The sequence below is a fragment of the Mycobacteriales bacterium genome (genome assembly GCA_035995165.1).
Taxonomy (GTDB): Bacteria; Actinomycetota; Actinomycetes; order Mycobacteriales; family CADCTP01; genus CADCTP01.
Genome location: DASYKU010000002.1, coordinates 1 through 45463 on the forward strand (window position 1 = coordinate 1; position 45463 = coordinate 45463).

Annotated in this window: 50 protein-coding genes, 1 tRNA gene and 1 other RNA gene; 26 read left to right on the forward strand and 26 right to left on the reverse strand. The window is 73.7% G+C overall.

Annotated elements, in window-relative coordinates:
• Positions 1–3: 3 nt before the first annotated feature.
• Positions 4–378: a transfer-messenger RNA gene (gene ssrA, locus VGP36_00115) on the forward strand.
• A gap of 628 nt (positions 379–1006) precedes the next feature.
• On the opposite strand, the gene VGP36_00120 is transcribed toward ssrA, so the two are convergent.
• Both VGP36_00120 and VGP36_00125 read right to left on the reverse strand, forming a co-directional pair.
• Positions 1007–1381: a VOC family protein gene (locus VGP36_00120; GenBank protein HEV7653131.1), complete on the reverse strand. Its 375-nt coding sequence runs from the start codon at positions 1379–1381 to the stop codon at positions 1007–1009.
• Entirely contained in the window at positions 1381–1656 is a 276-nt protein-coding gene (locus VGP36_00125; protein HEV7653132.1) for a helix-turn-helix transcriptional regulator, read from the reverse strand. The genes VGP36_00120 and VGP36_00125 overlap by 1 nt, the downstream gene beginning before the upstream one ends.
• Before the next feature lie 220 nt (positions 1657–1876).
• Here VGP36_00125 and VGP36_00130 point away from each other — a divergent pair, with 220 nt between their 5' ends.
• The 7 genes from VGP36_00130 to VGP36_00160 all read left to right on the forward strand — a co-directional run bounded on the left by VGP36_00130 (position 1877) and on the right by VGP36_00160 (position 7689).
• Positions 1877–3052 (forward strand): ABC transporter substrate-binding protein, encoded by a 1176-nt coding sequence (locus tag VGP36_00130; GenBank protein HEV7653133.1) that lies wholly within the window; start codon positions 1877–1879, stop codon positions 3050–3052.
• Positions 3053–3066: 14 nt separating this feature from the next.
• Entirely contained in the window at positions 3067–3753 is a 687-nt protein-coding gene (locus tag VGP36_00135; protein HEV7653134.1) for a class I SAM-dependent methyltransferase, read from the forward strand.
• A gap of 64 nt (positions 3754–3817) precedes the next feature.
• Positions 3818–4750, forward strand: a complete 933-nt coding sequence (locus VGP36_00140; GenBank protein ID HEV7653135.1) for a metal ABC transporter substrate-binding protein — start codon at positions 3818–3820, stop codon at positions 4748–4750.
• Positions 4743–5498, forward strand: coding sequence for a metal ABC transporter ATP-binding protein (locus VGP36_00145; GenBank protein HEV7653136.1), 756 nt, complete (start codon positions 4743–4745; stop codon positions 5496–5498). Before VGP36_00140 ends, VGP36_00145 begins: the two co-directional genes overlap by 8 nt.
• Entirely contained in the window at positions 5498–6343 is an 846-nt protein-coding gene (locus VGP36_00150) for a metal ABC transporter permease (protein HEV7653137.1), read from the forward strand. Before VGP36_00145 ends, VGP36_00150 begins: the two co-directional genes overlap by 1 nt.
• A 70-nt stretch (positions 6344–6413) precedes the next feature.
• The gene (locus VGP36_00155; protein ID HEV7653138.1) at positions 6414–7301 is read left to right on the forward strand and encodes a metal ABC transporter permease; all 888 of its coding nucleotides are present in this window, start codon (positions 6414–6416) and stop codon (positions 7299–7301) included.
• On the forward strand, positions 7294–7689 hold the full coding sequence (locus VGP36_00160) for a Fur family transcriptional regulator (GenBank protein HEV7653139.1): 396 nt from the start codon (positions 7294–7296) through the stop codon (positions 7687–7689). The genes VGP36_00155 and VGP36_00160 overlap by 8 nt, the downstream gene beginning before the upstream one ends.
• Positions 7690–7695: 6 nt before the next feature.
• On the opposite strand, the gene VGP36_00165 is transcribed toward VGP36_00160, so the two are convergent.
• Genes VGP36_00165 through VGP36_00180 form a run of 4 tightly spaced genes read right to left on the reverse strand, consistent with a single transcriptional unit; the run spans position 7696 to position 10609 of the window.
• Positions 7696–8700: an inorganic phosphate transporter gene (locus tag VGP36_00165; protein ID HEV7653140.1), complete on the reverse strand. Its 1005-nt coding sequence runs from the start codon at positions 8698–8700 to the stop codon at positions 7696–7698.
• On the reverse strand, positions 8701–9318 hold the full coding sequence (locus tag VGP36_00170; GenBank protein ID HEV7653141.1) for a DUF47 family protein: 618 nt from the start codon (positions 9316–9318) through the stop codon (positions 8701–8703).
• 60 nt (positions 9319–9378) lie between these two features.
• Positions 9379–10020 (reverse strand): hypothetical protein, encoded by a 642-nt coding sequence (locus tag VGP36_00175; protein HEV7653142.1) that lies wholly within the window; start codon positions 10018–10020, stop codon positions 9379–9381.
• 49 nt (positions 10021–10069) lie between these two features.
• Positions 10070–10609, reverse strand: a complete 540-nt coding sequence (locus VGP36_00180; protein ID HEV7653143.1) for a sigma-70 family RNA polymerase sigma factor — start codon at positions 10607–10609, stop codon at positions 10070–10072.
• Positions 10610–10798: 189 nt separating this feature from the next.
• Here VGP36_00180 and VGP36_00185 point away from each other — a divergent pair, with 189 nt between their 5' ends.
• The 6 genes from VGP36_00185 to VGP36_00210 all read left to right on the forward strand — a co-directional run bounded on the left by VGP36_00185 (position 10799) and on the right by VGP36_00210 (position 16430).
• Entirely contained in the window at positions 10799–11395 is a 597-nt protein-coding gene (locus VGP36_00185) for a hypothetical protein (GenBank protein ID HEV7653144.1), read from the forward strand.
• Positions 11392–13152, forward strand: coding sequence for a FixH family protein (locus VGP36_00190; GenBank protein HEV7653145.1), 1761 nt, complete (start codon positions 11392–11394; stop codon positions 13150–13152). The genes VGP36_00185 and VGP36_00190 overlap by 4 nt, the downstream gene beginning before the upstream one ends.
• A 70-nt stretch (positions 13153–13222) precedes the next feature.
• Positions 13223–13978, forward strand: a complete 756-nt coding sequence (locus tag VGP36_00195; GenBank protein ID HEV7653146.1) for a YcnI family protein — start codon at positions 13223–13225, stop codon at positions 13976–13978.
• A gap of 10 nt (positions 13979–13988) precedes the next feature.
• Positions 13989–14588: a copper chaperone PCu(A)C gene (locus VGP36_00200; protein ID HEV7653147.1), complete on the forward strand. Its 600-nt coding sequence runs from the start codon at positions 13989–13991 to the stop codon at positions 14586–14588.
• Positions 14585–15217, forward strand: coding sequence for an SCO family protein (locus tag VGP36_00205; GenBank protein HEV7653148.1), 633 nt, complete (start codon positions 14585–14587; stop codon positions 15215–15217). The genes VGP36_00200 and VGP36_00205 overlap by 4 nt, the downstream gene beginning before the upstream one ends.
• A 4-nt stretch (positions 15218–15221) precedes the next feature.
• Positions 15222–16430 (forward strand): MauE/DoxX family redox-associated membrane protein, encoded by a 1209-nt coding sequence (locus tag VGP36_00210; GenBank protein ID HEV7653149.1) that lies wholly within the window; start codon positions 15222–15224, stop codon positions 16428–16430.
• A 4-nt stretch (positions 16431–16434) separates the two neighbouring features.
• Here the strand turns inward: VGP36_00210 and VGP36_00215 are convergent, their stop codons facing one another.
• Both VGP36_00215 and VGP36_00220 read right to left on the reverse strand, forming a co-directional pair.
• A complete protein-coding gene (locus tag VGP36_00215) occupies positions 16435–17742 on the reverse strand; it encodes a hypothetical protein (GenBank protein HEV7653150.1) in 1308 nt (435 codons plus the stop codon).
• Positions 17743–17824: 82 nt separating this feature from the next.
• Positions 17825–18862, reverse strand: a complete 1038-nt coding sequence (locus VGP36_00220; protein ID HEV7653151.1) for an aminotransferase class V-fold PLP-dependent enzyme — start codon at positions 18860–18862, stop codon at positions 17825–17827.
• Positions 18863–18926: 64 nt separating this feature from the next.
• Between VGP36_00220 and VGP36_00225 the strand changes: the two genes are divergently transcribed.
• Positions 18927–18999: transfer RNA gene (locus VGP36_00225), tRNA-Ala, on the forward strand.
• A 789-nt stretch (positions 19000–19788) separates the two neighbouring features.
• Here the strand turns inward: VGP36_00225 and VGP36_00230 are convergent.
• Positions 19789–19935, reverse strand: coding sequence for a hypothetical protein (locus tag VGP36_00230; GenBank protein ID HEV7653152.1), 147 nt, complete (start codon positions 19933–19935; stop codon positions 19789–19791).
• 1255 nt (positions 19936–21190) lie between these two features.
• Positions 21191–21361: an NAD-dependent epimerase/dehydratase family protein gene (locus tag VGP36_00235; protein ID HEV7653153.1), complete on the reverse strand. Its 171-nt coding sequence runs from the start codon at positions 21359–21361 to the stop codon at positions 21191–21193.
• Positions 21362–21447: 86 nt separating this feature from the next.
• Between VGP36_00235 and VGP36_00240 the strand changes: the two genes are divergently transcribed.
• From VGP36_00240 to VGP36_00255, 4 genes are all read left to right on the forward strand, one after another.
• A complete protein-coding gene (locus VGP36_00240) occupies positions 21448–22005 on the forward strand; it encodes a TetR/AcrR family transcriptional regulator (GenBank protein HEV7653154.1) in 558 nt (185 codons plus the stop codon).
• Between the two features lie 47 nt (positions 22006–22052).
• Positions 22053–22490, forward strand: coding sequence for a type II toxin-antitoxin system PemK/MazF family toxin (locus tag VGP36_00245; GenBank protein ID HEV7653155.1), 438 nt, complete (start codon positions 22053–22055; stop codon positions 22488–22490).
• A gap of 65 nt (positions 22491–22555) precedes the next feature.
• A complete protein-coding gene (locus VGP36_00250) occupies positions 22556–23359 on the forward strand; it encodes a methyltransferase domain-containing protein (GenBank protein HEV7653156.1) in 804 nt (267 codons plus the stop codon).
• A gap of 170 nt (positions 23360–23529) precedes the next feature.
• A complete protein-coding gene (locus VGP36_00255) occupies positions 23530–23748 on the forward strand; it encodes a hypothetical protein (GenBank protein ID HEV7653157.1) in 219 nt (72 codons plus the stop codon).
• 2 nt (positions 23749–23750) lie between these two features.
• Here VGP36_00255 and VGP36_00260 read toward each other — a convergent pair whose 3' ends face one another.
• The gene (locus VGP36_00260; GenBank protein ID HEV7653158.1) at positions 23751–24323 is read right to left on the reverse strand and encodes a helix-turn-helix domain-containing protein; all 573 of its coding nucleotides are present in this window, start codon (positions 24321–24323) and stop codon (positions 23751–23753) included.
• A 64-nt stretch (positions 24324–24387) separates the two neighbouring features.
• Between VGP36_00260 and VGP36_00265 the strand changes: the two genes are divergently transcribed.
• Together VGP36_00265 and VGP36_00270 are read left to right on the forward strand one after the other, a co-directional pair.
• The gene (locus tag VGP36_00265; protein HEV7653159.1) at positions 24388–24975 is read left to right on the forward strand and encodes a dienelactone hydrolase family protein; all 588 of its coding nucleotides are present in this window, start codon (positions 24388–24390) and stop codon (positions 24973–24975) included.
• Between the two features lie 64 nt (positions 24976–25039).
• On the forward strand, positions 25040–26410 hold the full coding sequence (locus VGP36_00270; GenBank protein HEV7653160.1) for a glycosyltransferase: 1371 nt from the start codon (positions 25040–25042) through the stop codon (positions 26408–26410).
• A gap of 71 nt (positions 26411–26481) precedes the next feature.
• Here the strand turns inward: VGP36_00270 and VGP36_00275 are convergent, their stop codons facing one another.
• The 8 genes from VGP36_00275 to VGP36_00310 all read right to left on the reverse strand — a co-directional run bounded on the left by VGP36_00275 (position 26482) and on the right by VGP36_00310 (position 31694).
• A complete protein-coding gene (locus VGP36_00275) occupies positions 26482–26682 on the reverse strand; it encodes a hypothetical protein (GenBank protein HEV7653161.1) in 201 nt (66 codons plus the stop codon).
• A gap of 263 nt (positions 26683–26945) precedes the next feature.
• Positions 26946–27806, reverse strand: a complete 861-nt coding sequence (locus tag VGP36_00280) for an LLM class flavin-dependent oxidoreductase (protein ID HEV7653162.1) — start codon at positions 27804–27806, stop codon at positions 26946–26948.
• Between the two features lie 7 nt (positions 27807–27813).
• A complete protein-coding gene (locus VGP36_00285) occupies positions 27814–28074 on the reverse strand; it encodes a DUF6295 family protein (GenBank protein ID HEV7653163.1) in 261 nt (86 codons plus the stop codon).
• 11 nt (positions 28075–28085) lie between these two features.
• The gene (locus VGP36_00290; GenBank protein HEV7653164.1) at positions 28086–28853 is read right to left on the reverse strand and encodes a dienelactone hydrolase family protein; all 768 of its coding nucleotides are present in this window, start codon (positions 28851–28853) and stop codon (positions 28086–28088) included.
• A gap of 111 nt (positions 28854–28964) precedes the next feature.
• A complete protein-coding gene (locus tag VGP36_00295) occupies positions 28965–29345 on the reverse strand; it encodes a hypothetical protein (GenBank protein ID HEV7653165.1) in 381 nt (126 codons plus the stop codon).
• A gap of 83 nt (positions 29346–29428) precedes the next feature.
• Positions 29429–30091 carry a response regulator transcription factor gene (locus VGP36_00300; GenBank protein ID HEV7653166.1) on the reverse strand — a complete coding sequence of 221 codons (663 nt, stop codon included), beginning with the start codon at positions 30089–30091 and terminating at the stop codon, positions 29429–29431.
• A complete protein-coding gene (locus VGP36_00305) occupies positions 30088–31233 on the reverse strand; it encodes a sensor histidine kinase (protein ID HEV7653167.1) in 1146 nt (381 codons plus the stop codon). Before VGP36_00305 ends, VGP36_00300 begins: the two co-directional genes overlap by 4 nt.
• Before the next feature lie 44 nt (positions 31234–31277).
• Positions 31278–31694, reverse strand: a complete 417-nt coding sequence (locus VGP36_00310) for a hypothetical protein (GenBank protein HEV7653168.1) — start codon at positions 31692–31694, stop codon at positions 31278–31280.
• A 143-nt stretch (positions 31695–31837) separates the two neighbouring features.
• On the opposite strand from VGP36_00310, the gene VGP36_00315 reads away from it, so the two are divergent.
• A complete protein-coding gene (locus VGP36_00315) occupies positions 31838–32032 on the forward strand; it encodes a hypothetical protein (GenBank protein HEV7653169.1) in 195 nt (64 codons plus the stop codon).
• Positions 32033–32088: 56 nt separating this feature from the next.
• Here the strand turns inward: VGP36_00315 and VGP36_00320 are convergent, their stop codons facing one another.
• From VGP36_00320 to VGP36_00335, 4 genes are all read right to left on the reverse strand, one after another.
• Entirely contained in the window at positions 32089–32262 is a 174-nt protein-coding gene (locus VGP36_00320; protein ID HEV7653170.1) for a hypothetical protein, read from the reverse strand.
• Positions 32259–35126, reverse strand: coding sequence for an AAA family ATPase (locus VGP36_00325; protein HEV7653171.1), 2868 nt, complete (start codon positions 35124–35126; stop codon positions 32259–32261). The genes VGP36_00320 and VGP36_00325 overlap by 4 nt, the downstream gene beginning before the upstream one ends.
• A 23-nt stretch (positions 35127–35149) precedes the next feature.
• Positions 35150–36208 carry a class I SAM-dependent methyltransferase gene (locus tag VGP36_00330; GenBank protein HEV7653172.1) on the reverse strand — a complete coding sequence of 353 codons (1059 nt, stop codon included), beginning with the start codon at positions 36206–36208 and terminating at the stop codon, positions 35150–35152.
• A gap of 498 nt (positions 36209–36706) precedes the next feature.
• Complete coding sequence (locus VGP36_00335; GenBank protein HEV7653173.1) at positions 36707–37963, reverse strand: MFS transporter; 1257 nt, start codon at positions 37961–37963, stop codon at positions 36707–36709.
• Between the two features lie 60 nt (positions 37964–38023).
• Here VGP36_00335 and VGP36_00340 point away from each other — a divergent pair, with 60 nt between their 5' ends.
• Complete coding sequence (locus tag VGP36_00340; protein ID HEV7653174.1) at positions 38024–38749, forward strand: class I SAM-dependent methyltransferase; 726 nt, start codon at positions 38024–38026, stop codon at positions 38747–38749.
• On the opposite strand, the gene VGP36_00345 is transcribed toward VGP36_00340, so the two are convergent.
• The 3 genes from VGP36_00345 to VGP36_00355 form a co-directional block, all read right to left on the reverse strand.
• Complete coding sequence (locus VGP36_00345; protein ID HEV7653175.1) at positions 38669–41101, reverse strand: glycosyl hydrolase family 65 protein; 2433 nt, start codon at positions 41099–41101, stop codon at positions 38669–38671. The genes VGP36_00340 and VGP36_00345 overlap by 81 nt on opposite strands.
• Positions 41098–41805, reverse strand: a complete 708-nt coding sequence (locus VGP36_00350) for a beta-phosphoglucomutase family hydrolase (GenBank protein ID HEV7653176.1) — start codon at positions 41803–41805, stop codon at positions 41098–41100. The genes VGP36_00345 and VGP36_00350 overlap by 4 nt, the downstream gene beginning before the upstream one ends.
• Positions 41806–41883: 78 nt before the next feature.
• Positions 41884–42651 carry a class I SAM-dependent methyltransferase gene (locus tag VGP36_00355; GenBank protein ID HEV7653177.1) on the reverse strand — a complete coding sequence of 256 codons (768 nt, stop codon included), beginning with the start codon at positions 42649–42651 and terminating at the stop codon, positions 41884–41886.
• Positions 42652–42776: 125 nt separating this feature from the next.
• On the opposite strand from VGP36_00355, the gene VGP36_00360 reads away from it, so the two are divergent.
• The 3 genes from VGP36_00360 to VGP36_00370 form a co-directional block, all read left to right on the forward strand.
• Positions 42777–43361 (forward strand): hypothetical protein, encoded by a 585-nt coding sequence (locus tag VGP36_00360; GenBank protein HEV7653178.1) that lies wholly within the window; start codon positions 42777–42779, stop codon positions 43359–43361.
• Complete coding sequence (locus VGP36_00365) at positions 43355–44251, forward strand: hypothetical protein (protein HEV7653179.1); 897 nt, start codon at positions 43355–43357, stop codon at positions 44249–44251. Before VGP36_00360 ends, VGP36_00365 begins: the two co-directional genes overlap by 7 nt.
• 55 nt (positions 44252–44306) lie before the next feature.
• Positions 44307–45463: aldehyde dehydrogenase family protein (locus tag VGP36_00370; protein HEV7653180.1), on the forward strand; the 1157-nt coding region annotated here is incomplete at its 3' end.

Sequence of the window (45463 nt, forward strand, 5' to 3'; positions counted from 1 at the left end):
CCAGGGGGTGAAAGGTTTCGACTTCGGACGTCGAGACAGGGGAAGCGGGCCGAGGAAGGCAACGATGATCTCGTTAATCCACCCGTTGCAAACTACAAGCGCCAACATCAGTTCGCGCTCTGAGGTCGCCCTCGCCGCTTAGGTGAGGTAGATCTCCGTCAGCCCGGGAGTGCTTCCGGCCCGGTTCCTGGCGTCAGCGAGGAAGCTCACCTGGGTGATCGGTCGCGGATCGCCCAGGGACAACTCACAGCGACTGGGCCCGTCACACCGGCTTGCTCTGAAGACCGGTGGGGCCGAGTAGAGACATCACGAGCTGCGCCCGGAGAAGCCCTGTCAAACCGCCGGAGGACGCGGGTTCGATTCCCGCCACCTCCACGAGTGACCGGTGGCCCCTGCCCGCGGAAAGCGCGGGCCAGGGGTCGCTCTCTTTGTCTGCCGCGGGGGCGACCCCCGCGGGCCCCGCGTTCCGTCTGGTGCGGTTCGAGTAGTGGTCCCGAAGCTCCGCGAGTGACCGGCCCCCGTCGGCGGAAAGCGCGGGCCAGGGGCGCTCTCTTTGTCTGCCGCGGGGGCGACCCCCGCGGATCCCGCGTTCCGTCTGGTGCGGTTCGTGTAGTGGTCCCGAGGGTCCGCGAGTGACCGGCCCCTGTCCGCGGAAAGCGCGGGCCAGGGGCCACTCTCTTTGTCTGCCGCGGGGGCGACCCCCGCGGACCCCGCGTTCCGTCTGGTGCGGTTCGAGTAGTGGTCCCGAAGGTCCACACCCAGGCACCTAGGCACCTCCTGTCCGCGAAGGCGGACAGGAGGTGTTTCGTCTGTCTGCCGCGGGGGGCCGAGGCCCCGCGAACCCACGTCCCGGCGGCCCGCCGACCGATCGGGTCGCCGCGTATGCCGTGCTCTTCGGGTCCGCCCGGGAGGCCGTCACCGCTTCGTCGACCGCCGGTCGGGCGAGCTCCTGGACAACGTCAACTCGCTCACCAGCAAGACCGGCGGTGCCCGAACCAGGCCCGGCCTAGGGCAACGGGGAGGCGTCGCCGACCAGCCAGCGATGCCCGTACGGATCCCAGAAGGCGCCCTGCCGGTGCGGACCCCAGGGCGTCGCATGGTCGCGGACCGGGTCGTCGCAGACGGCGCCGGCGGCGACCGCGCGGGCGACGACCGCGTCCGGGTCGGCGGTGAAGACCTCGATCCGGGCCGTCGTCGTCCCGGCGGCGGACGGCGTGGACCACGCGTTGCCCTGCGGCGAGGCCAGGAAGAACGGGGCGCCGTCGACCGACAGCCCGACGACCGAGCCGAGGTCCCAGAGCACGGTGGCGCCGAGCGCGCGCCGATACCAGTCCGTGGCCGCCGCCGCGTCCGGCACCGCGAGCATGACTGAGATCCGCATCAGGGGATCGGGCGGCCTTCGACGTCGACGAACAGGTCGCCGATGGCGATGTTGAACGCCCCGGCCAGCCGCCAGAGGCCCAGTACGTTCAGGCCGCGCTGACCGCGCTCGACCTGGCCGATGAACGTGCGGTGCATCCCGGCCGCCTCGGCCAGTTGCTCTTGCGACCAGCCGCGGCTGACCCGGAGCAGCTTGATCCGCAGCCCGAACGCCTTCAGCCGGGCCCGGTCCTCCGGTCCCGCGGCACTCTCGGTCGCGTCGCTCTGCTCCGCCATGTCACCACCGTCCGCTCCGCGTCCCGCAGACAGTAGGGACTGCATCGCCTTCACTCCACCGCAATGATGCATCACCGGGAAGCATCCTTGCGGCGCGGGGGTCCGATCAGCGGGCAGGTGCGGAGACGGACGGCCGAGGACGATCTTGCTCAATGAGCAGCAGATGTGCATCATGAAAGCGCCATCTGTCATCACTCCCTCTCGTCCGAGGAGTCGCCTCATGCTGCCCCGACATCGGTCCCGGTTCCTGCTCGCCGTCGCGCTGGCCGCCGCCCTCGCGGCCGGGTGCTCGACCGGCGGCCCGGCCGCGGGGGAGGGCGGTCAGTCGGCCGCGGCCGGCGACAACAGCCTGCGCGGCATCTGCCCCGCCACCGTGGTCGTGCAGACGTCGTGGTTCACCCAGATCGAGCACTTCGCCGCGTACGAACTGCTCGGGCGCGGCTACACGGTGGACCCGGCCCGCAAGCGGGTCACCGGCCCGCTGGTCTCGCACGGCGTCGACACCGGCGTCCGGATCGAGATCCGGGCCGGCGGTCCGGCCATCGGCTTCCAGCAGGTCTCGGCCCAGATGTACGCGGACCGCTCGATCACCCTCGGCATGATCCCGCTCGACGAGGCCATCCAGAACTCGAAGGACCAGCCGGTCACCGGCGTGATGACCCCGTACGACGTGGATCCGCTGGTGATCATGTGGGATCCGAAGACGCACCCGGACTTCGGCACGATCGCCGACATCGGCCAGACCGACACCAGGGTCCTGTTCTTCAACGGCGAGCGGACCTACATGGACTACCTGCTCGGCACCGGCCAGCTGCGACAGTCGCAAGTGGACGGTTCGTACGACGGGTCGCCGGCCCGGCTGGCCGCCAGCCGGGGTGCGATCGCGGTGCAGGGGTTCGCGACCAGCGAGCCCTGGAAGTGGGAGCACGAGGTGCCGGCCTGGGGCAAGCCGCTGACGTACCAGCTGGTGGCCGACTCCGGGTATCCCAACTACCGCAACCTGCTCGCGATCCGCTCCGGCGACAAGGGCGCGCTGGCCGGCTGCCTGCGGAAGCTGGTGCCGATGTTGCAGCGGGCGACGGTCGACTTCATGGCCCGGCCCGACCCTCTCATCCGGACGGTTCTGTCCATCGTGGACTCGACCCGGCAGCCGTACACGGACTCGGTGGACCGGTCCCGACACGCGGTCGACGTGATGCGGGACGAAGGCCTGGTCACCAACGGCCGTACGAAGATGCTCGGTGACTTCGACCCGGCGCGGGTGCAGCGGCTGCTGGACATCGACGGCCCGATCTTCGCCGGCGAGCACAAGGCGCTGCGGCCCGGGCTGGTCGCGACCGACATCGCCACCAACGAGTTCCTGGACCCGTCGATCAGCCTGCCGGCCCCGAGATGACCGGGCGGACCGTGATGCCCGCCGGGACGGACCCGCAGTCCTTCGATCACCTGCCGGCTCGCTACGACCGGATCTCGGAACTGCTCGGCACGGACCTGCGGGCCTGGCTGCTGTTCCACCTGCCGGCCCGCGGCGGCCGCGCGGTCGAGCTCGGCTGCGGCACCGGCGTGCAGACCGCGATGCTGGCCGACCGGTACGACGAGGTGCTCGCCGTCGATCTCTCGGACCCCATGATCGAGTTCGCCCGCCGGCACCGGCCCCGGCCGAACGTCACGTACCGGCAGCAGGACCTGCGGACGGTCGAGCCGGCCGCGGACGGGCGGTTCGACCTGGTGTTCTCGGCGTACACGCTGCACCACGTGGCCGAGCTGGAGTCGGCGCTGCACCGGATCCGCTCGCTGCTGCGGCCCGGCGGGCGGGCGTTGCTGGTGGACCTGGTCGACGACCGGTCGCCGGTGCCGCGGGCCTGGTTCCGCGGCCGGGCCTGGCGCACGTTCGGCGCCGACCTGCGCGGCCGGCGGCGACCGGTCGGGCCGGCGGTCGAGCTGCTGCGGCTGCAGCTCGACCGGGACTGGCTCGACCACCAGACGACGGACCGGCTGCGGACCGCCGACGACTGGGACGAGCACTGCCGGGCCGTCTTCCCCGGCGCCGTACTCGGCTCGCTCGACCGCGCCCGGACCGTGGCCTGGAGCCCATGACACAACTCCGAAGATGACAACGGTTTTCAACTTCGCTAGGTTGGGAGGCGTGAGAATCCGAGGGGTGGCCGTCGTCGTGGCGGCCGGGGCGCTCGCCCTGGCCGGCTGCGGCACGACGACCGGCAGCACCACCGGCAGCGCGGCGCGCCAGGACGGCGGCACGGCGATCGACGTCGTCGCCACGACCCCGGTCGTCGCCGACTTCGTCCGCAACGTCGGCGGCGGCCGGGTGCACGTCGACCAGATCCTCAAGCCCGGCCTCGACCCGCACGACTACGAGCCCTCGCCGGCCGACGTCCAGGCCATCGCCGACGCCGACGTCGTGGTCAAGAGCGGCGTCGGCCTGGAGCACTGGCTGGACGACACGGTCAGCTCGTCCGGGTACGGCGGCCAGGTCGTCGACAGCAGCCACGGCGTCACGATCCGGCCCGGCGACTCCGCGGACCCGATGGGCGATCCGCACATCTGGCACGACCCGGCCGACGCCTCGATCATGGTCGGCAACATCGCGGCCGCGCTGGAGAGCAAGGACCCGGCCGGCGCGGCCACCTACCAGAAGAACGCCACCGCGTACCAGGCGCAGCTGGCGGCGCTGGACGCGCGCGACAAGGCCGAGATCGCCTCGATCCCGGCGGCCCAGCGACAGCTGGTGACCAACCACGACGCGTTCGGCTACTACTGCGCCCGGTACGGGATCACGTTCGTCGGCTCGATCATCCCGAGCTTCGACAGTTCGGCCGAGCTGTCCGGCAAGGAGCTGTCCGACCTGGTCACCAGGATCAAGCAGACCGGCGTGCGAGCCGTGTTCTCGGAGTCGTCGCTGCCGCCGAAGACCGCGCAGACGGTCGCCCAGGAGGCCGGCGTGCAGGTGGTCGGCGGCGAGGACTCGCTGTTCGCGGACGGGCTCGGGCCGGTCGGCTCGCCCGGCGGGACGTACCTGGGGGCCGAGCGGCACAACACCGACACGATCGTGAAGGCGCTGGGCGGGCGTGTCTGACGTCGCGCTGCGGTTCGAGCACGCCAGCCTCGCGTACGGCCGGGCGACCGTCGTCGAGGACGTCGACGGCATCGTCCACAGTGGACAGGCGGTCGCCCTGATCGGCCCGAACGGCGCGGGCAAGTCGACGCTGCTGCGCTCCGTGCTCGGGCTGGTGGACGTGGTCGGGGGCCGGGTCGAGGTGCTCGGCCGGGCGCCGGCCAAGGCCCGCCGCGAGGTCGCGTACGTCCCGCAGGTCGACACGCTCGACGCCCAGTTCCCGATCTCGGTCGGCCAGGTCGTGCTGATGGGGCGGTACCGCGACGTCGGCTGGCTGCGCCGGCCCGGCGCGGCCGACAGGGCGATCGCGGCCGAGGCGCTGGCGCAGGTCGGGCTGGCCGACCGGAGCCGGGACCGGTTCGGCACGCTGTCCGGCGGGCAGCGGCAGCGGGTCCTGCTGGCCCGGGCGATCGCCCAGCAGCCGCGGCTGCTGCTGCTGGACGAGCCGTTCAACGGGGTCGACGCGGTCAGCCAGCAGGCGCTGCTGCAGGCGCTCACGGCGCTGCAGGAGCAGGGCGCCGCGGTCGTCGTCTCCACCCACGACCTCGCGCTGGCCCACCTCGCCTGCGACGAGGTCTGCCTGCTCAACCGGCACCAGGTCGCGTTCGGGCCGACCGAGGCGACGCTGACCCCGGAGCTGCTGCGGGCCGCGTACGGGGGACAGGCGCTGGCCGTCAGCGGCGACGACGCGGTGATCGTGGCCCGGTGATGTCGTTCCTGCTCGATCCGTTCCACAGCGCGTTCATGCAGCGGGCGCTGCTGGAGGCGCTGCTGCTCGGGGTGGTCGCCGCGATCGTGAGCGTGTTCGTGGTGCTGCGCCGGCTGGCGTTCGTCTCCGACGTGCTCACCCACACCGTGTTCCCGGGCGTGGTGATCGGCTTCCTGGTCGCCGGCACCGGCGGGATCGTCTGGGGCGCGCTGGTCTTCGCGGTGCTGTCGGCGGTGCTGCTGACCGTGCTGGCGGCGCGGGCCCGGGTGACCGAGGACGCGTCGATGGCGATCGTGCTCACCGGGTTCTTCGCGTTCGGGGTGATCCTAGTGTCGCGGCGGGCCGGGTTCACCACCGACCTGACCGCGTTCCTGTTCGGGCGAATCCTCACCGTGGACCGCACCCAGATCCTGGTCACGGCGGTGCTCGGCGCGATCGTGCTGCTGCTGCTCGGGCTGCTGGGCAAGGAGTTGCTGCTGCGGGCGTTCGACCCGGCCGGCGCCGAGGCCCGCGGCTACCGGGTGCTGCTGCTGGACCTCGTGCTCAACCTGGCCGTCGCGCTGGTGGTCGTGGCCGCCGTCCGGGCCGTGGGCACGGTGCTGGTCATCGCGCTGCTGGTGGTGCCGGGCGCGGCCGGCCGGCTGCTGTCCGACCGGCTGGCCGGGATCACGCTGGCCGCGATCGTGGTGGCCGCGCTCGGCGGCTGGCTCGGGCTCGTCGCGTCCTGGCAGGCCTCGGTCAACCACGGGCTGCGGCTGGCCTCCGGCGCCACCGTCGTCCTCGTCCTCGTCGTCCTGTACGGGCTGGCCGCCGGCGTCGCCGCCCTCCGGAAGGCCCGCGCATGAGCACGCGCGAGGGCTCGCAGCGCGTGCCGGGAGCGACGAGGGCCGACCGGCCGGAGTCCGAGGAGCGGGAGTGAGCTTGTTCGCGGACGACTATGCGCGGCGCGCCTTGGTCGAGGCGGTGCTGGTGGGCGCGCTGTGCGGGCTGGTCGGCGTGCACGTGGTGCTGCGGCGACTGTCGTTCTTCACGATGGCGATGACGCACGCGACGTTCCCGGGCGTGGTGCTCGCCGCGCTGGCCGGCGTGGACCTGCTGCTCGGCTCGGGCCTGTTCGGCATCCTGGTCGTGCTCGGGGTGGCCTGGCTGTCGCAGCGGCCGCGCAGCGACTCGACCGCCGCGGTCGGGGTGGTGCTCTCGGCCGGGTTCGCGCTCGGGGTCGCGCTGCTGTCGGCCCAGTCGGGGTTCAGCCGGGACCTCTCGGCGTACCTGGTCGGCTCGATCATCACGGTCCAGACCGGCGACCTGGTCAAGACCGCGCTGGTGCTGGTGGCGGTCGCGCTCACGCTGGCCGCGGTCGGCAAGGAGCTGGTGTTCGGGGCGTTCGACCGGGACGGGCTGGTCGCGGCCGGTTACCCGGCGGCCCGGCTCGACCTGCTCCTGCTGCTGCTGGTCGAGCTGACCGTGGTCACCTCGGTGCCCGCGGTCGGCACCGTGCAGGCGGTGGCGCTGGTGGTCGCGCCGGCCGCGGCGGCCCGGCTCTGGTGCGAGCGCATCGGGCCGACCACGATCGTCGCGGTCGGGCTGGGTATGGCCAGCGGCGTGGTCGGTCTCGCGGTCTCCCAGGCGTACGAGGTGGCGGCGGGGGCGGCGATCGTGCTGGCCGCGTGCGCGTTCTTCGTCCTGTCCGTACTGCTGGCGCCGCTGGTCCGGCAGCGTCCGGCGGCCGGTCCCGTGCCGGTCAACGCCGCCGGTGGCAACATAGGCATGCCTAACGCAGGCGGGAGGAACGTCGATGCCTGAGCAGAGGTCGACCCGGCAGGCCGCCGCGGTCCGGGAGGCGCTCGCCCGCCGCGAGGCGTTCACCAGTGCCCAGGACCTGCACGCGGAACTGCGCGGCAGCGGCGCGGCGGTCGGCCTGACCACCGTCTACCGGCACCTGCAGTCACTGGCCGACGCCGGCGCGGTCGACGTGCTGCGCAGCCCGGACGGCGAGTCGGTCTACCGGATCTGCGGCACCGGGCACCACCACCACCTGGTCTGCCGCGACTGCGGGCGGACCGTGGAGATCGAGGGCCGCGAGGTCGAGCGCTGGACCCGGCAGGTCGCCGAGGCCCAGGGGTTCGTCGACGTCGACCACACGATCGAGATCGTGGGCACCTGCGCCGACTGCCACCACCACCGCGGCTGAGCCGGGTCAGCTACCGAGGATCGCCGCGCTGACCAGGTAGACCAGCGCCGCCGCCACCGCCGCGGCCGGGATCGTCAGCACCCAGGCCGCCCCGATCGAGCGGGCCACGCCCCAGCGCACCGCGGACAGCCGCCGGGTCGCGCCGACGCCCATCACCGACGAGGTGATCACGTGCGTCGTCGACACCGGCACCGCGTACACGTACGCGGTGCCCAGCATGACCGCGCTCGCCACCGACTGCGCGGTCACGCCGTCGGCCGGGGTGAGGTGGATGATCCGCCGGCCCATCGTCCGCATGATCCGCCAGCCGCCCGAGTACGTCCCCGCGCTGATCGCCGCGGCCGAGGCCAGGATCACCCACAGCGGCACGTGGAACGCGGTCAGGTGCCCGGAGGTGACCAGCGCCAGCGTGATCACGCCCATCGTCTTCTGCGCGTCCTGCGTACCGTGCCCGAAGGCCATCAGGGCGGCCGAGCCGATCTGCGCGTGCCGGAAGCCGCGGTTGGCCCGGTGCGGGTTCGCCTTCCGGAACGCCCACAGCACCCCGACCATGGCCAGGTACGCCAGCCCGAAGCCGACCAGCGGCGAGAGCACCATCGGGACCACGACCTTGTCGAACACCCCGGACCACTGCACCGACCGGGACGCGGCGATGGCCGCGCCGACGAGCCCGCCGATCAGCGCGTGCGAGGACGAGGACGGCAGCCCGAAGTACCAGGTGAGCAGGTTCCAGGTGATCGCGCCGAGAAGGGCCGAGAAGACCACGACCAGGCCGCCGCGGCCGACCGGGGCGGCGATGATCCCGGCGCCGACGGTGGCGGCGACCTTCGTCGAGACCAGCGCGCCGACGACGTTCATGATCGCGGCCAGGCCGAGCGCCGCCCGCGGGGTCAGCGCCTTGGTCGAGATCGTGGTGGCGATGGCGTTGGCCGAGTCGTGGAAGCCGTTGGTGTAGTCGAAGGCCAGCGCCACCAGGATGATGATGATCAGTCCGAGCGTCGCCGTGGACACTCAGCTCTCCTTCACGGCGATCGTCTCGACGACGTTCGCCACGTGCTCGAACGCGTCGGCGGCATCCTCCAGGTCGTCCGCCACCTGCTTGAGCTTGAGCACGGTCAGGGCCTCGTACGTGCCGGAGAACAGCCGGGACAGCAGCCCCCGGTAGACCTGGTCGGCCTCGTTCTCCAGCCGGTTGACCTCGATCCAGTACGGCGCGAGGTCCTTCATCGACACCAGCCGGCCCATCGCGTCGGCCGTGCACCGGGCCGCCCGCTGCAGCAGCTCGACCTGCCGCCCCATCTCCACCGGCAGCGTCTCCAGCTCGCTGAGCACGGCGAAGTCGGCCGCCGCCTCGATCGAGTCCATGACGTCGTCCAGCAGCGTGGCGAGCTGGTAGATGTCCTCGCGGTCGAACGGCGTGACGAAGGTGGAGTTCAGCGCGTGGATGACCCGGTGGGTCACCATGTCCCCGGCGTGCTCGTGGTCGCGCAGCTGCTTCGCGAGCCGCTCGCGGTTGGAGCTCACGTGTACGAACTCGGCCATCAGGTCGGTCGCCGACACGAGGTTCTGGGCCGCTTCGACGAACATCGGGAAGAAGCGGTCATCACGCGGCGTGATGTGAAAGGGCACGTGTACTCCAGGTGTACGGCGGACGAACCGCAACGTACCCGGAGGAGTGCTCGAACTCCCTTAGTTGGTCTGCGACTGCGTCGGCACGCTGATGTGCTCCCACGCGGCGCGGGCACCGGCCTCGCCGACCCGGGTGACCATGATCAGCGTCATGATCCCGCCGATCAGCGTGAGCACGATGCCGACCAGCATCACCGGCATCTGCCAGCCCGGGCTGCCTTCCTCGGCCAGCTCCAGCCGGCCGGCGAAACCGGACCGCCGCGCCGGCACGACCCCGGACCGACCGGTGGGAGAGCCGCCACCGGCCGGTACGGACACCCGGTGGCTGCCGGCCGCCCGGCGCCGGTTCCACGCGATCGCCGGCGGCACCAGCACCAGCAGGAGGCCGACGACCAGCAGGTAGACCCACTTCGGCAAGGCCTCGGCCAGGTCCATGTGCTTCTGCATGAGGCCGGCCTCGGTGACGTCGGCCGGGCCGAACCGGGCGCTCTGCCGGTTGTAGAGGTCCTGGCCGCTCGACACGGTGATCGGGACCAGGATCGCCGACACGATCGCGAGCAGACCCACGAGCACCCCGTACCGCCGGCGGGCCCAGGGCCAGAGCGCCACGATGATGCCGGTGATCGCGGCGGTCGGCAGCGCGACCACAGTCAAGTGCACGATCAGGGCGTGCGTCGGCAGGCCATGGAAAGTGTTCAGCACCCTCGTCCCCTTCGGTCCTTGGTGATCACGCGGGTCCGGAAGGAACGGTTCAGCCTGTCCGGCCAGGCCGTTCGGACAGGCCGGCGACCAGGTCCTCGCGGGCGCGGGCGACCCGGGACCGGATCGTGCCGATCGGCACGCCGCAGACCTCGGCCGCCTCCGGGTAGCTGAGCCCGACCAGCTGGGTCAGCACGAACGCGTCGCGCCGGTCCGGGTGCAGCGCGCCGACCTGCCGGCGCAGCGCGACCCCGTCGGACAGGTCGCCGCCGGTGGGCGGGTCGGGCACGGTCGCGCCCGGGTCGATGCGGGGCCGCCGGCGGCGCTCGCGCACGGCGTCGGCGCAGGTCCGCCGGGCGATCGAGAGCAGCCAGGTCTTCGCCGCGGACCGCCCCTCGAACGAGGGCAGCGACCGGAACGCCCGCAGGTAGGCCTCCTGGGCCAGGTCCTGGGTCTCGCCGTGGTCGCCGAGGTGCGCGCACAGCCGCCACACGTCGGCCTGGGTGGACCGGACGAACCGGGCCGCGGCGGCCTGATCACCCTCACGGGCGGCCAGGGCCGCCTCGGTGATCTCATCGACCGGAATGTCCACGGGAACCGTTCGCCTCTCCGAACCGACTGGATGTACGTGGGCTGTGACCAGTATCGCGAAGCGCTCTCCGCCGAGCTCGACGGGGAGGCCCCTGGCGTCGCCGAGGAGGCGCTCTCCGCGCACCTTAGCGGCTGTTCCGACTGCCGTGGGTGGTTCGGGCGGGCTGCCCGGATCACCCGGTTGGCGCGGATGGCGCCGGCCGAGCCGACCCCGGACCTGGTCCCGGCGGTGCTCGCCGCGCTGCCGGCGCTGACCGCGACCCGGCGCAAGGTGCTGGCCGTGTCGCGGGCCGCGCTGATCGTGGTCGCCTTCCTGCAGGCGCTGCTGGCCTGGTCCGGCGCGCTGACCGGGCAGGACGACATGGTCGCCGGGCACGTCGCGCGCGAGGTCGGGGCCTGGAACCTGGCCCTGGCCGTCGCGTTCCTCACCGTCGCCACCCGGCCCCGGGCCGCGGACGCGTTGCTGGCCCCGCTCGGGGTGTTCGTCGCGGTGGTCACGGTCTCGGCCGCCTCCGACGCGGCCGGGGGCGATCTCGCCCTCGGCCGGCTGTTCGCCCACCTGCTGGTCGCCACCGGGTTCGGTCTGCTGGTCACGGTCGGCCGGGCCGCGCCGCCGCAGCCGGGCACCCCGGAGCGGACCCGGCCCCGCGGGCTGCCCTCCTCGTCGGACCGCGAACCCGTCCCGGGTCCGGTGCCGGATCTGTTGCCCGCCCTCAAGCTGGCCCCCTCGACCCCCCTGCTTAGGGCTGGCGATGCGGTGACTCTGGAGACAGGATCAGCAGCGTGACTGCCCTTTTAGCCGATTCCCACAGCCCGAAGGCCCGCAAGCGGCTCTTCGCCGTACTGGCCCTGCTCGGTGCCTGGGCCGTGCTCGCGATCAGCGGCGCGACCCCCGCGCTCGCGCACGCGACCGTGGCCGGCAGCGATCCCGCGGAGAGCTCCCGCCTGACCGCGGTCCCGGCCAAGGTCACGATGACCTTCTCCGAGGACGTCACGCTGGGCGGCGGCTACCTCAAGGTGGTCGACAACAAGGGCAACACGGTCAGCGACGGCAACGCGTCGATCAACAACCGCGACATCACCGTCAAGGTGAAGCCCGGGCTCGGGGACGGCAGCTACATCGTCAGCTACCGGATCACCTCGGCCGACTCGCACCCCATCGACGGGGCGTACGCGTTCGTGGTCGGGGACGGCCCGCTGGTCGAGGCGACCGGCTCGGTCTCCGGCGGCGGCACCGACGGGGTGGTCACCAAGGTCTTCGACGTCGCGCGCTTCATCGGCTTCCTGGGCATCGTGCTGTTCGGCGGCCTGGCCTTCGTCGTGCTCTGCTGGCCCGCCGGGCGTACGGACCCGAGGGCCCGCAAGCTGATCTGGTACGGCTGGTGGGGCGCCACGATCGGCGCCGTCCTCGGCCTGGTCCTCCAGGGGCCGTACGCGGCCGGCACCGGGTTGCTCGACCTGCTCAACTCGAGCCTGCTCAAGACCACCCTCGCCACCACGTACGGGCGGATGCTGTGCGGGCGGCTGGTGCTGCTCGGCGCGCTGGCCGTGCTCACCGTCCGGATGCTGCGGGAGCCCAGCCGGACCGCGGAGAAGTCCCGGGCCCGGGACGAGGACCTGGCCGCGATCTGCGGTCTCGGCGTGCTCGCGACGTACGGCGGGGTCGGCCACGCGGCGGCCGGCAGCGCGCCCACCCTGGCGCTGCTGTCGGACACCAGCCACCTGGCCGCGGCGAGCGTCTGGATCGGCGGCCTGATCATCCTGGCCGCCTGCCTGCTGCCGCGGCGGCGGACCGCGGAGCTGGCCGAGGCCCTGCCCCGGTATTCGAAGCTGGCGCTGGGCTGCGTGGCCGTGCTGACGATCACCGGCACCTACCAGGCCTGGCGGGAGGTCTGGCCGATCCCGGCGCTGTGGTCCACCAGCTACGGGCAGCTGCTGCTGGCCAAGATCATCGGCTTCCTGCTGATCGTCGCGGTGGCGTACTTCAGCCGCCAGGCCGTCAACCGGCGGTACGTGCGGCCGGTGGTGCATGCGCTGTCGGTGAAGGAGGAGGACGGCGCCGTCACCACGCTGCCGGAGCCCGAGGACCAGAGCGACGACGGCCGGATGGTGCGCCGGCTGCGCGCCTCGGTCGGAATCGAGCTGGTCCTGGGCATCGTCGTGCTGGCCGTCGCCGCGGTGCTGGTCTCCCAGGCCCCGGCCCGGACCACGTACGTCAAGCCGGTCCAGCAGACGGTCCGGCTCGCCTCCGGCGGCACCGCCCAGGTCACGCTGACCCCGGCCAAGGTCGGCCAGAACACGATGACGATCAGCGTCCTCGACACCGCCGGCAAGCCGGTGAACGCGCAGGCCGTCACCGCCACCGAGGCGCTGCCCTCCGCGCAGTACGGCCCACTGCCGATCCAGATGCAGAAGACCGGCACCGGGATCTACTCCTCCTCCGCGGTCGCGCTGACCAAGACCGGGGACTGGGAGATAGTCATCCGCGTGCAGATGTCCGAGTTCGATCGCGACGTGGCCCAGGTGAACGTGAAGGTCACCTAGCTCCCACTTCCGTACCGGAATCTCACCACCCGTCATCGGGTGACCTCACACCGTCCCGAAAGGACAGATCGTGTCCCGACCTGTGTTCAGGCTGCTCACCGTGGCCGCCGTGGCCGCCACCGCCGTCGGCCTGACCGCCCTGCCGGCCCTCGCCCACGTCACGGTCACCTCGCCCGGGGCGACCCAGGGCGGCTTCGGCGTGCTCACCTTCCGGATGCCCAACGAGGTCGACAAGGCCAACGCGACCGAGCTGAAGGTCCAGCTGCCGGCGGACGCGCCGCTGGCGTCGGTGGCGGTGCAGCCGATCGCGGGCTGGACGTACACGGTCACCACCGCGAAGCTGGCGACCCCGCTGACCGACGACGACGGCAACAAGGTCACCGACTACCCGTCGGTCGTGGACTGGAAGGCGACCGCCGGCGGTATCAAGCCGGGGGAGTACCAGGACTTCAATTTGTCCGTCGGCCCGCTGCCCAAGGCCGACCAGATGGTGTTCAAGGCCATCCAGAACTACAGCGACGGCACCACCGTGTCCTGGATCGAGCAGGCGGCGGCCGGCAGCACCGAGGAGCCCGAGCACCCGGCGCCGACGCTGACGCTGGCCGCGGCCGGGACCACGTCCACGTCGACTCCCGCCACCAGCACCCCGGCCGCGGCCGCGTCCGGTGACGACGCCAGCAAGAGCTCGGTCACCGGCGCGTACGTCGTCGGCGGCATCGGCCTGGTCGCCGGCCTCGCCGCGCTGGCGCTGGCTGCGACCGGTAGGAGGCGGCGGACTACCGTGGACGGGACCCGCAACCCCGTCTCCACGTCCACCGGAGCATAGAGCCAGCCCAGTGAGCCTCCCCCCGACACCGACCCCGGCGCCGCCCGAGCAGCGGCCGCGCCGCCGGTCCGGGCTGCCGATGGGGTTCGTGGCGGCCGCGGTGGCCGTGCTCCTCGGGGTCGGCGGCCTCGTCGCCGGCGCCCGGGACCAGGCCGGGGAGACCGCGGCCGCGCCGGGCGGGGCCACCGCGGCCCCGCTCACCGTCAACGGCACCACGGTCGGGGACCTGACCATCGGGCAGGCGTACATCCGGCAGCCGGCCTCGCCGGACGTGGCCGCGGCGTACCTGACCGTGCAGAACAACGGCTCGACCGCGGACACGCTGAGCTCGGCGTACTGCGGGGCGGCGACGACGACCACCGTGCACGCCGACGCGGCCGCGATGGTCGCCGGTGCGGACGCGAAGTCCACGCCGCTGCAGGTGCCGGCCAACGCGACGGTCAGCCTGACGCCGGCCAAGGGCCACATCATGCTGGACAAGCTCACCGGCACCCTGCGGGCCGGGGACACGGTGAGCCTGCTGCTGCACTTCGACAAGGCCGGTCAGGTCCTGATCGACGTGCCGGTCATCTCGATCACCGCACCCGCGCCGGGAGGAGCCACATCGTGAGGAAGCAGCTGGCAGCAGCTGCGGTGGTCGGACTGATCGCGTTGACCGGCTGCTCGACGTCGTCGATGGCGGCGTCCTCCGGTCCGGCGATCTCGGCCGAGCCGACCCAGGCCGGGACGTACCGGGGGCTGGAGCTGCAGCCGGCCCAGCCCCGGCCGACGTTCACGCTGACCGACACCACCGGGAAGTCGTACGACTTCGCGGCCCGGACACGGGGGATGCCGACCCTGCTGTTCTTCGGCTACACGCACTGCCCGGACGTCTGCCCGACCACGATGGCCGACACCGCGGCCGCGCTGCGGGGCACGGCCGAGCCGCTGCGCAGCAAGGTCCAGGTCGTCTTCGTCACCACCGACCCGGCCCGCGACACCGGCAAGGTCCTCGCCGCCTGGCTGCGCAACTTCGACCCCGACCTGCCGCTGAGGTTCGTCGGGCTGACCGGGACGCAGGCCCAGGTCGAGGCCGCCCAGGCCGCGGCCAAGGTCCAGGTCGCGAGCGAGAACGGGCAGACCCACTCGGCCGAGCAGCTGCTCTACGGCCCGGACGACTACGCCCGGGTCGCGTACGTGGCCGGCAGCAGCCCGGAGGACCTGCGGCACGACCTGCCGATCGTGGCGAGGGAGGGCTAGGCCGGTGCGGGTCTGGATCGCGACCGTGCTGCGGATCGCGCTGGCCGCGGTCTGGGCCGTCGTGGCGGTGGGCCGGCTCGGGGACCCGGCGGCGTCGGTACGGGCGGTCCGGGCGTACCAGCTGCTGCCGGACGTGCTCGAGCGCGGCGTCGGCTACGGGCTGCCGTTCCTGGCGCTCGCGCTGGCCCTGCTCCTGCTGCTGGGGCTGGCGACCCGGGTCGCGGCGGTGGTCTCGGCCGCGGTGTTCGTGTTGTTCCTGGTCGCGCTCAGCTCGGTCGTCGCCCGCGGGCTGCGGATCGGATGCGGCTGCTTCGGCGGCGGTGGCACGGTGCCGGCCGGGCAGTCGACCGGCTATCCGGTCGAGATCGTCGTCGGCGTCGTGCTGCTGCTGGCCGCGGTGGCGCTGGTGCTGTGGCCGGCGACCCGGTTCGCGCTGGACGACCGGATCCGCGGGTGGGCCGCGGCCGCGCTGCCGGAGGTCCGGACCGGGCCGCGGCGGACCGCGGAGGCGCGTCGCCGGCAGGCCGAGCTGGCCCGCGCCCGCGACGCCCGGGCCCAGCGCCGGGTGACGCGGGCGGGCGTGCTCGCCGGCGTACTGCTCGTGCTCGTCACCGGGGCCGGGATCGGCGTACAGGTGGCCCGCGTGTCCGGGGACGACGGCCCGTCGCCGCAGGCGGTCAGCGTCGCCGACGGCGTCCAGTTCGGCCGGGACGGCGCCCGCGTCACCATCGAGGTGTACGAGGACACGCAGTGCAAGGTCTGCGTGACCTTCGAGCAGCAGACCGACCCGCAGCTGCAGAGCTGGATGAAGTCGAGCACGGCCCGGGTGAAGTACTACGTGGTCGCCTTCCAGGACTCCGGGTCGACCACGAAGTACTCCTCCCGCGGGGCGGCGGCGCTCTACTGCGCGGCCGACGCCGGGGTGTTCCAGCAGTACCACTCGCTGGTCTTCGGCCAGCAGCCGACCGCGGCCGGGCTCAGCGACGACCAGCTCGTCGCGCTCGGGCCGCAGGCCGGGATCCCGGCCGGGGCCGCGCAGAACACGTTCTCCGACTGCGTGACGTCGAAGAAGTACGCGGACTTCGTCTCGAAGATCAGCGACTCGGCGGACCAGGGCGGGATCCTCGCGGTGCCGACGGTCCTGGTCGACGGGCACCCGGTCTCCGACGTCTCCCTCGCCGGCGTCACCGCCGCCGTCGACAGCGCGCTCTGACGCTTCACACCATGCCGCGGAGGCGGGCGGCGGCGTGGGCGGCGTCGCGGGCCCGGTCGTCCTCGCCCCGCAGCGCCAGCAACCGCCCGTGGTGGTCGAGCACCTCGACCGCCACCGTACGAGCCTCGCGGTCGACCAGCGTGGCCGGGAACAACTGCTCGGCGACCCCGCCGGCCCACGCGGCCAGGTCCATCGCCAGCGCCGGATCGCGGTCGCCCTCGGCCCGGCGCGAGACGGCGAGCAGCACCGCGGCCCACGGCGGCCCGAGCGACGGCAGCTGGTAGCGCAGCGCCTCCGACTCCAGCCGCGACGCGCCGGCCAGCAGCGCGTGCGCCTCCACCCCGAGCCGGGCCCCGCGTACCGGGTCCAGCGGCAGCAGCTGCGCGGCCGAGACCGCCAGGGTGCCGCCGAGCCGCGCGGCCGCGTCCGCCGACCGGGCGCCGTACCCGAGCGGGACCACCGCCCGGTCCATCGGCACCACCAGCTCGACGTCCACCGCCGGCCGGACGACCGCGCGGTCGCCGATCCGCGGCGGCTGCCGCCCGAGCCGCTGCCGGGCCGCGTCCAGCGCGGTCGCCACGGTCACCGCGAGCATCGGTGGGTGGGTCGAGTTCTGCCGCTCGCCCAGCACGGTCGGCACCCCGCCGGGCAGCCCGCCGATCCGCCGGGTCACCGTGCCGGCCTGGTCGGCCAGGTCGCGCCGCCCGTGCGCGGTGTGCACGGCGATCGCGACCGTCAGCGCCCGGCGCAGCTGGGCGACGTCGGCGCCCCGCTCGCCCGGCTGGTTCAGGTAGAGCCGGACCGCGAGGTCGGCCGACCCCACCGCCAGGTCCGGGTCCCCGTACGCGGCCTGGACATCGGCGTTCGCGGCCAGCACCCGGGCCAGCTCCCGCTGCCGCGGGTCGTCGGGATCGTCCCCGGCCGTCTGCCGGTAGTGCAGCACCGCCGACTGCGCGTCCACGATCGCGGACGCCCCCGCCCCGGCCAGCCCGTACGCGGTGGCCCGCCGGGCCTGCACGTCCGCGATCCGGTCCGCGACCGGCAACCGCCGCCCCGGCAGCCGCCCGTACGCCTCCTCGGCCTCGTCCAGCGCCGCGACCGCCTCCTCGGGCCGGCCGGAGGACAGCAGCGAGTAGCCGAGGTCGTACAGGACCGGGCCGAGGGCCCGGTCATCGGTGCCGCGGACCGCCTCGGCCGCGGCCTCCTGAGCCTGCACCGCCGCGGCGAAGTCGCCGACCCGGGCGGCGTTGCGGCCGCGGCGGACCAGGCCGGCCTGGGGGGCGGAGTCGGCCGGGTCCCGTCGCCCGAACACGCCGCCACCCCGCACAGGGAGATCCTTCCGGCATCCGGTCGTCGCAGGAATGCCCCGACCGGGCGAGTAGCGTCGCGGATGATCAGCGCTGGGTGAGCGCCTCGATCGCGGCGTCCGCGTCGGCCTCGGTGTTGTAGAGGTGGAACGCGACCCGCAGCGAGCCGTTGCGGATCGACGCCGTGATGCCGGCCGCCGCGAACCGCTCGGCCGCGTCCGGCCTGGTCAGGGACACGATCGCGGAGTCGCCCGGCGGCAGCCCGAGCCCGGTCCGGAACCGGTTGGCGAGCGCGACGTCGTGCGCGTGCACGGCCTGGATCCCGATCGACTCGACCACCGCCAGCGAGGCGGCCGTCCCGACCCAGTCGAACCAGCCGGGGGAGACGTCGAAGCGGCGGGCGTCCTTGGCCAGCCGCAGCGGCAGGCCGTAGTAGGAATCGTCCGGCACCTCGCCCGCGAACCATCCGGCGCTCAGCGGCACCACCCGCTCGGCCAGCTCCGGCCGGATCACCAGGAAGGCCGTCCCCCGCGGCGACATCAGCCACTTGTACGCCCCGCAGACCAGCACGTCGGCGTTCCCGGCGTGGGTGGGCAGCCAGCCCACGGCCTGGGTCGCGTCGGCGATCGTGATCGCCCCGTACGCCCGGGCCTTCTTCGCGACCGCGGACATGTCGGTGACCTGTCCGGTCGCGGACTGCACCACGCTGTATGCCACGGCGGTCACCCGCTCGTCGATCGCGTCGACGAGATCGCCCACCGGCACCGCGACGACCTCCACCCCGCGGCCGGCGTGCACGAGGTAGGGGAAGACGTTCGAGGTGAACTCGATGTCCGGCACCAGCACCCGGGCGCCGTCGGGAAGCGCGGCCGCGACCAGCCCGACCAGCGCCGACACCGTCCCACCGATCGCCACGTCCGCGGTGTCCGCCCCGACCAGCCGCCCGAACGAATGCCGCGCCCGCTCGACGCTCTCTTCCCACACGCCGCGGTTGGTCCGCCCGCCCCGCCAGCCGTCCAGCACCAGCCGCAGTTCCCGCAGCGTCTGGTGCGGCGGCAGCCCGTACGTGGCCGTGTTCAGGTAGCCGGGCTCGGCGTCCCACAGCTCCGGGATCCGATGCGTCACGACGCTCCCACCTCCCACCCGACAGTGCCTCCCCGCCAGCATGTACCATCGATCGTCGTACCAAGGGGCTGTGGCGCAGCTGGTAGCGCACCACACTGGCAGTGTGGGGGTCAGGGGTTCGAGTCCCCTCAGCTCCACCCTTGTGAGCAGGGCCGACGGACCGTCCGGCCAGCTCAGGCCGGGCGTTCGTTCGTTGACAGCACCAAGGTCCCAGGCGGTACGGACGATGCGGGCGACGTGCGCGGAGACGCCGACGCCGTCGAGCGCAACCCCGGACAGCCGGCGCTCACCGAGACCGAAGTCCTCGGCGGATTTGGTGGCGTACGTCGCCAGGTACGCCGCCACCCGCTCCGGAGTCAGTACGCGGTCGGTGCCGCCTCCGATTACCTGGACGTCGACTTGCTCACCGAACCGCAGCAGGTTCGGTTCGGATGCGCCGGCGGGTACAGGCTGGGCGTGACCGATCCCCGCCGGCCGCCCTCCCGGCCGCCGCTTCAGTACCGCATGTGGTGGCTGCAGGCGGTCATCGGCGTTGGTTTGCTGGTTGTCGCTGTCGGTTGGGCTACTACTCGTGAGCGCGACGATCGGCTGGTCCTGGCGATCGTCTGGAGCCTCCTGGGTCTGACTCAGCTCGGCATGGGTCTCTATAACCGGCGACAGGGTCAGCTCGCAGAGGCAGGCCGGGCAGGTCCACGACTAGCCGGACCTGGTTTACGGCGCTCCATACGGCGTCGCTGAGGCAATCGGGCCCACCGGCAGCGACGCCGGCGTAGAGGAGCTGCCACCTGTCCACTGCCACAGTTCGCCGACCGTCACGAAGGACACGAACCACACCGCGCCGGCGATGCGAGCCGTCAGCGCTGGGCTGAGACGGTCTCGCAGGATCCGCGACGCTACGTCCGTGTCCAGTACGACGTACCGCACGGTCAGGTGAGGTCGGCGTTGCGCTGCTCCCGGATGAAGACCAGGAACTCGTCCAGCTCCTCATCTGAAGTGAACGCGCCGTACGCCATCGAATGCGGGTCATCGATCGGCTTGGCGCCCTTGCGGCGCACCAGCTCCTCGGTCGGCACCTGTCCACGACGGCCAGGGAGCATGATCGGACGGGCCGCCCCACGTCACGCGTGCACGGACGCGGGTATCGCGGCACCTCCGGGTGACGGATCACTTCTGTACGGCTGCGCGAAGGGAAGATGTAGAAACTTCTCTTCGCGCAGCCGTATAGTTGTGCCATGAGGAGCTCCGGCGTCAGGGACGTCAGCGTCAAGGAGGCGGCCAGCTGGCTCGGTGTCTCCGAACGGCGTGTGCAGGCCCTCATCGAGGCGGACCGTCTCTCCGCCCGCCGAGTGGGCCGATCATGGCTGATTCCCATCGCAGAGTTGCCGCGAGCGAGGTATCGCAGTCGCCCGTTGAGCCCTCGCATGGCGCAGGCGCTGCTTGACAGTCTGTCCGGCATACCAGTAAGCGTGTCTGCAAGCGAACGAGCGCGACTCCAAGGCAGGCTGGACGCCCTTCTCCAGGAAGGTGATCCCGCGAGCCTCCTCCGCTCATGGCTGGCTGCGGCGGCACCGCCGATCCGTCGATTCTTGGTGGCCCCGGCCGACCTCCAGGACTTGAGTGACGATTCGCGGGTCGTGCCGGCGGGCTTCAGCGACTCTCGATCGGGGATCGCCGTTGTCGGAGAGTTTGAGGGGTGGGTCGCAGCCGACAGTCTCGAGGGTCTCCAGCAGCAGTTCCTCCTGATCGAATCCTCGCAGTCAAACGTGTTCCTGCACGTGGCACCTGAACTCCCGGCTAGTCCGCTGCCGTTGGGATGGGTCCTGGCTGATTTGTCTGCTCACGGTGGCCCTCGGGAGTCGGCGGCCGTACGGAGGCTCTTGGCCGAACAGGTGATCGACCAGGTCCTTACTGGCCCTTCGAAGAGGCAGTCGGGCGCCACGACGGGATCTGCGCCGCCCGAAGGGACCGGCGAAGCACGGGCAGCCAAGACGCAGGCAGCAGCGGCCAAGCACGCGATGCGAGCAGCCAAGGCGGAGGTGGCTGCCAAGCGAGCCCATGAGCGGGCGAAGGCCGCGCGATCACAAGCAAGGAAAGCGGAGCGAGCGGCGGCCAAGGCCCGGGTCGACGGAGCTCAAGGCGCGGACGTCACATGAGCGGGCCGATTGTGCTTCCCCCTCTTGTGAAGGCCCATCGAGACGCATGGATCGCAATTCTGCAAGTCGCCCAGCGGCATCCCGAGCACTGGACGCTGGTGGGTGGCCAGATGGTGTTGCTGCACTGCTGGGAGCGTGGCCATGCACCATCGCGTCCCACTACGGACGGAGACGCTCATGCCGGCCCCGTCCCATTCGACCGCCCGGCGTCGCCCGGCCGACCGGCGCGGGCAGCCTCCGGCCGGCGGGCCGTCGTACGGACCGGGCAGCCGCGGCGGAGCAGTTCGGCGACGCACCAGCCGCCGATGTAGCCGGTGCCGCCGGTGACCAGCACGCGTCCTGACATGACGTGCTCCCTCCGGATAAAGTGGAGACCCCTCCATTAGTTGCAGCTCCGTACTGGAGGGGCTCCACGTAGTCGACGGTCGGAGGGTGCGGGTGAACGCACAGTGGAAGCGCTCGGACGCACGGGACAACCGTGTGCGGATCCTGGCCGCGGCCCGGGACGCGCTGGTCGAGGACGGCTCGGCGTCCCTGTCCGAGATCGCCCGGCGCGCCGAGGTCGGCATCGGCACGCTCTACCGCAACTTCCCGACCCGGGAGTCGCTGGTCCTCGAGGTCTACCGGGACGACCTGGACCGGCTGATCGCGCTGGCCCCGGAGCTGCTGCGGGAGCACCCGCCGCTCGACGCCCTGCAACGCTGGCTGGACGAGGTCGGCCACTACGCCCGGCTCAAGTACGGGATCTCGGAGATCGTCCACGCCGCGACCAACGGCGGCCTCGACGACCCGGCCTACGACCCGTTCGTGGCGGCGATCGGCACGCTGCTCACCGCCGGCGCGAAGGCGGGGGAGCTCAAGCCCGGCCTCGACCCGGAGGACGTCCTGCTCCAGCTGAGCGTGCTCTGGCGCCTCGACCCCGCCCGCCACGGCCGCGACCGCACCGACCGCATCCTCCGTATGATCATCGACGGTCTGAAGCCCCACTGAGCTTCCGGCCGCCCTGGCATGCTGTCGGCGTGGTGAAGCTGGGCGGCATGTTGCGGCGGGTTCTGTCGGGTCGTCCTGGGGGCAGGCCGGCGGTCCGCACCGCGCCGACGCGGGACCGGGCGCGGACGATCGTGTACGCGCCGCGACTCGACGGGGACGCGGATCCCGGCGAGGTGGTCTGGGCCTGGGTCCCGTACGAGGAGAACGACGGGCGCGGCAAGGACCGGCCGCTGCTCGTGGTCGGCCGCAGCCACGGGCACCTGCTCGGCCTGATGCTGTCCAGCCAGCCGGACCACCGCGGCGAGCAGAACTGGTTCCCGATCGGATCAGGACCCTGGGACGGCGAGTCCCGGCCGTCCTTCCTCCGCCTCGACCGCGTACTCGAGGTCCCCGACCACGCCCTCCGCCGCGAAGGCGCGATCCTCGACCACGCCCGCTTCGACGGGGTCGCCCACGAACTCCGCACCCACTACGGCTGGAGCTGAGCATGCCGCCGGTGTCAGGACCTTCCCCGACGGGGTCAGCGTCGCGCAGCGCCGGGATCGCGGCCTTGTTCGACCGGGTGGCGGCGTCGTACGAGAACGTCGGGGTGCCGTGGTTCGCGCCGATCGGGGAGGCCCTCGTCCGGGCGGTCGCGCCGATCGGCGGCGAGCGTGCGCTCGATCTGGGGTGTGGGCGGGGTGCGGCGCTGTTCCCACTCGTCGCGGCGGTCGGGCCGGCCGGCCGGGTCACCGGCATCGACCTGTCCGCCGCGATGGTGGCCCGCACCGCCGCCGACGCCGGCGCCCGCGGTCTGTCCACAGTGGACCTGCACGTGATGGACGCGAGCGCGCCGGATCTCCCGCCCGAGTCGTACGACCTGGCGGTGTCGTCGCTGGTGATCTTCTTCCTGCCCGATCCGGGCGCGGCGCTGCGGTCCTGGCTGGAGCTGCTCGCACCCGGCGGCCGGCTCGGCATCTCGACGTTCGGACCCCGGGACCAGGCCTGGGTGGACCTCGACTCGGTGTTCCGGCCGTTCCTGCCCGCCCATCTCCTTGATCCCCGCACCAGCGGCGAGTCCGGCCCGTTCGCCAGCGACGCCGGGGTGGAGGACCTCCTCACCGCGGCCGGGTTCACCGGCGTCCGGACGGCCGGCCTGGAGGTCTCGGTGACCTTCCAGGACGCGGCGCAGTGGCGGACCTGGTCCCGCTCGCACGGGCAGCGGGCGATGTGGGAGTCCGTCCCCGAAGCCGACCGGGACGAGGTCATGGACGCCGCGGCCGCCCACCTCGACGCCGCCCGCGGCCCGGACGGCCGCATCACCCTCACGCAGCAGGTCCGCCTCACCCTCGGCGAACGCGCCGTTCCTCAGTAGCGGAGCTCGCCCCACAGCCGGGGGTCCGGCCGGGTACGACAGCCCGACCCGGTCAACCGGGAGTACCGCCGCCTGTTCGGCGCGCCGCCCGGCCAGGACGCGGGGCGCCTGCGCGAGCGGACCGGCTCGGCCGACGCCCGGCACCGGCCGTGACGGGGTATACCTGGGGCGTGTTGCTGCGGTGGTGGACCAAGATGACGTACATGCCGTGGTGGCGGCACCTGGTCGGGATCCCGACCGCGGTCGCCATCGGGATCGTCTGGTTCGTGGTCCTGCGGGGGAGCCCGTGGCCGCCGATCGTCGTGATCGGCCTCATCGTCGCCGGCTACCTCGGCCTCGCCGTCGCGAGCTACCGGGCCGGCCGCCGCCGGTCGCAGCGGGTGCTCTGAGCTCAGGCGGCCGGGTCCGGGAGGGTGGGGGCGTCGGTGGGATAGAGGCCGGCGACGAACCCGTAGACCTGGTCGCCGGCGCGCGGGATCTGGGCGAACCGGCGGGCGAGCTCCTGGACCTCGGCCCAGAACGCGCGGACGTCCTCGCGCGCGATCCGGGCGTGTACGAGCGTGCAGCGCAGGTCGTCGGCGGCGTGCGCGGCGGCGGACTCGGCGGTCGCCTCGGCCAGGCCGTTCATCCGGGCGACGACCTGCTTGTCCTCCTGGCGGTGCAGCGCGCCGACGTAGTAGGTACGGGCGACGCGGCCGTAGAAGCGCTCCTCGATGGCGCGGACCCGGCGGGTGCGGACGATCTTGAGCAGGTGCGTCTCGACCAGCAGGTTCACGTGGTAGGCGATGGTGCTCTTGGGGCGGTCGACGGCCCGGGCCAGCTCGGTCACGGTCGCGGCCCGCTCCAGCATCAGGTCGAGCAGGGTGCCGCGCAGCGGGTCGGCCAGCGCCCGCAGCTGCTCGGGCGCCGTGACCACGAGCATCTCGTCGAGGCCGTAGTCGGGGATCTGCTCATTGACCGACATCTCTGGACCATTCTAGAGTTATGGACCGTTCGACCAGCGTAGTCCGATGAGAGGGAGTCTAGAGATGGCCGAAGTCCTGCTCTTCCACCACGTCCAGGGGCTCACCGAGGGGATGCGCGCGTTCGCCGACCAGCTGCGCGCGGGCGGGCACACCGTGCACACGCCGGACCTGTTCGACGGGGCGCTGCCGCCGACCGTCGAGGACGGCATCAAGCAGGTCCAGAGCATCGGGGAGGAGACGCTCGGCGAGCGCGCGGACAAGATCGTCGCCGACCTGCCCGAGGGCCTGGTCTACGCCGGCTTCTCCTGGGGCGCGGCCACGGCGCAGCGGCTGACCCAGACCCGGCCCGGCGCCCGCGGCGCGCTGCTCTACGAGTCCTGCATCCCGCTGACCGGCGACTGGGCGTTCGGCCCGTGGCCGCAGGGCGTGCCGGTGCAGATCCACGGCATGGACGCCGACCCGATCTTCGCGCTGGAGGGCGACCTCGACGCGGCCAGGGAGCTCGTCTCGATCGTCGGCCCCGGGGCCGAGCTGTTCACCTACTCCGGCGACAAGCACCTGTTCTCCGACAGCTCGCTGCCCTCCTACGACGCGGACGCCGCGGCACAGGTGATCCAGCGCTCGCGGGAGTTCCTCGACCGGATCGGCTGATCCGGGGCGACCGCTATCCTCCACGCTCGACCGGCATCGGGTCGGGTCGTACGAGGAGGCAAGGGTGGGCGACCGGCTGATCTTTCAGCTCGGCACCAACAACTGGCAGCGGGACGGGGAGTTCGCGCCGGGGTCCGGGATCCTGCACGAGGCGCACCACCACGCGTACAACGCCCTGCCGGGGATCCGGGCCTACTCGATGTACCCGTCGCGCCGGCAGCGGTTCCAGCAGGAGGACGTGCGCGTCTTCGAACTGGACCACGACATCCCGATCTGCGAGTCGATCTCGCCGGTGAGCAGCTACCGGTGGCACAGCATGAGCGAGGCCGAGGTCGCGGCGTACCGGCTGCGGCTGACCAACGCGGTCGCGGACTGGATCGACGAGATCGAGGCGCGGACCGGGGACACCTTCGAGCTCGCGATCGCGCACCACGCGTTCATGAACACGGTGGTGCTGCGGGACGTGAACCGGCGCCGGGTCGCCTCCGGGCGCAACCGCATGACGGTGGTGTGCTTCGCCCACGGCACCGAGCTGAAGATGTACGCCAACGAGCGCGCCGGCGACCAGCCGGAGGAGTTCCCGCTGCGGTTCCTGCCGTTCATGCAGCAGGAGAAGATCTTCGACTACGCCGACCCGGACCACGGCGTGGACGTCGTCGCGGCCATCTCCGACGAGCAGATCGAGGCGTTCCTCGGGGTGTTCCCGGAGTTCCCGCGCGACCACGTGGTCCGCTCCCACAACGGCTACAACCAGGACGTCTTCCACAGGCTCCCCGGCACGTACGAGGACCGCGCACGGGTGCTGGCCGGGTTCACCACCCAGCCGGCGCTGGGCACCGGGCGGACGGCCCAGCCGGTCGTGCCGGCCGGTGGGTTCGACGCGGTGGTGATGTTCTGCGGGAAGTTCGCGGACTGGAAGCGGCTGGACGCGCTGCTGCGCGCGGCCGCGGTCTACGAGCAGCGGGAGGACCGCCGGATCCTCACGCTGGTCGTGGGTTCCGGGCCGATCGAGGCCCAGATCCAGATGCAGGACCTGGCCGACGAGCTCGGGCTGCGCCGGACGTACTTCCTCGGGCCGCGCCCGCAGGACGAGCTGGCGGTGCTGTTCAACTGCGCCGACATCGGCTGCTTCCCGTCGTACCGGGAGCCGTTCGGGCTGGTGTTCATCGAGTGCATGGCCTGCGGGACGCCGGTGATCGGCGCCGACTCGGGCGGTCCGCGGGACTTCGTCACCTCCGCGGTCGGCACGCTGGTGCCGGAGACCGACGACCGCGCGGCGCTGTCGGCGTCCCTGGCCGCGACGGTGGGTCAGGCGTTCGACGAGGACTGGAAGAAGGTCAAGGGACCGGTCGCGGAGACGTACGCGCGGGAGAACTTCAGCGTCGTGTACCAGGTCTCCGAGCTGCTCGCCGCCATCAACCGCCTCACGGGCTGAACCCCGACGCCCCGGACCTTCGACCTCGCGCCGCGCGGACCGTGACCCGTGTCGTGCGGATGGGGACCGGGCTAGTCGGCGTCGGTGGCGGCGGGGGGCGTGACGGCGGCGAGGAGGCGGGTGGCGGCGTCGCGGACGGTCTGGCGTTCCTCGTCGGTCAGCTCGGCGGCGCGCTGCTCGACGACCCAGGCCGCGCGGGGCAGGTCGAGCACGATCCACGGGGTCAGCCGTTCGCCCGGCGACCACTCCAGTGACATGCGCTCCGGTTCCATCGCCCGAGTGTGATCCACCCGGACGTCCCGGTCGAGGGGCCGTACGGTCGGGCGGTGTCGACGGTGGGGTGGATCTGCCGGCCGAGGCGGTGAACACGGCGGTCGCGGGGGTGACGGACTGGCGGCGGCCCTCGCAGCGGGAGACCGACCTGGGCGCTCGGGAGATCGCCGAGCTGGTGCCCGACCGGCGACGGCCGGGCAGCCGGTTGCGGCCGCGACGGAGGCCTGGATCGCCCTGCCCACAGGAGATCTCGCCGAACTCCTCAGAGGGCGCGGTTGACCTCGGCGGCGAAGGCGACGAACGACTCCGGGTCGGGTTCGTCGGCGGTCGGCTGGAGGACGACCGTGTCGGCGCCGGCCTCGGCCCAGCGGGCCACCTGCTCGGCGACGGCGTCGGCCGATCCGACGGCGGCCCGGTCCACGGCGGACGGCCAGCCCCAGCGGGTCGCCTCGGCGTCCACACGCGACTGTCCATCCGGGCCGGTCGCGGCGACCAGGTAGACGGTGATCGGGTGCGGGCCGGTCCGGCCGGCGCGGCCCTCCTCGATGAGTGCGCGCGCCTCGGTGAGCGCGGCCGGGGTCGTGCCGCCGGTGAGGATCGTGCCGTCGGCGTGCGCGCCGGTCAGCCGCAGCGTGCGCGGCCCCTCGGCGCCGGCCAGGACGGGCGGGGCGGCGGCGGGCGGCCAGTCCAGCGCGACGTTCTCGAGCTGGACGTACCGGCCGGCGGTGGTGACCGGGCGGCCGGCCAGCAGTTCCCGCAGCGCATCCAGCTGCTCCCGCAGCAGCGTCAGCGGCGACCCGACGCGGGCGCCGACCTGACCCATCCAGTCCTGGACGCCGTGCCCGACGCCGATCACCGGCCGGCCCGGGAACAGCCGGTGCAGCGTCGCCAGCTCCATCGCGGTGATCGCGACGTTGCGCAGCGGGACCGGCAGCAGCCCGACCCCGACCGCGAGCCGGTCGGTCCAGGCCAGCGCGGCCGCGGCGGCCGCGATGCCGCTCTCCCGGAAGCAGTCCTCCCAGAGCCAGAGCTGCGGGAGGCCGGCTTCGTCCGCCGCCGTCGCGACCGCGCGCAGCCGCTCGGGCGGGAACTGAGGCAGGAAAACGGCACCGACGGTCGTCACGACGGTCCTACACCCCGCTGGCTTCGGCCTGGGTGATGGCGTCCTGCAGCTGCGCCAGCAGCGCCCGGCCGGACTCGAGGTCGAGCTCCAGCGCGACCCGCGCGTCCAGGCCGAGGTCGTAGTTGGTGAAGTCGAGCAGCAGCGCGTGCTCGTCCCCGCTGTGGGTGGCGTGGTCGTAGCCGACCGTCGCCCGGGTCAGCGGGAACCAGCCGGCCTCGCCCTTGGCCATGCCGGTCATCGGATGGCTCACCGCGATCATCGTGCACATGGTCGGCCTCCTCAGGCGTGGAGCTTGTCGGCGAAGAACCCGAAGATCCGGTTCCAGGCGTCCATCGCCTGCTCCTGCCGGTACATCGGGGTGTGGTAGTAGAAGAAGCCGTGGCCGGCGTCGTCGTACCGGTGGAACTCGTAGTCCTTGCCGGCCGCCTTGAGCCGCTCCTCGTGCACGTCGACCTGGTCCGCGGTCGGGCTCACGTCGTCGTTGCCGAACAGGCCCAGCAGCGGGACGGCCAGCTTCTCGGTGTGCTCGATCGGCGCGACCGGCCGGGCCGGGGTCGCGTCCTCGGGCGCGGCCACCACGCCGCCGCCCCAGAGGTCGATGACCGCGTCGAACCCGGGCACCGTCGAGGCGACGAGCACCGCGTGCCGGCCGCCGGAGCAGGTGCCGAGGATGCCGGTCTTGCCGTTGTGGGTCGGCTGCGTCTTCAGCCAGGCCAGCGCCGCGGCGCAGTCGGCGACCACGCTCTCGTCGTGGACACCGCCCTCGCTGCGGACCTTGGCGGTCACGTCGTCCGGGGTGCCGTGCCCGTACCGGCAGTAGAGGTCGGGGGCGATCACCTCGTAGCCGTGCCGGGCCAGCCGCTCGACGAACTCCTGGCTGAACTCGTCGAAGCCGGGCATGTGGTGCGCCAGCACCACGCCCGGGAACGGGCCGTCGCCGTCGGGCCGGGCGACGTACGCATGGATCTCGTCACCACCACCGCCCGGGAACGTCGTGATCCGGGCCGAGACACTGACCGGGCCGGCCGTCGAGAACGAATTCCACATCAGAATTCCAACCTCCGCATCGCGGCATCCTCTGCCGACGGCTCTTGGGTATCACAAGCCGGTACGGCGGCCGTGCCCGGGCGGTTCCGGATCGTCCACTCCGGACGGACGTCAGCGGTGGCCGGAGGGCAGCAGCATCACCAGGGCCATCAGCGGCAGCATGATCACGTGGCCGAGGGGGAGCAGCAAGGAGCCGGGCAGGACACCGGCCCAGTACGGCACGACCAGCGCGGCGAACGGCACGACCATGGCCGCGCTCATCAGCGTGATGCCGCGCCGGCCGTGGCCGCGCACGGCCATCCAGCCGGCCATCGCGACGGTCATGTCGGTGGCCATGGCGAGGGCCATGGTGTCCGGGCGGTCGGCGTACGCGGGCCAGACCGCCCGCCAGACCGGCGCCAGCGCGACCATCCCGACGGTCATCGCGACGATCATCTCCAGATAGTGCCCGGCGAACGCGAGGACCGGACGGCGGGCGGTGGTGACGTGCATGGCGACCTCCTGGTGACGTGTTGACACCGGAAGGGTCGGTCAGCCGGGGGTCCGGCCGGATCTGCCGAAGGTCATGGTCGTGGTCATGACTTCAGCAGCCCCAGCGCGGAGGCGCGCAGCGCGGCCTGGGTCCGGTCCCGCGCGCCCAGCTTGGCCAGCACGGTGCTGACGTGGTTCTTCACCGTGCCCTCGCTGAGGTGCAGCGCCCGGGCGATCTCGCGGTTGCTGCGGCCGCCGGCCAGCCCGCGCAGGACGTCCAGCTCCCGCTCGGTCAGCGGGTCGGCCAGCGGCTGCCGTACGGGCCCGGGCGGCTCCGGCATCGCGGCGACCCGGGCGACGAGCTTCGCCGCCACCGACGGCGCCAGCACCGACTCGCCCCGGTCGGCGGCCTCGACCGCCTCGACCAGCCGCTGGGTGCTGGCGTCCTTGAGCAGGTAGCCGACCGCGCCGGCCCGCAGCGCCGGGAACACCTCGTCGTCGCCGTCGAACGTGGTCAGCGCCAGCACCCGGACGCCGGGGTGGTCGGCCCGCAACCGCCGGGTCGCGCCGACCCCGTCCAGCACGGGCATCCGCAGGTCCATCAGCACGACGTCGGGGGACAGGCGGGCGGTCGCGGCGACGGCCTCCTCGCCGTTCGCGGCCTCGCCGACGACCTCGATGCCGGCCTGGACGGTCAGCAGCGCGACCAGCGCCTCCCGGAACAGGGCCTGGTCGTCGGCGACGAGCACCCGGATCGGCCGGCTCACCCGGGCAGCTCCACGGTCATCGTCACGCCCTCGCCCGGCCGCGACACCAGGCCGACGGTGCCGCCGAGGTGCCCGACCCGCTCCCGGACGCCGGTCAGCCCGTACCCGCCGGCGGGTAGCCCGGCGAGGCGGGTGGGCGGTTCGGCGACGCCGGTGGGCGGTTCGGCGACGCCGGCGGGCGGCTCGGCGAACCCGCGGCCGTCGTCCTCGACCCGCAGCCGGACGACGTCGGCGCGCGAGTAGTCCAGCAGCACCCGGGCGCGGCCGGCCCCGGCGTGCTTGCGCACGTTGGTCAGCGCCTCCTGGGTCGCGCGGTAGAGCGCCCGCTCGGCGTCGGCCGGCAGCGGCCGCGGCTCGCCCCGCACCTCCAGGTCGGCGGCCACGCCGGCGGACTCGGCCGTCAGCGCCGCCAGCGCGCCGGTCACCGTCTCCCACGGCTCCCGCAGCGCGGCCACCGACCGGCGTACGTCGGCCAGCGCCGCGCGGGCCTGGTCCTCGGCCTTGTCCAGCAGCTCGCCGGCCCGGTCCCGGTCGGCCGGCAGCACCGCCCGGGCCGCCCGGACCTGCATCTGCACGACGGTCAGGTGGTGCCCGAGCCCGTCGTGGATCTCCCGGGCCAGCCGGGTCCGCTCGGCCGCGGTGGCGACGTCCTCGGCCCGTTCCGCGTACGCGGTCAGCTGTTCGTTGGCCGCCGCCAGCGCGGTCCGGGCCCGCTGCACGTCGAGGTAGAGCGAGGCCAGCACGACCGCGAAGACGACCACGACCGTGGTGATCGTGGCCTCGCGCAGCCCGTCGGACCAGGACATGCCCACGTGCACCAGCGGAACCAGCGCCGCGACCACGATCGCCCACGGCCGCGGCAGCAGCAGCACGGCCTGGATCACGATCACCAGCAGCAGCAGGGTCGCGCCGGTCCCGGCCCGGGCCGCGTCGAAGAGCACGAACCCGAGCGCGAGCTGGACCGCGATGTACGCGACCGCGGCCGCCCGACCCCGCGACCGGACCCAGCGGAAGCCGAGCACGCACAGCAGTGCGACCAGGACCGCGAGCGGGACGGCCACCGCCGCCGGGGCCGGCCCGCTCGCCTCGACCACGACCACGAGCAGGGCGGCGCCGGTGAGCACGGCCAGCGCGCGGTTCATCCCGCCACTGTCGCGTCCGGCGCCGCCCTCGGCAACCGCCCGGGTCAGTCGGGGATCATCACCAGGCTCGCGGTCCCGCGCAGGCGCACGGCCTCGTACGTGTCCGGACCGGCCGGTCCGGCGATGGTGGTCGAGCTGATCCTGGTGATCCCGAGCGTACGGACGTGGGCGGAGGCGTGCGGCCCGTCCGTCCCGTCCGGCAGGACGATCTCCGGCACCAGCAGCGTGAACGTGGTGCTGCCGAAGTCCGGGATCGAGGACAGCGTCACGGTCACCGTCCGGCCGAGCCCCTCGTTCTTCTCCTCGGTGACGTCCTCGTCGTGGAAGGTCATCGACGTCGCGTGGTGCTGGTAGAACAGCCGCGCGCGGCCCTTGCCCTCGATGACCGGGCCTGTCCCGCCCGGGTAGTAGGTGACGCGGATCCCGTCGCCGTGAAGCGCGATCTGGTTGGCACTGCTCATGTCGGACTCCCCGTTCCGCAGAGGTGCTTACGCCCCGAGGAGTTGGCCGGATCCCGAGCGGATACAGATCTGAACCGCGGGGTGGGCGGGGGACGTGTCGGGGATGAGACCGGGTCGTCGACCCGGGCCGAGAGGAGTCGGTCGTGACCGAGGACGTGCAGAGCCCGCAGCAGAACCCGGATCCCGTCCGGAAGCCAGGAGGCAGCAGCCGTCGGCCGGTGGTGATCACGATCGTCGCCGTGGTCGTCGTGATCGGGCTGGTGGTGCTGCTGATCGCGCTGTTCGGCGGTGGCGGTGGCACCGGGACCGGCGGTGGCGGCGGGGGATCCGGCTACTGACCGGCCCGCACGGCCGGACACGGTAGGCGCGGCCGGGGGCCGGCGCCCCGGGCGGCTCAGGTGTTGAGGGCGCCGGCCCAGCGCCAGTCGCCGTCCGGGCCGAGGTACTCGACCCGGAACACCTCCGCCTCCTCGTACTCCTCGGCCGCGGCCAGCGCCGCCTCCCGGTCGGCGAACTCGTCCTCCTCGACCACGTCGCCCATCGCGTCGAGGAACCGGTAGCGGGTCATGCCGGAACCGTACGGCCTGGCACCCCCAGCTCGGCCAGGTGCCGGACGGCCTCGGTCCGGGTCCGGCAGCCGAGCTTGACCAGGCTGTTCTGCACGTGCATCTCGACCGTGCGCGGCGACAGGAAGAGTTCGGTCGCGATCTGCTTGCTGGTGCAGCCCATCGCGACGAGCCGCATGACCTCGGTCTCGCGGCCGGACAGTCCACCGGGGTTCGAGTGGGACCGCCGCCGGCCCGGCGCCTCGCCCAGCGCGGCCAGCTCGGCCGACACCGCGGCGCAGAAGTAGTCCGCGTGCAGCCGCTGCGCCCCGGACAACGCCGTCCGGAGCATCGCGACGGCCGCGGAACGGTCGCCGCCCCGGGCCAGCGCGACGCCGGCCCGGTGCTGCGCCTGCAGCGCGGCCACCGGCAGGTCGAGCGCGGCGAACTGGGTCGCCGCCGCGGTCAGCTCCGCCGCGGCGGTCGCCGGGTCGCCGTCGGCCAGCGCGGCCTCGCCGAGCGCGTGCGTGAGCGCGGCCCGGGCCTCGGGCTGGGCGGTCCGGCCGGCGATCGCGGCCAGCGCGGCCGCGCAGGCCCGCGTCTGCGGCCCGGCCCCGGCCGTGGCGAAGAACGTCGAGGCCCACTGCAGCACCGGGACCGTGTAGTGGCTCTCCTCGGTGCGGCGCCACCGATCCAGGATCGCGCCGGCGTGCCCGGCGGCGTCCCCGGGCCGGCCGGCCTGGTCGTCCAGCACGGCCAGGCCCCAGGCCGACAGCAGCTCCATCGGCACGAGCTCGGTCCGGGTCGCGATCGAGCGCGACTCCAGCAACCAGGGCCGGGCCCTGGCCGGGGCGCCGCGCATCGCGTGCACCAGCCCGAGGATCCCGGCTGCGACGGCCCGCGGGTGCGGCGGCCCGTCGGTGTCGAGCACCTCACGGCAGATGTCGGCGGCGCGGTCCCACTCCCCACAGGAGAACAGCACGGCGGTCACGCAGGCCCGGCAGAGGAGCCCGGCGCCGTCCTGGTCGTGCAGATCGCAGAACTGGTACGCCGAGGCGTAGGCGGTCCGGGCCGCCCGGTGGTCGCCGGAGTGCTCCAGCGCGTCGGCCAGCCGCTGGTAGATCTCGGCGGCCGGGCCGGTCAGCTCCGCGGCCAGAGCCCGGTCGAGCGCGGCCCGCACGATCCGGACACCCTCCGCGGTCCGGCCGGCCCGGGCGAGCAGGTTCCCGCGCTGGCCCTCGATGCGGACGGACAGGTCGGTCCGGTCGGCCGCGTCGGCGTCGCACCGGGCCAGGTCGAGCACGTCCAGCGCGGCCCGGAAGCTGGCGGCCGAGCGCAGGTGGTTCGCGGCGGCGAGCCGGTCGGCCGCGGACTCGGCCGGCAGCCCGGCCGCGACGAACGCGAGCGCGGCCGCCTCCCGGGCCGCGAGTGCGCGGTCCCACTGGCCGAGCAGCTCGTGCGCCAGCGCCAGTCGCCGGTACGCGCCGGCCCGGTCCGGCGGCGAGGCGCAGCCGTTCGCCAGCTCGGTCAGCAGCACGACGGACTCGGCGTGGTCGGAGCACATCTCCGCGCACTGCGCCAGCCCGTCCACCACCGCGAGCCGGCCGGCGTCCTCGGCCGGCCAGAGGTCGAGCGCGGTGCGCAGCGCGCCGGCCGCGTCCCGGTACGCGTGCACCTGCCGGAAGCCGTCCGCCGCCGTCAGGAGTGCGGACCGGGCCCGGTCCAGCTCGTGCGCGGCCAGCAGGTGCGCGGCGACCAGTGCGGCCGGGGCACCGGCGGACTCGAGCCGGGCCGCGGCGGCCCGGTGCAGGGCGCGGCGGCGGGACCAGGGGATGTCGGCGTAGACGGCGTCGCGGGTCAGCGCGTGCCGGAACGAGGCCCGCCCGCCGGTGACGGCGGTGACGAGCCCACCCCCCGCCAACTCCTCCGGCCACCCGCCGCCCCCGCCGCCTCCGCCGGCCGGGCCGGCCGGGATGTCGGCCGCGCCGGGCGGGCCGGCCGCGATGTCGGCCATGCCGGCCGGGCCGGCCGCGATGTCGGCCGCGGTGCCGGACAGGGACACGGACAGGGACACGGACAGGGCCAGGGCGAGGGCGGCGTCGGGGTCGAACTCGGTGCCGAGGACGGCCGCCGCCTCCAGGACCGGGAGGGATGCCGGGGAGAGCCGGCCGGTGCGCAGCAGCACCGCCTCCCGGATCCCGTCCGGCACGCCGGTGTCCCCGTCGGCCAGCGCCGCCGCCAGCTCCTCGACCGCGAACGGCACCCCCTCGGCCCGGTCCGCGATCGCATCCGCGACCGCGGGACCGAGCTCCAGCCCGGCCAGCATCTCCCGGACCGCGACCCGGTCCAGCGGCGCCAGCGTGACCTCGGCCAGCAACCCCCGCCGCCGCAGCTCCGCCCGCATCCCGCGCAGCCGGTGCCCGCGCGGCAGCTCGTCGCTGCGGTAGCAGCCGACCAGCAGCACCGGCGACCCGCGCACTGCATCGGCCAGCGCCGGCAGCAGGTCGAGCGTGTCGTCGTCGGCCCACTGCAGGTCGTCCAGCACGACCACGGCCGGCCCGGACGCCAGGGCGGTCCGGACCGCGGCCGCGAGCCGGGAGCGGTCCAGCGGCCCGGCCGGCCCCAGCTCCGGAAGGACCGGCGCCAGCCCGGGGGACCGGTCGGTGCCCTGCCGCAGCACCTGGGCCAGCACGTCGTACGCCGCCGCCTTCCACTCCCCGGCCCGCCCCCGCAGGGCCGGGAAGCCGGAGACGACGCTGTCGACCAGGGTGGTCTTGCCGACCCCGGCCTCCCCCGAGACGAGCACGACCGGAGGCCGGTCGGCCGGGATCGCCAGCAGCAGCGCGCGCAGCGCCTCCTGGGGCGCGTCCCGGCCGACCAGCGTCATGCCGTCAGCTTCCCGCACCAGCGTCACGGGCGGGCTTCGAAGACCAGATTGAACGGGGTCTCGGCCGCCCGCCGGAACGAGGAGAACCCGGCCTCCCGGACCAGCGCCTCGATCGCGGCCTCGCCCGCCTGCGCGCCCAGCGCGTACCCGCCGTGCTGGGACTTGGCGTTGGGCAGGCAGAGGAACGTCGAGAAGTTGTAGTAGACCCGGCCGACCGGGTTGAGGTTGTCCGGCACCGCATCGCCCGCGGCCGGCTCGACGATCAGCCAGGTCCCGTCCGGGGCCAGCGACTGCCGGATGTGCGCGGCCGCCCCGGCCGGGTCGCCCATGTCGTGCAGGCAGTCGAACGTGGTGACCAGGTCGTAGCCGGAGCCGCTGAAGCCGGCCGCCGGGGTGACCTCGAACCCGGCCCGGTCGGCGACGCCCCCGTCGGCGGCCCGCTTGCGCGCGGTGTCGATGGAGCCGGCGTGGTAGTCGGAGCCGGTGAACCGCGAGACCGGGTACGCCTGCGCCATCAGCACCGTCGAGGCCCCCAGCCCGCAGCCGACGTCGGCGACGCTCGCGCCGGCGGTGAGCTTGCCGACCACGCCGTCCAGCGCGGGCAGCCACTCCGGGACGAGGTGCGCGGCGTACCCGGGGCGGAAGAACTGTTCGCAGCCGAGGAAGACGTCCGCGTCGTGCTCGTGCCAGCCGACCCCGTTGCCGGTCCGGAACGCCTCGGTGATCTGCGGCTCGGCCTTGAGCGCGCCGAGGGCGAAGGTGAACGCGCCGGGCGCGTGCACGGCCGCCGCCGGGTCGGCCAGCACGTACGCCTGCTCCGGCGTCAGCGAGTACGTGTGGGCGTCCGCGTCGTAGGTCACGTAGCCGGCCGCGGCCTGGCCGCGCAGCCACTCGGTGACGTAGCGGGCGTCGGTGCCGGTCCGCGTGGCCAGCTCGTCGCCGGTCGCCGGGCCGCCCGCGGCCAGCCCGCGGTAGAGGCCGGCCTTGTGACCGACGACCACGTTGCCGGCGGTCATCGTCGCGCCCAGGTCCCCGACGAACCGGTGCACGAAGTCCATGAGCTTGTCCTGGTCGAGCGCCATCTCGATCCCCTCGTACGGGGAGTCCTCTGTGGACTCCCGACGCACTCGAACGTAGGGACGGCCGGGACGCGGAAACACCGTAGGACTACGGCATTTACCAGCCCGCTGACGACCATGCGGATGATAGCTATGGTTCAGTCGAGGGGACGGAGACGGATCATGACGGACCGAACGCGACCGCGCCCTTCGGCGGGCTGGCCGGCGCTGGTCGACGCGGCGGCCGAGCAGCTGCCCATCATCACCGAGGGCGCCTCGGACTCCGCGTCCTTCGACGAGGTGCAGCTCGGAGACGATGCGGATCCGCTGGATGTTCGGCGTCCCGCCGGCGATGGCCCAGCCGTGCGCGTCCCGGTGCAGCCGCTCGATGCCGTACTCCTCGGTGTAGGCGCTGGTGCTGCCGGTGGCCGGGCGCTGATCGCGCCGCGGGACGACGTCCGGCCCGAGCGGGGCCGGCGCTCGGCCGGCACCCTGGTGCCGGAGACGCCTTGGCGAGCCCGGCTATCGGGCCGCCGGGGACTCAGCCGACCGGGCCGCCGGGGACTCCGCCGATCGGGCCGGCGGGGTCGCCGGGGCGGTTCGGCGTTCGACGGCGCGGGAGACGCCGAGGACGGTCAGCCCACCGACACCCAGCAGGGCACCGACGACGGCCGGCGCGGTGTACCCGTACCCGGCGGCGAGGACGAGCCCGCCGAGGTACGCGCCGACCGCGTTGGCGATGTTCAGCGCGGCGTGGTTGCCGGCCGCGGCCAGCCCCTGCGCGTCCCCGGCCACGTCCATCAGCCGGGTCTGCAGCGCGGGCAGGGTGAGGGAGCCGCTGGCGCCGATGAGGAAGATCGTCACCCCGGCGGTGACCGGGTTGTGCACGGTGACGGTGAACAGCAGCAGCACCACGATCGTGGCCGACATGCCGGTGACGATCGTGCCGACCACGAACCGGTCGGCGAGCCGGCCGCCGGCCTCGGTGCCGACGGTCATGCCCAGCCCGAACAACGCCAGCGCCAGCGGCACGGCCGACTCGGAGAAGCCCGAGAGCGTGGTCAGCGTGGGGGAGATGTAGCTGTAGACGGCGAAGAACCCGCCGAAGCCGACCGCGCCGACGGCCAGCGTGAGCAGCACCAGCGGGCGCCGCAGCGCGCCGAGCTCCCGGGCCGGGCTGGCGCCGTCCGCGGCCGGGACCGCCGGCACCGCCCGGGCGATCGCCGCCACCGCGACCGCCCCGATCACCGCCACCGCCCAGTACGTGCTGCGCCAGCCCAGGTGCTGCCCGAGCGTGGTCGCCAGCGGCACCCCGACGATGTTGGCGACGGTCAGCCCGAGCATCACCCGGGCCACCGCCCGCCCGCGCCGCTCCGGCACCAGCTCGGCGGCCACGATCGAGGCGATCCCGAAGTACGCGCCGTGCGGCAGCCCGCTGCCGAACCGGGCCAGCTCCAGCAGCCCGAAGCTCGGAGCCAGCGCGGACAGCCCGTTGCCGACCGCGAACGCGGCCATCAGCGCGAGCAGCAGCGCCTTGCGCGGCAGCCGGGCGCCGAGGACGGCCAGCAGCGGGGCGCCGACGACCACGCCCAGCGCGTACGCGGAGACGAGGTGGCCGCCGGTCGGGATGCTCGCGCCGAGGTCGCCGGTCACGTCCGGGAGCACGCCCATCGTCGCGAACTCGGTGGTGCCGATGCCGAACCCGCCCAGCGCCAGAGCGGCCAGGCTCCAGGCGGGCGTCCGGGTCCGGACCGGCGGGGCGGCGACGACGGTGCTCACTTCTGAATCGAACCAGTACGCCGCGACGGGATTCCCGGCGTCGGGGCAGACTGCCGGATCGTGACCTACGGAAACCCGTTCGTAGCCGCCGCCGACCGGTACGCGGCCGGGCGGCCCTACCACCACGCCCGGACGCTGGGCCGCGCGCTGGCCGGCCGGCGCCCGCGCTCCGCGCTCGACGTCGCCTGCGGCACCGGGCTGTCCACCCGCGGCCTGGCCGACCTCGGGATCCCCGCGGTCGGCACCGACCTGGTGCCGGCGATGGTGGCCCGGGCCCGCGCCGACACCGGCCTGCCGTACGCGGTCGCCTCGGCCGAGGCGCTGCCGGTCGCGTCCGGGTCGGTCGAGCTGGTCACGGTCAGCTCGGCGGTGCACTGGTTCGGCCGGGACCGGTTCCTGGCCGAGGTGGCCCGGGTGCTGCGGCCCGGCGGTCTTCTGCTGCTCTACGAGCACGCCGGGGCGCGTCCGGCGGATCCCGCGTACGTCGGCTGGGTCGGGGACACCTACCTGGTCCGGTACCCGGCGCCGCCGCGCGGGCCGATGGCGGCCGCCGTCGAGCCCGGGGAGCGGTTCGTGGTCGAGCGGTCCGAGCGCTGGCGCGACGAGGTGCCGTTCACCCTGGCCGGGCTGGTCGCCTACCTGCTCTCCCAGACCAACCTGGTCGACGAGGACCCCGCGGTCGTGACGCCCTGGCTGCGGGCCGAGCTACGTCCCTTCTTCCCCGGGCAGGAGCCCGTGCCCTTCGCCTTCGACGCGGGCGCCCAGCTGCTGCGGCTCGTCGGCTGAGCCGCGGTGCAGCGGGGCCCGGCCGGGCGGCTGCTGCGGCGCGGGCAGCAGCGGCTCGCGCGGCTGCAGGTCCCGGGTGACCGGGGCGTCCACGGTCACGGTGAGGTCCTCGCCGGCGTGCCGGAAGGTCAGCGAGCCGCCGGTTCCGTCCCGCAGCGAGTACGTCACCTGCTCGGCCTCGACCTCGACGCCCAGGCGCATCCCGCGCCAGCGCAGCCCGAAGGCGAGCCGGCTGATCCCGGCCGGCAGCGCCGGGTCCAGCGCCAGCACGCCGCCGGAGACCCGCAGCCCGCCGAACCCGGACACCAGCGCGATCCAGGCCCCGGCCAGCGAGGCGATGTGCAGCCCGTCGCCGGTGTTGTCGTGCAGGTCCTGCAGGTCGACCAGCGCGGCCTCGTACGTGTAGTCGTGGGCCAGCTCCAGGTGCCCGACCTCGGCCGCGAGCACGGCCTGGATGCAGGCCGACAGCGAGGAGTCCCGGACCGTACGGCGCTCGTAGTAGTCGACGTTGCGGGCCTTGTCCTCGGCGCTGAACCGCTCGCCGAACCAGAGCATGGCCAGCACCAGGTCGGCCTGCTTGGTCACCTGCCTGCGGTAGAGATCGAAGTACGGCGCGTGCAGCAGCAGCGGGTACGTGCCGTTCGCGGCGAAGTCCCACTCCGGCAGCCGGGTGAAGCCGGCCGACTGCGGGTGCACCTTCAGCTCGTCGTCGTACGGGACGAACACCGCGTCGGCCGCGTCCCGCCAGGACTTCGCCTCGGCCGCGTCGACCGTCAACGCCGCCCCGCGGTCCTGGTGCCGGTCGACGGCGTCGGCGGCGGCGAGCAGGTTCGCCGCCGCGGCCAGGTTCGTGTAGACGTTGTCCGGCACGATCGCCGTGTACTCGTCCGGCCCGGTCACGCCGACCACGTGCCAGCCGCCGTCGCGGGAGTGGTGGCCCAGCGACATCCAGAGCCGGGCCGTCTCGACCAGGATCTCCACGCCGCACTCGGCCTGCAGCGACTCGTCGCCGGTGACCGTCCGGTGCCGCTCGACCGCGGCGGCGATGTCCGCGTTGACGTGGAACGCGGCGGTGCCGGCCGGCCAGTAGCCCGAGCACTCGGCCCCGCCGATCGTCCGCCACGGGAACGCCGCCCCGGCCAGGTTCAGCGTGCCGGCCCGGCCCCGGGCCTGGTCCAGCGTGCTGTGCCGCCAGCGGATCGCGTCCGCGGACGCCTCCGGCACGGTGTGGTCCAGCACCGGCAGCACGTACGCCTCGGTGTCCCAGAGGGTGTGCCCGTCGTAGCCGGGGCCGGTCAGGCCCTTGGCCGGGATGGCCCGCCGCTCGGTCCGGGCGCCGGCCTGCAGGACGTGGAACATGCCGAACCGGACGGCCTGCTGGAGCTCGGAGTCGCCGTCCACCTCGACGTCGCCGGCGTCCCAGAACCGGTCCAGGTAGTCCTTCTGCTCGGCCAGCAGGCCCTCGAAGCCGGAGAACCGGGCGCCGGTCAGCGCGCCCGCGACCTGGTCGAGCAGGGCCGGGCGGGAGCGCACGCTGGACCAGCCGTAGGCCAGCAGTTTCACCAGCCGCAGCCGCTCGCCCGGCTGCAGCACGCAGACCACGGTGGTGCGGGCCCGGTCCTCGCCGGCCGCGGTCTCCACGTCGACCCGGCCGGGCGCCTCGACCAGGTGGTCCATCCCGGCCGCCATCTGCAGGTCGCTGCGCCGGGTCCGGTGCACCAGGATCGCGCCGCGGTCGCGGACGTCCTGCTCCATCGCCTGCAGCGGCCGGTCCAGCACCGCGGCGACCCGGGGGTCCTCGTCGCGCATCTGCTGCGGCTGGGCCTCGTTGGCGACCAGTTCCGACTGCACGATGACGCGGACGGGGCCGTCGACCGGCTCGACCACGTACTCGATCGCGGCGACGGCGCGCTGGGACAGCGAGACCAGCCGGGTGGAGCGGACCCGGACGCGGCGCCCGGCCGGCGAGCTCCAGTCCACGGTCCGGGTCAGCGTGCCGGCCCGCAGGTCGAGGACCCGCTCGTGGTCGTGCAGCTCGCCGTACCGGACGTCGAAGGGCTCGTCGTCGACCAGCAGCCGGATCAGCTTGCCGTTGGTGACGTTGACGACGGTCTGGCCGGACTCGGGGTAGCCGTACCCGGTCTCCGCGTACGGCAGCGGGCGCAGCTCGTAGAAGGAGCCCAGGTACGTGCCGGGGATGCCGTGCGGCTCGCCCTCGTCGAGGTTGCCGCGCAGCCCGAGGTGGCCGTTGGACAGGGCGAACACCGACTCGCTGCGGGCCAGCCGGTCCAGATCCAGGTGGGTCTCGCGGATCCGCCAGGGCTCGACCGGGAACTGCGCGCGGTGGCTCACCGGAGCAGCTCTGCGAGGTCGCCGACCACGACGTCCGCGCCGTGCTCGCGCAGGTCCGCCGCGTGGCCGATCCGGTCGACCCCGATCACGCACCCGAAGTCGCCGGCCCGGCCGGCCTCCACCCCGGCGGTCGCGTCCTCGAAGACCGCGGCCTGCCGGGGCTCGACGCCGAGCCGCTCCGCGGCGGCCAGGAAGCTGTCCGGGGCGGGCTTGCCCGGCAGGTGCTCGGTGCCGTCGACGACCTCCTCGACGTACTCGTCCAGGCCGGTGACCGAGAGGACCTGCTTGGTGTTGGCGCTGGAGGAGACCACCGCGCGGCGCAGCCCGGCGTCGCGGGCGGCAGCCAGGTAGCGGCGGGAGCCGTCGAAGACCTCGACGCCGTCGCGGTCGATCGCGGCCAGCAGCAGGTCGTTCTTGCGGTTGCCGAGCCCGTGCACGGTCTCGGCGTCGGGCGGGTCGTCCGGGTCGCCGTCGGGCAGCGTGATCCCGCGGCTGTCCAGGAACGCCCGGACGCCGTCCGCGCGGGGCCGGCCGTCGACGTAGCGCGGGTAGTCGGCGTCCGGGTCGAACGGCGCCTGTCCGCGCTGCTTCAGGAAGCCGTCGAACATCTCGGTCCAGGCCTTGTTGTGCACGGCCGCGGTGTCGGTGAGGACGCCGTCCAGGTCGAACAGACAGGCGGTGACCTCGTCGGGTAGTCCCAGCACGAGGGTGATCCTCCCCCTAGGACGTCGGCCGTGCGCGAGGCCTCCGACCCACGCCGCGGTCTGGGCCGACCTCGACCGCTAGCCCCGGCGCTTCTCGGCCACCAGCGCGAACTTGCGGACCCGCCCGCTCCCGAGCCAGTCGCTCCAGAGCTGGTGCGCGGCGATCAGCTCGTGCACCGCCCGCGTCCCGACCTGGCCGGCGATCTCGGCCGCGTGGGCCCGGTACGACCCCAGCAGCGCCGCCGCCGTCGCCTGGTGCTCCTTCGTGTTCTCCTCCTGCCACGTGACGGTCAACCCCACCTCGTCGAGCAGGGCGGTCAGCTCGGCCAGCTCGACGAGCCGGACGGTGTCGGCGTCGGGCATGTCGCCCTGTTCGGCCGGGGTCAGCGGCCGGCCCTCCTCGACCGTGCAGGCGAATCGGCCGCCCGGCAGCAGCGTCCTGGCGACGCCGGCCAGCAGCGTCCGCTTGTCGGGGAACGCGAGGATGGTCTCCAGCAGGAGCACGACGTCGACGCGGCTGTCCGGCAGCGGCGGGAGGTGCCGCTGCTCGAAGCGGCAGGACAGGTCGCCGGCGAGCCCGCGGGCGATCTCCACCGCGCTCGCGGAGCCGTCGACCCCGAGGTAGCGGCAGCCCAGCTCGGCCGTGATGAACCGGCCCGGCCCGGCGACACCGCAACACAGGTCGAGCACCTCGACCCCGGGGCCGATGCCCGCCTGCAGGGCCAGCCGCAGGATCTCGTCGGCCCGCATGAAGCTCTCCTGGCCCACGTACTCGCCCGGCGGGTAGGCGGCGGCCCGGGCGCGCCCGAGCGCGGCGCGGAAGGGGCCGCGCTCGTCCTGTCTCACCACTGCGCCGCCGGCCTCCCGATTCGCTGCGAACGCAACCACGGGCCGCCGCCGGACACGGTTCAGAGGGGTGATCCGTACGCGAAGGCCTGTACCGGACGTCCCCGGGTTCCTAAGGTGGCCCGGTGCCGACGACGCGTCGGGTGGTGGTCGCCGCCGCGCTAGTGCTGGCCTGCTCCGGGTGTGCGTCCGGCGCGGGCGGAAACGCGGCGCTCCCGACCCGGACCGCCGGCACCGAGCTGCCGCCGCGGACCTCCGCCACGGCCGCGCCCACGACGACGCCGAGCGCGACCGCCGACCAGGCCGACGTGCTGGCCGTCTACCGCGGCTGGTGGACCGCCCTGCAGACCGCGTACGCGACGGGCGACGCCGACGACCCCGCCCTGGCCCGGTTCGCGGTCGACCCGATCCTCGGCGCGCAGCGGGCCAGCATCCGCAAGCTCGGCGCGGAGGGGATCGTGCAGCGGACGACGTTCACGCTGGAGCCGCGACTGCGTTACCGGACGGACGGCAACGCGGAGGTCGAGGACTGCATCAGAGGACCGGCCGGCACCTACTATGACGCCGCGACCGGGCGCCCGCGGGCCCCGCGCGGCTACCGCAACGACGTACCGACCGAGGACCGCCTGCTCACGACGCTGCAGAGACGAGGTGCCCAGTGGTACGTGGTGGCCACCACCGGCAAGGGCGAGTCCGAGGTCGCATGCTGAGGCGGACCGGGCTGGTCGTGGTCGCGGCGCTGCTCGCGAGCCTCGGCGGCACCGCGGCGTACGCGGACCCGAGCGTGATCGGCGACGGCGGCATCGTCGGCGACGGCGACTACATCGGCTCGGCCAACCCGGACGCGAGCGTGACCGCGACCGCCGGCGCCGCCCAGGACGATGCCTGCGCTCCGGTCGACGGCACGGTCAGCGCGGTCGACGCGGCCAACGCGCAGTCCCGGGCCGGACAGGCGCCGACCGGTCCGGGCCGGTGGAAGTACGTCGTCTGCGCCGCGACCGCCGACGATGCCTTCGTGGTGGCCCGGCTCTACCCGCAGGTGGGCGAGGCGAAGGCGCACTGCGCGGTCGCCGCCGACGCCTGCGTGGTCGTCGCGGTCTGGTCGGCGCAGGACAAGAAGCCGCGCCAGCCGCAGAACCCGCCGTCCCGGCTCGGTGCGTTCGACCACTGGCTGGACTTCACCCCGGACCTGACCACCAGCCCGACCCACCAGGACGCGCTGGTCGCGCAGCTGCCGACCTGGGTCTGGGACCGCAACACGGCCGACGTCCGCGGCATCTGCCTGCCGATCTTCGGCGGCGTCTGCGGCTTCGCCGTCCGGCTCGGCACGACCTGGGAGACCGAGGGGAACACGTTCTGCCGCAGCCCCGGCACCGAGTACCGCCCGGGCCGGGACGACCCGCGCTCGGCCTCCAGCTGCAGCTGGACCTACCAGGTCTCGGGCACGTACGACGTCGAGGGCTGCAAGAACTGGCTGATCGTGGTCTGGCGGCTGCCCTGGGTGGTCCCGATCGTGTTCCCGCTGGAGCTCTGTCACACCGACCAGGTCGACGTGCAGGAGGCCCAGGTCCTCTCGTCCGGGGGCGGCGCGCCCAGGTAGAGAATGGGTAGGCAGTCCGTACTGGCGCGATCCGTCGTATCGGGAGGCCACACCCATGGATGCCGTCACCACGCCGCCGACCCCGGTCAACGAGCCCACCCGCGGCTACGCGCCGGGCAGCCCCGAACGGGCCGGGCTCGAGGCCCGGGTCAAGGAGCTGTCCGGCGAGCAGGTCGAGCTGACCTCGACCATCGGCGGCGCGCAGCGGATGGCCGGCGGCGAGCGGTACGAGGTGGTCCAGCCGCACCGGCACGCGGCCGTGCTCGGCACCAGCGCCCAGGCCACCCGCGAGGACGTCCGGGACGCGATCGACGCGGCCCTGGCGGCCGGCCCGGGCTGGCGCGCGCTGTCCTTCGACGACCGGGCCGCGGTGCTGCTGCGGGCGGCCGAGCTGCTCGCCGGCCCGTGGCGGGACACGATCACCGCGGCCACGATCCTGGGCCAGTCCAAGTCCAGCTACCAGGCCGAGATCGACGCCGCGGCCGAGTTCATCGACTTCCTGCGCTTCAACGTGCACTTCGGCCGGCGGATCCTGGCCGAGCAGCCGCAGTCGAGCCCGGGCGTCTGGAACCGGCTGGACCACCGCCCGCTGGAGGGCTTCGTCCTGGCGATCACGCCGTTCAACTTCACCGCGATCGCCGGCAACCTGCCGCTCGCGCCCGCGCTGATGGGCAACACCGTGGTGTGGAAGCCGTCGCCGACCCAGCAGGTCGCGGCGCACCACACGATGCGGATGCTGGAGGCGGCCGGGCTGCCGCCCGGGGTGATCAACCTGGTCACCGGCGACGGGCAGGCCGTCTCCGAGGTCGCGCTGGCCGACCGGCACCTGGCCGGCATCCACTTCACCGGGTCCACCGCCACGTTCCAGAAGATCTGGCACACCGTCGGCGGCAACCTCGGGTCGTACGCGGGATATCCGCGGCTGGTCGGCGAGACCGGCGGCAAGGACTTCGTGATCGCGCACCCGAGCGCGGACCCGGCCGCGCTGGCCACCGGCCTGGTCCGGGGCGCGTTCGAGTACCAGGGGCAGAAGTGCTCGGCCGCCTCCCGGGCCTACCTGCCCCGCTCGCTCTGGGACGGCGGGCTGCGGGACCGGCTCGCGCAGACCACCGAGACGATCGAGTACGGCGACGTCACCGACCTGTCCGTGTTCGGCGGCGCGGTCATCGACCGGCGCTCGTACGACCGGCTGGCCGGGGTGCTGGGGCGGCT

Excerpts from the sequence above, each read along its gene's own strand:
- VGP36_00120 (HEV7653131.1), bottom strand. The coding sequence starts at position 1,381 with ATGCGGATCTCAGTCATGCTCGCGGTGCCGGACGCGGCGGCGGCCACG.
- VGP36_00125 (HEV7653132.1), bottom strand. The coding sequence starts at position 1,656 with ATGGCGGAGCAGAGCGACGCGACCGAGAGTGCCGCGGGACCGGAGGAC.
- VGP36_00130 (HEV7653133.1), top strand. The coding sequence starts at position 1,877 with ATGCTGCCCCGACATCGGTCCCGGTTCCTGCTCGCCGTCGCGCTGGCC.
- VGP36_00135 (HEV7653134.1), top strand. The coding sequence starts at position 3,067 with ATGCCCGCCGGGACGGACCCGCAGTCCTTCGATCACCTGCCGGCTCGC.
- VGP36_00150 (HEV7653137.1), top strand. The coding sequence starts at position 5,498 with ATGTCGTTCCTGCTCGATCCGTTCCACAGCGCGTTCATGCAGCGGGCG.
- VGP36_00160 (HEV7653139.1), top strand. The coding sequence starts at position 7,294 with ATGCCTGAGCAGAGGTCGACCCGGCAGGCCGCCGCGGTCCGGGAGGCG.
- VGP36_00185 (HEV7653144.1), top strand. The coding sequence starts at position 10,799 with ATGGCGCCGGCCGAGCCGACCCCGGACCTGGTCCCGGCGGTGCTCGCC.
- VGP36_00235 (HEV7653153.1), bottom strand. The coding sequence starts at position 21,361 with ATGTCAGGACGCGTGCTGGTCACCGGCGGCACCGGCTACATCGGCGGC.
- VGP36_00245 (HEV7653155.1), top strand. The coding sequence starts at position 22,053 with ATGTTGCGGCGGGTTCTGTCGGGTCGTCCTGGGGGCAGGCCGGCGGTC.
- VGP36_00260 (HEV7653158.1), bottom strand. The coding sequence starts at position 24,323 with ATGTCGGTCAATGAGCAGATCCCCGACTACGGCCTCGACGAGATGCTC.
- VGP36_00265 (HEV7653159.1), top strand. The coding sequence starts at position 24,388 with ATGGCCGAAGTCCTGCTCTTCCACCACGTCCAGGGGCTCACCGAGGGG.
- VGP36_00275 (HEV7653161.1), bottom strand. The coding sequence starts at position 26,682 with ATGGAACCGGAGCGCATGTCACTGGAGTGGTCGCCGGGCGAACGGCTG.
- VGP36_00285 (HEV7653163.1), bottom strand. The coding sequence starts at position 28,074 with ATGTGCACGATGATCGCGGTGAGCCATCCGATGACCGGCATGGCCAAG.
- VGP36_00290 (HEV7653164.1), bottom strand. The coding sequence starts at position 28,853 with ATGTGGAATTCGTTCTCGACGGCCGGCCCGGTCAGTGTCTCGGCCCGG.
- VGP36_00295 (HEV7653165.1), bottom strand. The coding sequence starts at position 29,345 with ATGCACGTCACCACCGCCCGCCGTCCGGTCCTCGCGTTCGCCGGGCAC.
- VGP36_00305 (HEV7653167.1), bottom strand. The coding sequence starts at position 31,233 with ATGAACCGCGCGCTGGCCGTGCTCACCGGCGCCGCCCTGCTCGTGGTC.
- VGP36_00310 (HEV7653168.1), bottom strand. The coding sequence starts at position 31,694 with ATGAGCAGTGCCAACCAGATCGCGCTTCACGGCGACGGGATCCGCGTC.
- VGP36_00320 (HEV7653170.1), bottom strand. The coding sequence starts at position 32,262 with ATGACCCGCTACCGGTTCCTCGACGCGATGGGCGACGTGGTCGAGGAG.
- VGP36_00325 (HEV7653171.1), bottom strand. The coding sequence starts at position 35,126 with ATGACGCTGGTCGGCCGGGACGCGCCCCAGGAGGCGCTGCGCGCGCTG.
- VGP36_00330 (HEV7653172.1), bottom strand. The coding sequence starts at position 36,208 with ATGGCGCTCGACCAGGACAAGCTCATGGACTTCGTGCACCGGTTCGTC.
- VGP36_00365 (HEV7653179.1), top strand. The coding sequence starts at position 43,355 with ATGCTGAGGCGGACCGGGCTGGTCGTGGTCGCGGCGCTGCTCGCGAGC.